Raw genomic sequence first — 55,551 nt, 5'->3', positions numbered from 1 at the left:
GCGATCAAGCTCGGCGACTCCAACTCCGAGCCGTTCCTGGGCCGCGACATGGGGCACCAGCGCAACTACTCCGAGGACGTCGCCGCGATGATCGACGAGGAGACCAAGAAGTTCCTCGCCGTCGCGCACCAGGAGGCCTTCGACATCCTGGTCGAGAACCGGGACGTCCTGGACGCCCTGGTGCTCGCGCTGCTCGACAAGGAGACGCTGGACAAGCAGCAGGTCGCCGACATCTTCACCGCGCTGCGCCTGCGTCCGGCGCGTCCGGCCTGGACCGGTTCCCCGAACCGGATCCCGTCCGACATCCCGCCCGTCGAGATCCCCGAGGAGATCCGGCTGCGCGCCGCCCAGAACGGTCAGCAGGTCAACGGCGAGAAGCAGGGCGGTCAGATCCTGACGCCGCCCGGCCCCGGCGGCGACGTGCACGGCGAGGTGCCGACCGCACAGGGCGACGTCCAGCCTCCGGCTCCCGGCTCGACGACCTGAGCCATGGCTGATCCGATCACCATCCCCGACCGGGCGCCTGGGTCCGTGCCCTTCTTCGACCACGACCGTGCCGCTGCCGCCGTGCGCGAGCTCCTCGCCGCCATCGGCGAGGACCCCGAGCGCGAGGGGTTGAGGGACACCCCGGACCGGGTCGCCCGCGCCTACGCCGAGCTGACCCAGGGCCTGCGGATGACGGCGGAGGACGTGCTCACCACGACCTTCGACCTGGGACACGACGAGATGGTGCTCGTGCGCGACATCGAGCTGTGGTCGATGTGCGAGCACCACCTGGTGCCGTTCACGGGTGTCGCCCACGTCGGCTACATCCCGGCCGAGTCGGGCAAGATCACGGGCCTGTCCAAGCTGGCCCGCCTGGTCGACGTCTACGCCAAGCGCCCGCAGGTCCAGGAGCGGTTGACCACGCAGGTGGCCGACTCGCTCATGGAGCTCCTCGAGGCCCGTGGTGTGATCGTCGTGATCGAGGCGGAGCACCTGTGCATGACCATGCGCGGCGTCCGCAAGGCCGGCGCCCGCACGATCACCTCCGCGGTCCGCGGCATCATGCACAACGCCAGCACCCGCGCCGAGGCGATGGCGCTGATCCACAGCGCCCGCGGCTGAGCGGTCCGATGACGGCTCCTGGGCCGTCGGCCGCCCGCTGGTTCGCGGTGCGGGCGGAGTACCCCCGCCTGGGACCTGTCGGACGTGTCCGCCTGTGGGTGCGCGGGTTCGTCCAGAGCCTGCTCAACATGGGCGAGTGGGGCGAGCTGGACGATCCCCGCCGGTTCTGCGACGTCATCCTGCTCTCACGTTCCGACGGCGCGCCGCTCGTGGTCTTCCGCTACCGGACGCTGGGCGCAGCGACCCGGCACGCCCACGACCTCGCGCGACGCCTCGACGCGACCGACGTCGAGGCCTTCTGCGCCGAGCTCGAGCTCGACCCGCAGGTCGCGCGCGGCCCGGGGGTGGAGCCGGAGGGCCCGAGTGTCGTCGACTGGGTGGCGATCGCCCGCGAGGAACGTCGTACCTCTTGGCCGTCCGGGGTGGTCGTCGTTCCCGAGTGACGTCCGCGTCGCGCAGCGATGCGCGACCTCGATAGGGTCGTCCGGGTGACCGGTCTGCCACTCGTGATGGGGGTCGTCAACGTCACGCCTGACTCCTTCTCCGACGGCGGACGCTACGACGACACGGGACGTGCGATCGCGCACGGGCTCTCGCTCCTCGCCGATGGTGCGGACCTCCTCGACGTCGGTGGCGAGTCAACCCGGCCCGGCGCGACCAGGCCGCTGCTCGCCGACGAGCTGGGGCGCGTCGTCCCCGTCATCGAGGCGCTGGCCGCCCGGGGTGCCACCGTCTCGGTCGACACCATGCGCGCCACGGTCGCTGCGCGAGCCGTGGAGGCCGGCGCCACGATCATCAACGACGTCTCCGGCGGCCTCGCCGACCCGGAGATCCTCGACGTCGCCGCGCAGACCGGCGCGACGTACGTCGCCATGCACTGGCGGGCGCACAGCGCCACCATGCAGGATTTCACCGACTACGGCCCTGAGGGCGTGGTCGCCGCGGTCAGGGCCGAGCTGGCCGAGCGGGTCTCCGCGATCCGGGCGGCAGGCGTGGCGGACGAGAGGATCGTGCTCGACCCGGGGCTCGGCTTCGCCAAGCTCGCCGAGCACAACTGGGAGCTGGTGCGCCGCCTCGACGTGCTCGCCGAGCTGGGCTTCCCGCTGCTGGTCGGGGCGAGCCGCAAGACCTTCCTCGGGCGCCTGCTGGCCGACGAGCACGGTGAGCCGCGTGCGGTGGGGGAGCGCGAGGCCGCCGGCATCGCGCTCTCGGCCCTGCTCGGAGCCGGGATGGGCGGTGCACCGGTGTGGTGCCTGAGGGTCCACGATGTGCGCGCCCATCGCGATGGGCTCGCCGTTGCGGCACAGTGGACCGGACACACCGTTGATCGGGCAACGGGCGCGGCAGAGGAGCAGGCATGACCGATGAGCTGAGCATCCTCGGCATCGAGTGCTTCGCCCACCACGGCGTCTTCGGACACGAGCGGCGCGACGGTCAGGTCTTCGTCATCGACCTGACCCTGGGCGTGGACACACGCCCTGCCGCCGCGAGTGACGACCTCGCCGAGACCGTGGACTACGGCGGCCTCGTCGACAGGGTCGTGGCCGCCGTCCAGAGGGACCCGGTCGACCTGATCGAGACCCTTGCCCAGCGGATAGCCGATGTCGCGCTGTTGGACGGTCGTGTTGAATGGGCGCGAGTCACCGTGCACAAGCCGGACGCTCCCATCCAGGCGACGTTCGACGACGTACGGCTCACGATCACCCGACACCGCGAGGTGGCGGGCGCAGCGGGAACCGAACCTGAAAGGCCCAGGCCCCAGCCATGACCGAGACCCCCAACCCGAACATCATCGACGCGGACACCCTCACCGGTGAGATGCGACCGATTCGCCGGGTGGTGATCGCGCTCGGGTCGAACCTCGGTGAGAGGTTCGCCAACCTGCAGGGCGGCGTCGACGCGCTCGCGGACACCCCCAACGTGTGGGTCACCGGCGTCTCCCCGGTCTACGAGTCGGCCCCGGTCGACTGCCCGGAGGACTCCCAGACCTTCTTCAACGCCGTCGTGCTGGCCGACACCACGCTGTCGGCGCACCGGCTGCTGGACCGTGCGCACGCCGTCGAGGACGCCTTCGACCGCATGCGCAGCGAGGTCAAGAACGCGCCGCGGACCCTCGACGTCGACCTGATCGTGGTGGGCGACCGGCGCAGCGACAAGGAGGAGCTCACGCTCCCGCACCCGCGCGCCCACGAGCGGTCCTTCGTGCTCCAGCCGTGGCTCGACCTCGAGCCGGACGCGGAGTTCCTGGACCGCGGCCCGATCGCCGAGCTCCTGGCGAAGGCCGGCACCGCCGGTCTCATCCCGCGCCCCGATCTGGTCCTCGGGCTCGAGTGACCCGCGACGGCGGGGAGCCGGAACCGGATCGCGAGCCGCTCGACGATCCGACGGGCTCCCTGCGGCCCACGACTCCGCTGACGCTCGTCAGGTGGGCCGTCGTGGGGCTGGTGGGCGGCTGGGCGGTCCATCCGCTCTGGGAGCGCCTCGGCGCCGTACCCCCGCTCGTTCAGCCTGCCCAACCCCTCGCCCTGCTGCTCCTGGCGGCGATCCTCGGCTACGTCGCCTGGGTGACCCACCGATCCGTGCACGTACGCCGTGAGCGGCTCCAGCCCCACCAGGCCGTCAACCGCCTGGTCGCGGCCCGCGCCAGCGCCCTCGTGGCCGCCCTGGTCGGCGGGGGGTACGCCGGCTATGCGCTCTCCTGGATCGGCGACCCCGCCGAGCGGGCGGACGAACGGATCACCTGGTCGCTCATCGCGCTCGCCTGCGCGGCGGCCGCCGTCGTGGCGGCGTTGCTGCTCGAGCGCTCGTGCCGGGTCCGCCGTCCCGACTCTCGGTAGTCCCGGACCAAAAGCACCGGGACTGGCCCGAAATGGGTGCTTTTGGCCCGGGACTACCGTGGTGATGTAACCCGTGTGACTGGTGTGACGAGCGTGTCCTCCGTCCCAGGGGCCCTCGGGAGGCATACCGTGCTGACATGACTTCCCCTGTCAGGTCCAGCACCTCCGCCGGAAACCGCCGTCGCCAGCGGTCGACCCGCCTCGTGGTCGCCGTGCTCCTGATCGTGGTCGCGGCGCTCGCCGTGGCCGGCACCGCCGCCACCGGTTCCGGGCTGCTCGTGACGCTCGCCGCGGTGGCTGCTGTCGTGCTCGGCGCGACGGCCACCCGGATCACCCACTCCGAGCTGATGACCTCCCGCGAGGACGCTGCGCGCGACCGTGCCGCCCAGGCGCGGTCCTATGCCGACCTCACCGAGGTCCGCACCACCGAGAACGTCGAGTTCGCGGCCGACATGACCGGCAAGATCGCCCGCCGCGACGCCACCATCTCCCGTCTCGAGCGCCGTCTCGGCGACGCTGCCTCCGAGCTCGCCGACGCGCGTCAGGAGCTGGCCGAGGCGCACGACGCCGCCTCCGAGGCGCAGCGCGCTGCCGAGCGGCTCTCCGCCCGCCTCGCCGACGCCGAGGAGCGGGCCGGGCAGGCCATCGTCCGGGTCGCCGAGCTCGAGGCCGAGGTCGACACCGTGCGTTCCGAGCTCCAGGCCGAGCGCGACGCCGGCCGGGCGTGGCGCAAGGCGCAGTCTGCGTAGCATCTCCCGCGTGACCCCACCTGTCCCGGACGCCTCCCGTCTCGGCGTCCTGAGGGACCTGGTGGCGGCCTACGCCCGTCGTACGCCGGTCCGCACCATCGCCGTCGTCGGCAACGCACCCCTGGTGGCCTCCGATGCCCGCGCGGACGCGATCGACGCCTGCGACCTGGTGGTCCGGGTCAACAGCTTCACCACTGACGAGCCGGGCGAGCCCCGTGCCGCCGGCCGCCGTACCGACGTCGTCCTCTGGTCACGCCTGGTGCGCGCCACCCGACGCCTGTACGACGACTACCCGTCGCGGTTGTACGTGATGCTCGAGCCGATGCGGATGTACCACCGACCGGAGGTCTGGCCGACGTCCTGGCCGGCCGATCTCGGCTTCGTGGTGGCGCCCAACGACCTCGTCGCGCAGCCGTTGCTCGAGGATCTCGGGCTCCCGTGGCGCACCGAGGCCCTTGCCCCGACGAGCGGCACGACGGCCGCCTGGCTGGCACGCAGGCTGTTCCCGGACGCCGCCCTGCTGGTCACCGGCCTGTCGTACGTCGCCGAGGACCCGCAGCGCTGGGACTACCAGTCCGGTGCCTCCGGCAAGATCGGGCCCGAGCACCGGGTCGCCGCCGAAGGAGCCCTGCTCCGCGGCTGGATCGAGGACGGGTCGGTACGGTTCTGGCCGAGCGACCGCGCACACGAGGAGCAACGATGAGTCGATCCCGCGACCTGGTGCGCGCCCTGCGCCGCGCCCACCGACTGCCGGACGAGCTCGGCCCCCGGGTGGAGGACCTCGAGAAGCGGCTCGGCGACGCCGTGCGCGAGATCGGCCGGATCGGGCCGCAGGTCGCGGCCCTGGAGGAGCGGCTCGAGGCGCTGCGGCGACGCGTCGAGGAACCCGCTCCGACCGGTTCCCCCGAGGACGTCGCCGCCGCCCGCACGGTCCTGGAGGAGGTCCGGGCCGAGCACGCACGGGTCCGGGCCCGGATCAGCGCTGCCGTCGTCTTCGAGGAGCGCCTGCGCGTCCTGGAGGCGAAGGCCGGGGTCGACCCGGTCACCGGCCGCGACGTCTGAGCAGGCGCGCGCCCCCGCGCCTCAGTCGCGCAGCTCGTAGATGTCCACGCCGCGGAAGGTCGCCCGCTTCGTCGCGTACGGCGCGAAGGCCGCCTCGTCGGCGTGGGGCCGCAGGTGGTCCACGAACACCCACCGCACGTCGTGCTCCTCGCGCAGCTCGCGGGCCGCATCGGCACTCGGGGCGGCGATGAAGCCGTCGTTGAGCGCGAGCAGGTCGAGGTTCCAGTAGGCGATCGTGATCGAGTCGCGGCCCTCCGGGCCCTCCTCGGCCGATCGCGGCGTCGCCGTCCAGCCCTCCAGCAGCACCTGGCGCTCGGACCAGCCCGCGACGACCATCCGGCGGCTGTCGCAGCCGTCGACCGGGTCGTCGGCCGGGGCGTAGCAGTGCCGGTTCGACATGACGACGTCGTTGCGGTCGGAGTGGTCGCGCAGCCAGCGCGCCGCCCGGATCGTGGCTCGCGAGATGGCGCCGTCGGTGTCCCGCTCGACCTTGATGGTGTCCGGCTTCGGGGCGGGCTGCAGGTGCTGCCAGTTGATCGCGAGGCCGCCGACGATCACGGCGGCGCCGAGCGCGGCGACGCCGGCGACGAGGCGCTGCTGGGTCGAGAGCAGGACGGCGAGGCCGACGCCCGCGAGCAGCACCACGGTGCTCGTGGCGAACAGCGCGAACGCGTCGGAGTGGTCGGCACGCTTCATCGGACCGAGCAGCATGACGGGTCCGCGGGCGGCGAGCAGACCGATCGGCACGGCGACCAGCAGGATCGTCGCGACCTGGCGCAGGGGCCACTCGTCGACGAGGACGGCGAGCGTCAGCACGGCCAGCAGCACCATCACCGGCGCCGCCTGGATCGCGAAGTAGCCCTGGCTGTTGCCGGGGTGCGCGAAGCAGAAGACGGCAGCCGCGCCGGCGATCCCGGCGCCGGCCAGGAGCCAGGGGGCGGGGTCCTCGCGCCACCGGCGGAACGCCAGCAGGCACAGCCCGATCACCGCAGCGGTGAGCACGCCCATGACGGTGACCAGGGCACCGATCTCCCGGCTCCACACCGTGTCGGTGCCGAGCAGCCGGCCGCCCCAGGTCTGGGCCGCGGCGTCGGCGAAGCCGAAGTGCAGTCCTGCGCCCGAGCCGCGGAACACCGTCGCGATGACCACCACCACGGCGGCCACGCACAGGCAGCCGTCGGCGAAGATGCGCGCGGCGTACTGGCGGTTGAGCAGCAGCATCATCAGTCCCGCGAGCCCGAGGCCCGCGATCACCAAGGGTGTCGCGGACCCCTTGGTGCCGGCGGCTCCGACCGCCAGCAGGACCAGCACGACCCAGGCGCCGGGCATCGCCGTGCGTCGCCAGCGCGTGACGATCACGACGAGCAGCGCCATCAGCATCGGCACCGACAGGCCCAGGGTCGGCGACTCGGGGATGATCGGTCGCCGGAAGATGTCGGCGCCGAAGGCGTTCATCTGGCCGCAGCCGACGACCAGCAGCGCGGCCACGGGACCGGCCCACGCCCGGTCCGTCAGGCGCACCGCCGCCGCGGCGACGGCGACGGGTACGACGACGAGCATCACCGCGGGCATGAACCGCAGCAGCACGGAGTCGAGCTCGGCGCCCGAGGTGGCACCGACCTGGGCCATCCACGCGTGGCTGAACCAGTGGTAGCCGAGCGCCTCGCTCTGCACCCACGGGAAGGTCGTCGGTCCCCGCTCGGACAGCTGGCTGACGAGGGCGAGGTGGAGCGGGGAGTCGATGTGCAGGCGGGTGTTGTCGACCCAGTCCAGCGGGTTGGCGCGGAAGTAGTCGCGTTGCTGCGGAACCAGCGCGAGCATCGTGGTGCCGACGAGCGGCCACCACCAGGCCGGCAGTGCCGCGGTCTCGGCCGTGCGGACCCGGTCACGGGTGACGGGGACGGCGAGGAGGACGCCCGTCACGGCAAGGACCAGGACCGCGGAGAGCCAGTGCAGCCCGAGCAGGCCGGCGGGGACCTGGGCGAGCAGTGCCATGACCGATCCCACGCCGAAGCCGAGCCCGATGTCCTCGGCCCACCAGCCGTGCCGGGGGCGTACGACGCGCCACACGACGACGCCGGGCAGGAGGGTGGTCGCCACCACGGTGAGGGTGGCGAGGAGGAGCCCGGTCCAGGACATGCCGGCGACGCCGGTCCACGCCAGCAGCGCCACGACGAGGACGAGCGTCGCGCCCTGCGCGACCGGGCGCGTCCAGCCCGGCAGCGACAGGGACGGGGTGGCCGACTCGGCGGTGGCCGACTCCGTGGTGCTCATCGTTCTCCTCGATGCTGATACGTTTCGGGACTGTGCCTGACAGCCCGGATCCCAGTGGGGACGACGCTACCTACCGCCCCGGATACTTCGAGACCCGACTGGCCGCCAATGCCAGCCGGGGTCGGATCTGGGAGCACATCTGCGCCTACCTCTCCCGCTGGATCGCCCCGGACGCCGACGTCCTCGAGCTCGGCGCCGGCTGGTGCGACTTCTCCAACCAGGTGTCCGCGCGACGCGTCGTGGCGATGGACCTGGACGCCACGGTCCGGCGCGGCGCGGCCGAGCACGTCGAGGCCGTGGTCGGTGACTGCACCGACCTGAGCGACTTCGCCGACGGGAGCTTCGACGTCGTCTTCGCCTCCAACCTGCTCGAGCACCTCGAGCGGGCCGACGCGACGAAGCTGCTCGCCGAGTCCCGACGGGTGCTGCGACCGGGCGGACGCCTGATCCTGATGCAGCCCAACTTCCGGCTCAATCCGGGGCGCTACTTCGACGACTTCACCCACGTCGCGATCTTCACCGACCAGTCCCTGGGCGACTATCTCGTCTCGGAGGGGTGGTCCATCGAGACGATGAAGGCCCGCTTCCTCCCGCTCACGATGAAGTCCCGCGGCTCCGGCCTGACCTTCCTGGTGCCGTGGTACCTTCGCTCGCCCATCAAGCCGCTGGCGGGCCAGATGCTCGTCGTGGCGAACCGCTGACCCGGCGACGAGTGACGGAGGACGCCTCGAATGTGGCAGGGAAAGACGTTGTCGGTCGTGCTTCCGACGTACAACGAGAAGGACAGCATCGCTGACATCGCGGCGCGGTTCGAGGCTCTCGAGATCGTCGACGAGGTCATCGTCGTCAACAACAACGCGGCCGAGGGCACCTCGCAGGAGGTCGCCCGCACCGGCGCCCGCGAGGTCGTCGAGACCACGCAGGGGTACGGCGCCGCGATCAAGCGCGGTCTGCGCGAGGCAGACACCGACCTGGTCGCCATCTGCGAGCCCGACGGGACCTTCAACCCCGAGGACCTGCGCAAGCTGCTGGCCTTCATGCCCGAGTGCGACTACGTCGTCGGCTCGCGCACGGTGTCGAACTTCATCTGGCACGGCGCCAACATGGGCCCGTTCCTGCAGTGGGGCAACTGGGCGGTCGCCAAGCTCATCGAGGTGCTCTACAACACGAGCTACCTCAGCGATGTCGGTTGCACCTTCCGCGTGATGACCCGCGAGCAGGCCTCGATGGTGCTGAGCCGCTCACGTCTCGACGGCTCGGCCTACGGCCTGGAGATGCTGCTCATCGCCGTCATCATGCGCACCAAGCTGGTGCAGGTGCCGGTCAACTACCACCCGCGGGTGGGCGTCTCCTCGGTGACCGGCGACCTCGGCAAGACGATCAAGCTCGGGCTCGAGATGATCCTGCTGGTCCTGAAGATGAGGCTGCGGACCGTGGGGATCAGGCGCGGGCGCTGACCGAGCCCTCGGAGCTGCCGGAGTCGCCGGACGCTCCGTCGCCGTCCCCGGTGTGGCTGAAGACCACCGTGCGGTAGGCCCAGAACCGGAACGCCGTGCCCAGGCCGAGGCCGATCACGTTGGCGGCGATGTTGTCGGCGACCGCGGACTCGAAGCCGAGGACGTAGTGCGACACCGCGAGACAGCCGACAGCGATGCCGGTCCCGATCGTGCACATCACGAGGAAGAGCAGGAACTCGTGGTGGACCGCGTCGCGCCGACCGTGCTCGAAGGTCCAGTAGCGGTGGCCGAGCCACGACACGATGGTCGCGACCGCCGAGGAGACGATCTTGGCCGTCAGCGGGTAGTCGTGCAGCGGACCCTCGCCGCCGGCGAACCGCAGCAGGTTGAAGCCGCCCACGTCGACGAGCAGCCCGACCAGGCCGACGACCCCGAACTTGCCGAGCTCGGGGAGCATCGACATCACGGTGGCGTACAGGCGGCGGACGAGGCTCATGGCGGGGGCTCGGTCGTCCTCAGCCGAGGACGTCGACCAGCGTCTCGATGACGCGGTCGACCTCGGCATCGGTCAGGTCGGGGTAGAGCGGGAGGGAGAGCTCCTCGGCGTAGAACGCCTCGGCGTTCGGGCACATGCCGCGCTGGTAGCCCAGGTCGGCGTAGACCGGGTGCCAGTAGACGGGGATGTAGTTGACCTGCACCCCGATGCCCCGCTCGCGCATCTTCTCGAAGACCTCGCGACGGCGTCCCTCGAGGACCCGCACGGGGTAGAGGTGCCACACGGGGTCGACGTCGTCGCGCTGCACCGGGATCCGCAGCCCGGGTACGTCGGCCAGTGCGGCGTTGTAGCGCGCGGTGATCTCGGTGCGGCGGGTCTTGAACGCGTCGAGCCGGGTGAGCTGGGACAGGCCCAGCGCGCAGGCGACGTCGGTGAGGCGGTAGTTCAGGCCGAGGTCGTGGACCTCCTGGTGCCACGGACCCTCGTCGGTCATCCGGAACCGCGACTGGTCGCGCACCAGGCCGATGAAGTGGAACTCGTGGGCCCGCTGGGCGATCGCGTCGTCGCGGGCCACCAGGGCGCCGCCCTCGGCGGTGGTGAGGTTCTTGGTCGGGAAGAACGAGAACGACGTCAGGTCGGCCAGGTCGCCGACGGGCCGGCCGCGGTAGCTGCCGCCGATCGAGTGCGCGGCGTCGTCGAGGGTGAGGGCGCCGACCCGGTCCGCGACGGCCTGCAGCGCGTCGTAGTCGGCAGGGTGACCGGCGTAGTCGACGGCCGCGACGACCTTGGTGCGCTCGGTGACGAGGGCCTCGACCGCTGCGGGGTCGATCAGCGCGGTGTCCTCCTCGACGTCGGCGAAGACGATCTTCGCGCCGAGGATCGAGGCGCCCGACGCGGTCGCGACGAAGGTCATCGGCGTGGTGATGACCTCGTCGCCCGCCCCGACTCCGGCGGCGGCGTACCCCATGTGGAGCGCAGCGGTGCCCGAGGTGCAGGACACCGCCCGGTGGCCGCCGGCGACCTTGCCGACGGCCTCCTCGAACGCGGTCACGGTCGGCCCCGTGGTGAGCCAGTCACCGCGCAGGATCGCGACGACGGCCTCGATGTCCTCCTCGGAGATCGACTGCCGACCGTAGGGGAGCATCAGACGCCCGACTCGAGGAGCGCGCGCAGCTCGTCGACGCCGATCCAGATGTCGTTCTTGTCGGAGGCGCAGTGGAAGCCCTCCGGGACCGGGATGGCGTCCTTGATGGGCTGGTAGCCCCAGGAGCCGATCTCGGGCTCGATGACGTAGTACTTGCCGCCCATCACGATGACGGCGCGGCGGCCCTCCTCGGGGCTGATCATCTCCTCGTGGAGCTTCTCGCCGGGGCGCAGGCCGATGTCGTGCATCTCGGCGCCGGGCGCGATCGCCTGGGCGAGGTCGATGACCTTGTGCGAGGCGATGTGGGGGACGACCAACTCGCCGCCCTGCATCATCTCGAAGGTGTCGATGACCATCTGGACGGCCTCGGGCAGGGTGATCAGGAAGCGCGTGCAGCGCAGGTCCGTGATCGGCAACGACTCGCCGCGCTCGTGCATCGCGCGCCACTTCGGGATGATCGAGCCGCGCGAGCCGGTGACGTTGCCGTAGCGGACCACCGAGAAGCGGGTCGGGTACGACGCCGCGTAGTTGTTGCCGAGGGTGAAGATCTTGTCGGCGGTGAGCTTCGTGGCGCCGTACAGGTTGATCGGCGAGGAGGCCTTGTCGGTGGACAGCGCGACGACGCGCTTCACGCCGGAGTCGATCGCGGCCTCGACGACGTTCTGGGAACCCAGCACGTTGGTCTTCACGAACTCGAACGGGTTGTACTCGCCGGTGTCGACCTGCTTGAGGGCGGCGGCGTGCACGACGTAGTCGACATCGTGCATCGCGCGGGTCAGTCGCGGCTGGTCGCGGATGTCGCCGATGAACCAGCGCAGGCGCGGGTCGTCGTTGAACAGTGCCCGGCACTCGAACTGCTTCAGCTCGTCCCGGCTGAAGATGATGAGGCGGCGCGGGTCGAAGTTGTCGAGGGCGTGGCGGATGAAGGCCTTGCCGAACGAACCGGTTCCGCCGGTGATCAGGATGCTGGATCCCTGGAGGATGGACACGTGCGGGCCTTCCGTCGAGCCGGGACGGGGTGAATCCCCGCCGTTTCCAAACGGGGCCGACGATACCGTTGGCCGCCGTCGGGGCCGGAATTGAGGTGGACAGGGTGTGGCGCGCGTGTCTGTCCTGATCTGGTGCGACCTCGGCCCGGGGCTCGGCGCCGGGCACCTGATGAGGTGCATCGCCCTCGCCGAGGAGCTGGTCTCGCGCGGTCGCGCGGTGCACTTCCTGACCGACGCGGCCTCGGTGCCGTTCGCCCGGGCGCAGCTCGAGCGGCGCGAGATGACCTGGGAGCAGCCGCCCCCGGACCTCGCCGGGCAGCTGGCCGCCGTGGCCCGGCACCGGCCGGGGACCGTGGTCGTGGACTCCTACGTCCTCCCCGTCGCGGCGTACGACGCCCTCGGCACGTCGTACCGGGTGGCGGCCTTCGTCGACGCCGGTGCCAGGGGACGGCCTGCCGACGTGGTGATCGACCCGACGCTGGGGGCCGAGGCGGACGCAGCGGTCGGCCCGGACCGCCTCCTCGGCATCGCGCACGCGCTCATCCGCGACGAGGTCCTCGCACACCGCCCGAGCGACGTCGAGACCCACGTCGAGGGCGATCCGCCGCGGGTGGTGGTGTTCTCCGGCGGCACCGACGCCCACGGGGCAGCGCCACCGCTCGCCGGCGCGGTCCTCGGCGCCGGGCTCCCGGTGCACCTCACCGTCGTTGCGGCCCGACCCGAGCTGCGTGCGCAGCTGGACGCGCTGGTGCCCGGGCCGGGGCAGGGCATCGAGGTGATCGATCCGACCAGCGAGCTGCCGGCCCTGATCGCCCGCAGCGACCTGGTGGTCAGCGCGGCGGGGACCTCGAGCGCCGAGCTGCTGTGCCTGGGTGCAGCGGCCGCGCTGGTCCAGGTGGCGGACAACCAGGCCGACACCTACCGCCGCGCGGTCGAGGCAGGGCTGGTCGCGCCGCTGGGCACGCTCGCCGACCTCCGTGGGGACCCCGCGTCGGCCCGGAGCATCGTGCGGGACCTGCTGGACGGTGGGGACGTCGAGGGCGGCGCTGACGGCTCAGGGGCCCGCAGGAGGCTCCGCAGGGCGGCCTGGGCGGTGGTCGACGGGCGTGGTCGCGCCCGGATCGCCGATCGCCTGTGACCTACCCCACGGAACCGACCCGTTCTCGTCGGCTCCGGACGGGCGTACGGTTGTGGCTGTCCCGGAACCCCGGGCACACCTTGAGCACAACGTCCGGTACCCACACCGGCTGCCTGCGGGCAGTGGTCGGCGGGACGGGAACGAAAGGTTCACGATGTCGAACAAGTTCCGCGTGGGCGTGATCGGCGCTGGTCGCGTCGGCGCCGTCCTGGCTGCTGGCCTGAGTGCGGCCGGCCATCCCGTGGTTGCCGCTGCCGGCGAGTCCGACGCCTCGCGTCGCCGCGCTGCCGACCTGCTGCCCGGTGTCGCGATGCTCAAGCCGAGCGATGTCGCCCGCCGGGCCGACCTGCTGCTGCTCACCGTCCCCGACGACATGCTCCCCAACGTGGTGCGCGTGCTCGCCGACAGCGGTGCGATCCAGGCGGGGCAGTACGTCGCCCACACCTCCGGTCGCCACGGCCTCGCCGTTCTCGCGCCGGCTGCTGCGGTCGGCGCCAAGGTCATCGCCCTGCACCCCGCGATGACCTTCACCGGCACGGCCGTCGACCTGGAGCGCCTGCACGGCTGCGTCTTCGGCCTGACCGCCGGAGCCGACGAGCGTGAGCTCGCCGAGTCCCTCGTCGCTGACCTCGGAGGCCGCCCGACCTGGGTGCCCGAGGAGATGCGCACGCTCTACCACGCCGGGCTCGCCCACGGCGCCAACCACCTGGTCACCCTCGTCAGCGAGGCGATGGGCCTGCTCGCCGCCGCCGGTGTCGACGACCCCGCCGGCACGCTCCGCCCGCTGCTCGACGCCGCGCTGGACAACGCGCTGGCCCACGGCGATGCCGCACTGACCGGCCCGATCGTCCGCGGCGACGTGCGGACCGTTGCCGCGCACCTGGCGGACATCTCGTCCAACGCACCCGACACCCTGCCGTCGTACGTCGCGATGGCCTGGGCCACCCTGGACCGCTCGGTCACCGACGGCCGCCTCCTGGGGATCCAGGCGCTCAAGATCGCCGACGTGCTCGCTGCGTACGACGACGGCGACCATCGCGCTCGCTTCGAGGCCCGTTTCGTCCGGCCGAGCGAGGACCACCGCGGGTGACGGTGCGCACCACGCCCGCTGTCGCACGCAGCCGGGCGGATCTGGCCGGCCTCCAGGTCGGCGGTCCCGTCGTGTTCGTGCCGACGATGGGTGCGCTCCACGAGGGGCACGCCAGGTTGCTGCAGATGGCCCGTGAGCGCGCCGGGACCGAGGGCACCGTCGTGCTGTCGATCTTCGTCAACCCGCTGCAGTTCGGGCCGGACGAGGACCTCGACCGCTACCCGCGCACCTTCGAGGGTGATCTCGAGATCGCCGCGACCGAGGGCGTCGACGTGGTCTTCGCGCCGACGGTTGTCGAGATGTACCCCGACGGGGTGCCGCACGAGGGCGTCGTCAGCGAGGCCGTGACGGTGCAGCCCGGTCCGCTCGCGGACGTGCTCGAGGGCGCCAGCCGCCCCGGTCACTTCCGGGGAGTCCTCACCGTGGTCGCCAAGCTCTTCGGACTGGTCCGTCCCGATGTCGCGATCTTCGGCGAGAAGGACTACCAGCAGCTCGCGCTGATCCGCCGGATGGCCTCGGACCTCTGCCTGGGGATCGAGGTCGTGGGTGTGGCCACCGACCGTGAGACCGACGGCCTGGCCAGGTCCAGCCGCAACCGCTACCTCGACGACGAGCAGCGCCAGCAGGCCGCGACCCTCAGCCGCGCGCTGCGCGCGGCCCAGGACCGGGCTGCCCACGGCGTGCCCGCCGCGCGCTGGGCGGCGATGAAGGTCCTGCGCGCGGAGCCCGGCATCGAACTCGACTACCTCGCCCTCACCACGACCGGTCTGGGCGAGCTGCCCGACTACCCCGAGCCCGGCTCCGAGGGCCGGGTGCTCGTCGCAGCGCGGGTCGGCACGACCCGCTTGATCGACAACCTGCCCCTGAGTTTCTGAACGGCACTGGAGGAGAAACCCATGCTGCGCACCATGATGAAGAGCAAGATCCACCGAGCGACCGTCACGCAGGCCGACCTGCACTACGTCGGTTCGGTCACCGTCGACGAGGACCTCCTCGACGCGGCCGACCTGCTGGCCGGTGAGCTCGTCCACATCGTCGACATCACCAACGGCGCCCGGCTCGAGACGTACACGATCGCGGGCGAGCGTGGCTCCGGTGTGATCGGCATCAACGGTGCCGCCGCCCGGCTGGTCCACCCCGGGGACCTGGTCATCCTGATCGCCTACGGCCAGATGTCGACCGAGGAGGCCAAGGAGTACCAGCCCCACGTGGTCTTCGTCGACGCCGACAACAAGATCATGGCGACCGGCTTCGACCCGGCCGAGACGTTCGGCGACCCGACGCTGTCGCGCGGCGACGTGACCGCGGCGCGCTGAAGCGCCCGCTGAGCGCCGAACGTCACTGATCGCTAGCCTGACCCGATGCCCACCGAGCAGCCTGCGGCCCCTGCCGCCGTACGACGCCTCCCGGGACGCCTTCGGGCACCCGGTCCCGGCTGGACCACCCGTGCCGACGTGGTCATCGTCGGCTCCGGGATCGCCGGACTGACGGCTGCCCTGAGGCTGCGGGGGCAGGTCGAGAAGATCCTCGTCGTCACCAAGGACGTGCTCGCTGCCGGTTCGACGCAGTGGGCGCAGGGCGGGATCGCCGCCGCGCTCGGGCCCGGCGACACCCCCGCCGAGCACGAGGCGGACACCCTCGTCGCGGGCGCCGGCGTCTGCGACCTCGACGCCGTGCGGATCCTCGTCACCGAGGGGCCCGAGGCGGTGCGGGAGCTGATCGCCCTCGGCACCAACTTCGACCACACGCCCGACGGCGAGCTCTCGCTCACCCGTGAGGGCGGCCACCACCGCGACCGGATCGCGCATGCGGGGGGCGACGCCACCGGCGCCGAGATCCAGCGGGCGCTGATCGCCGCGATCGAGGCGGCTCCCGACATCGAGGTCATCCAGCACGCGCTGGCCGTCGACCTGCTGCTCGGCCGGGACGAGGCCGGTGTCACGGGCGTCGCCGGGCTGACCCTGCACGTCATCGGCGAGGGCGAGCGCGACGGCGTCGGCGCCGTGCACTGCCGGGCCGTGGTGCTCGCCAGCGGCGGCCTCGGCCAGGTGTTCTCCCAGACCACCAACCCCTCGGTGTCCACCGGCGACGGCATGGCCGTCGCACTGCGCGCCGGAGCGACCTTGCGCGACCTCGAGTTCGTCCAGTTCCACCCGACGGTGATGTACCTCGGCCCGGAGTCGCGCGGCCAGCAGCCGTTGATCTCCGAGGCCGTCCGTGGCGAGGGCGCATTCCTCGTCGACGGCCTGCCCGAGGAGGGCGGCAACCGTTTCATGCAGGGCGTCCACGAGCTCGCCGACCTGGCTCCGCGCGACGTGGTGGCCAAGGCGATCATGAAGCGGATGCTCGAGACCGGCCGCCCGCACATGTGGCTCGACGCCCGTCATCTCGGCGCGGAGTTCTGGGAGCGCCGGTTCCCGACGATCCTCGCGACCACCCGTTCGCACGGTGTCGACCCGGTCACCCAGCTGATCCCGGTCGCACCGGCCTGCCACTACGCGTCCGGAGGCGTGCGCACCGACCTGGTCGGACGGACCGACCTGCCCGGCCTGTACGCGACCGGTGAGGTCGCCTGCTCCGGCGTCCACGGCGCCAACCGACTGGCCTCCAACTCGCTGCTCGAGGGACTGGTGTTCTCGCGGCGGATCGCCGACGTGCTGCCCGCCGAGCTCCCCGCCTGGCGCGAGCCCGGCGCTGATGACCGCACCGAGGGCCTCGTCGCGGGCGAGGTGCGCCGCGAGCTCCAGGAGACGATGAGCTCCCGGGTCGGCGTGCTCCGCTCGGCGCCGGGCCTGGCCGAGGGTGCTGCCGTGCTCGACAAGCTCGCCGGTGTCACCGCCGACGCGATCGACCAGACGTCGTGGGAGGCCACCAACCTGGTCACCATCAGCGCGGCGCTCGCGGACGCGGCGGCCCTGCGCGAGGAGACCCGCGGCTCCCACTGGCGCGAGGACTTCCCCGAGCGGGACGACCAGACCTGGGCCGGGCACTTCGACGTACGCATGAACGACGGCGTGACCACGGTGGCGTTCACGCCCTCGCCAGCCACGGACGGCGGCGTCGCATGATCGCCCGGACGCCGTACGCCGCCCTGCCGGCCGCGCTCGTCGAGGAGATCGCGGCTGCCGGGCTCGACCCGCGAGCCGTCTTCGACCACGTCGTCCTCGCCTTCGAGGAGGACCTGCCCGGTGGCGTCGACGACGCGACGAGCGCGGCGATGCCCGACATGGGCCACGCCGTCGCCGACTTCAGCGCCCGCGAGCCCGGCGTCGTCGCCGGCCTCGCAGTGGCGGAGCTGGCGTTCGCCTACGCGCTCGGCGACACGGTCGAGGTGACCGGCCGCGTCCCCGACGGCACCCGGGTCACGCCCGGCGACGTCGTGCTGACCGTGTCGGGACCCGTCCAGGGCGTGCTCACGGCCGAGCGCACGGCACTCAACTTCGCCTCGCACCTGTCGGGTGTCGCCACCGCCACGGCGGCCTGGGTCGAGGCCCTGGCCGGCACCCGGGCCCGCGTCCTCGACACCCGCAAGACCCTCCCCGGCTGGCGCGCCCTGCAGAAGTACGCCGTGCGTTGCGGCGGCGGGGTCAACCACCGGTTCAGCCTCGTCGACCGGGCGATGGTCAAGGACAACCACGCCGTCGCGGCGGGTGGCGTCGTTCCGGCGTACCAGGCCGTCGTCGCCGCGAACCCCGGCCTGAGGGTCGAGGTCGAGGTGATGGACCTCGACGAGCTGCGCGCTGTCCTGGCGGCCGGCTGCACCGAGGTGCTGCTCGACAACATGAGCACCGCCGACATGGCCGAGGCGGTGCGGATCAACGCCGCTGCCGGTGGCCACGCGACGCTCGAGGCCTCGGGCGGACTCACCATCGAGCGCGCCCGCGAGGTCGCCCTGACCGGCGTCGACTTCATCTCCGTCGGCGCGCTCACGCACTCCGTCGACGTGTTCGACCTCGGTCTCGACTTCCGGACGCCGCAGGACTGAGCCGTGGCCCTCCTCGCCGCCGACATCGGCAACGCGCACACCGTCCTCGGGCTGCTGGAGGACGGCGAGGTCACGGCGCACTGGAGGGTGTCCACCAACGAGCACCGGACCTCCGACGAGTGGGGCGTGCTGCTGCGCGGTCTGCTCGGTCGTCTCGGCGACACGGTCACCGGCGTGGCCGTGTGTGCCACCGTCCCGTCGGTCCTCAATGCCTGGCGCGAGATGCTCACCGCGCAGTTCCCCGACGTCGCCCTGGTGATCGTCGAGCCCGGCGTCCGCACCGGCGTACCCATCGTCGTCGACAACCCCCGCGAGGTCGGCAGCGACCGCATCGTCAACGCCCTCGCTGCGGCATCCGATTTCGCCGGCCCGGCCATCGTCGTCGACTTCGGGGGCACGGCGACCACGTTCGACGTGGTCGACGCCGAGGGCAGGTACGTCGGCGGCGCGATCACGCCCGGCATCGAGATCTCGCTCGACGCCCTGAGCCGCGGCGGCGCCCAGTTGCGCATGGTCGAGCTCGTCCGCCCTCGTGGCGTGATCGGCAAGAACACCGTCGAGGCCCTGCAGTCCGGCATGGTGTTCGGTGTCGCCAGCCAGGTCGAGGGCATGGTCGAACGGCTCGTCGCAGCCCTGGATGCCGAGCGCGAGGACGTGACGGTGATCGCGACCGGTCACTTGGCCCCGCTCGTGCTCGACGAGTGCCGGTGCTTCACGGTCCACGCGCCGTGGCTCACCCTGCGCGGGCTGGGCATGGTCCACGCGCGCAACACCTGACCGGATGGAACCCGGTGCGCGCCGTGGCCGTCGTCCTGGTGTGACAACACGACGCCAGACCGGCACTCCGCGATCGAGGATCGCTCGCGCGCTGGCTCTCAGCGCGGTGGTGATGGGGATCGCCGGGTGCAGTTCCTCTGCTCAGCCGGACTCCGGGCCGAGCCGAGCTCCCTCGACGGAGGTGCTGTGTCGGCCAGCGACGTCGGTGTTCCACGTCGGCACGGCCTACGACTTCCAGCCTCGCCCCGCCGCGGTGCTCTTCGCCGACGCGACGGCGGTGGTCCTGGCCGAGATGGCCGCGATCCACTCCAGCGCAGGGTCGCGTCGCCTGGCGCTCGAGTTCGAGGTGGTCGAGCTGCTCAAGGACGAGCAACCCAGCCTGGTCCACGACGGGTCGGTGCACGTCTCCGTTCCACGAGGCCCCGTGATGTCGACAAAGGGCGAGCCTGCGCACTCGATCGAGGACTTCGAGACCTGGCTCCCGGAAGGCACCACGGTCGCGCTTTTCCTCGGTCCGGCAGCAGTGGACCAGGCGCGCCCCTCCGCCCTGCCCGAGGGGGCTCGCCTGTCCGTCGTGGGCCTGCAGGGCGCCTTCGTCGACGACTGCGGCCGGTTGGAGTACGAGGACGGACCCCCGTCGGACTGGACGGACGTGAGCGGGTTCGAGGAGTTCGCGGACCGGCTCCGCCGGCTGGGGTGAGCCGGCGTCCGACCCGGAGGCCTCAGCGCTCCAGCGCGTCGTCCAGGTACGGCGCGAGGTACGGCGCGAGGGTCTGCGCGAAGGTCGCGGTGATGTGGTTGCTGTCGAGATAGGCGATCACGCCGCCGATCACCGGGGTGCACACCTGCGGTCCGCAGAACCGGTCGGTCAGGTCGACCAGGCGCAACCGGTCGTCGTCGATCCGGTCGACGGCGTCCACGATCGGGTCGTAGGGCAGCCAGCGGTCCCGGGGTCCGTCGCAGGTCCGGTAGTCGTCGCCGCGCTCGGCGATGCAGCCGGGGACGTCGCGGCGGGCGTCCGGGGTGTCGCGGATGGCGAGCACCGGGATCTCGGCGGTGGTGATCTCGCGCAGGATGCGGGTGTAGCCGTCGGCGTACTCCTCGTCGGACTCCTCCCGGTCCTTGCCCGGCACCAGTGCCTGGGGCCGGTTGGTCACCACGACCAGGTCGGGCTTGGTGCGCACGATCTCGTCGGCGGTGCGCTGGACCCAGTCCACGCAGGACGCGGAGGCGCTGGACCGGTCGAACTCCTGCGGGATGTCGGCGGTCGCGCACCGGGCGGAGAAATGGGTGCTGATCCGCCACCCGCGCTGGTCGGCGATGGCCTGGACGGCGGGGAGCCACTGGGCGGCGTGGGAGTTGCCGAACAGGGTCACGGTGACGTCGGCGGAGCTGTCCCCGAACACGCAGTCGACGGACTCGAACTCGGGTTCACTGGCGAAGCAGGACCGTGGTCCCACCTCGCCGTAGGCCTCGGACAGGTCGGAGGACGCGGCACTCACCGACGGCAGCAGCCGTTCGTAGGGGACCTCCGGGCAGTCGGCGCCGTCGTCCAGGGCCGCGGCGCCCAGGCACGGGCCGCCGTCGCGCAGGGCGGCGGCGAGCTCGCGGTCGGCCTGGTCCTCGCGGTGCTGGACCTCGAGAACCTGCACGGTCGCGATGCCGACGACCACGGCCATCGCGGCGACCGCGACGCCGTAGGTCCGCCGCAGCGAGCGCGCCGCACCCGCCGTGCGGAAGGGCCGCTCGACGAAGCGCTCGGTGAGTCCGGCGAGCACGAGGGTCAGCGCCAGCACGACCGCGCCCGTGCGCCACCCGAGGTCGTGTCCGGACCAGGCGGTGGTCACCACGATCAGCGGCCAGTGCCAGAGATAGACGGAGTACGACACGTCGCCGAGCCACTGCACGGGCCGCAACGCCAGGATCGGGCCGGGGGAGAGGCGGTCGTCGCGGGAGGCGCCGAAGCCGAGGAGGAGCACGGTGCCGATGACGGGCAGGGCGGCGTGATGGCCGGGGAACGGTGTCTCGGAGGTGTAGAGGACGGCCGCGGCCGCGATCATCGCGACCCCGGCCCAGGCACCGATGAGGCGCTCCGGCCGGCGGGCCTTGGTCATGTCCGCGACCCGTCGACCGGCGTCGTGGGCGTCGCGGCCGGCGACGAGGACGGCGAGCAGCCCGCCGGCGGCCAGCTCCCAGATCCGGGTCGGGGTGACGAAGTACGCCGCCGCAGGGTTCGACGAGGTCAGGTGGACCGACCACGCGAAGGACCCGGCGGTGACCACTGCGAATGCGGCGGCGAGGGCACCGCGGGCGCTGATGCCGCGTCGGCGCGCGAGGAGAGCGACGGCGCCGACCAGGAGCGGCCAGCCGAAGTAGAACTGCTCCTCCACCGAGAGCGACCAGAAGTGCTGCACGGCGGTGGGGGCGTTGTCGGCGGCGAGGTAGTCGATCGCCTGACCGGCGAGGGCCCAGTTGACGACGTACAGGGCGGCGGCGCGGGCATCGGTGGCCGTGGCCTGCCACACCGTCTCGGGGGAGAAGAGGCGCACGGCGAGCAGCGTGGCGAGGAGCACCACGAGCGAGGCGGGCAGGAGCCGACGCAGCCGGCGCCCCCAGAAGGCGCCCAGATCGCGAACTCCGCGGGGCGGGCGACCGACCAGGTGGGAGGTGATCAGGAATCCCGAGATCACGAAGAAGACATCGACGCCGACGAATCCACCGGGAAGTGCCGCGCCATGCAGGTGATAGACCACGACGAGTCCCACAGCCAGCGCGCGCAGGCCCTGGATGTCGCTGCGCAGCGCGTGTTTCGTCCCCGACGACGGCTGCATGATCGGTTCATCGTGGCACACGGATCCCAACCGCTGATAATCGAGGAATATCGGAAAATGGGCGCGTGGATGCTTGTCGTGAGCGACGAAATGACTAAAGTCATGGATATCCAATTCGGATATCAGCACTTTATCGAGGAGAAACTCATGGCTCAGCGCGTCAACATCGTCCTGGTCGACGACATCGACGGAACCGACGCCACGCAGACCGTCGCCTTCGGTGTCGACGGAGCGAGCTACGAGATCGACCTGAACGACAAGAACGCCTCAGCGCTGCGCGATGCCCTCGCCCCCTACGTCGGTCACGCCCGCAAGGTCGGTCGTGGCGGCGCCGGCGCCAAGAGGTCCGCCCGGGGCGCTGCGCCGGCCGCCGGTGGCGTCTCGGCCAAGGAGATCCGCGAGTGGGCCCGTTCCAATGGTCACTCGGTCCCCGAGCGCGGTCGCATCCCCGCCGACGTGCGTGAGGCGTACGACGCCGCCAACTGAGGACCTCCCCCGTGCGGGGGAGGCCGAAGACCGCCCCCGCACGGGTGGTCCGGCCGGTGCGCACGGATCGAGGATCGTCACCATGACCGAGAACTTCCTTCGCGCCCACGACCTGCCCGTGCCGGCCCCCTACCGCGCGGCCGCCGTGGTCACCGGCCTGGTGGTGTTCGTATGCTGTGCCACCGCGACCTGGCTGCCGTGGTTCGTCGAGGACGCCGGCCTGTTCGCCGGTCCGGCGGGTTTCGTCGACCGCGGCGGCATGCTCGGGCTCGGTGCGGTCGTGGGTGCGCTGCTCGCTCCAGCACCCGCGCTCGCACTCCGGTGGCCCGCCTTCGGGATCGCCGTCGCGCTGCTCCCCGTGGTCGCCACCGGGCTGGACCCCTCCTCGGCCCCGCTGCACTTCGCGGTGGTCGCGGCGCTCTGCGGCGTCGCGGTGTCCGCGTCGTGGCGGCGTCCGCTCGCCTCGCTCGCGGCCCTCGGCACCGCCTGCCTGGTGGTGGGTGGGTGGCTCCTGTCCGGGGTCGACATGGCCGCTCCCTTCGCCGCCACCATCTACCTCGACCAGACGCCGCGACGTGTCCAGACCGGCGTCGTGTACCTGGTGGCGCTGGCCGTGGTCCTGGCCTTCTCCCTGTGGTTCCGGACGGTCGCGCTCCACGAGCGGCAGCGCCGCCGCCTCGCCGCCCGCGAGGGCGAGGTCGCCGACCAGGCCGCCGTGGTCGCCGAGCGTGCCCGCCTGGCTCGTGACCTGCACGACGTGGTCGCCCACCACGTCTCCCTGATCGCGGTGCGTGCCGAGACAGCGCCCTACACCGAGCCCGAGCTGGGGGAGGCAGGCCAGCGGGTGCTGGCTGAGGTGGCCGGCGAGGCACGGCTCGCGTTGGACGAGCTGCGCGGCGTCCTGGGCATCCTGGGGCGCGCCGGAGAAGCCGAGCGGTCCCCCCAGCCGACACTCGCCGACGTGGAGGCGCTGGTGGAGCGCACCCGGCGCTCGGGCCAGGAGGTCCGGCTCGTGGGCGACGTCGGCTCGCCGGTCGGCGCGGCGGCCGGCTACGCGGCCTACCGGGTGGTCCAGGAATCGCTGACCAACGCCCGCAAGCACGCCCCCGACGCCGAGGTCGAGGTCGCCGTCGAGGCGACCCCGCGCCTGCTCGAGGTCAGGGTCAGCAACGCCGTGGACCATCCGCCGACCCACCTGGACGGCGGACGGGGCCTGGCGGGGATGCGCGAGCGCGCCGAGGCACTGGGCGGACGGCTGCGGATCCACGCGGCCGGGTCGCGCTTCGAGGTGGTGGCAGTCGTGCCGACGGGTGATCCGGATGCAGCCTGACCCGATCCGGGTGGTCGTCGCGGACGACCAGCCGGCCATCTGCTCCGGCTTCGCGGCACTGCTCGCGGCGCAGGACGGCGTGGAGGTGGTCGGTACGGCCGGCGACGGCCGCGAGCTGGTGGCCCTGGTCGGGCGCACCCGCCCCGACGTGGCGCTCGTCGACGTCCGGATGCCCGAGCTCGACGGCATCGAGGCGAAACGGCTCATCACTGACGACCACTCGACGAGGGTTCTGATCCTGACCACTTTCGACCTCGACGCCTACGTGTACGACGCGGTCCGCGCCGGTGCCAGCGGCTTCCTGCTCAAGGACGTGACCGCGGAGCGGCTCGTGGAGGCCGTACGGCTGGTGGCCGAGGGGGCCGTTCTCCTGGCACCCGCGGTGAGCCGTCAGCTGGTCGCGGCGCGCTTCGCCGACGTCCCCGGCGCCCGCCCGGAGCCGGCGTCCGCCGCCACCCTCAGCCCGCGTGAGCGCGAGGTGCTCCTCCAGCTGGCGAAGGGTCGTTCGAACGCCGAGATCGCGACCGATCTGCACATCGCCGCCGAGACCGTGAAGTCCCACGTGGCCGAGGTGCTGCGCAAGCTCGGACTGCGGGACCGGATCCAGGCGGTGGTCTACGCCTACGAGCACGGTCTGGTCGGTCGCTGAGGCCGGCGGATTTCGCTGACAGCGGACGGAAACGAGTCGCTCACGTGGAACGCGTAGGCTGGTCGCGGAGTTGTAACCGGTGAACAACCCCGTGACGTTTGAGGAGCGTGCAGATGTTCGAGCGGTTTACTGACCGAGCCCGCCGGGTGGTCGTGCTGGCCCAGGAAGAGGCCCGCATGCTCTCCCACAACTACATCGGGACCGAGCACATCCTGCTCGGCCTGATCCACGAGGGCGAGGGAGTCGCTGCCAAGGCGCTGGAGTCCCTCGACATCTCGCTGGAGGCCGTGCGCGCCCAGGTCGAGGAGATCATCGGTCAGGGCCAGCAGGCCCCGTCCGGCCACATCCCCTTCACCCCCCGCGCCAAGAAGGTCCTGGAGCTGTCCCTGCGCGAGGCGCTGCAGCTGGGTCACTCCTACATCGGGACCGAGCACATCCTGCTCGGCCTGATCCGTGAGGGGGAGGGCGTCGCCGCCCAGGTGCTGCAGAAGCTCGGCGCCGACCTCAACCGGGTGCGCCAGCAGGTCATCCAGTTGCTCTCGGGCTTCCAGGGCAAGGAGAGCGGCGCGGCCGCCTCGGCGTCCGGCAGCACGAGCGGCGCGGACACCCCGTCGTCCTCGCTGGTCCTGGACCAGTTCGGGCGCAACCTGACCCAGGACGCCCGCGAGGGCAAGCTCGACCCGATCATCGGCCGGGGAGCGCAGATCGAGCGCGTCATGCAGGTGCTCTCGCGGCGTACCAAGAACAACCCGGTGCTGATCGGCGAGCCCGGCGTCGGCAAGACGTCCATCGTCGAGGGCCTGGCCCAGGACATCGTCAAGGGCAACGTCCCGGAGACGCTCAAGGACAAGCAGATCTACACGCTCGACCTGGGCGCCCTGGTGGCCGGTTCGCGCTACCGCGGTGACTTCGAGGAGCGCCTGAAGAAGGTCCTCAAGGAGATCCGCACCCGCGGCGACATCGTGCTGTTCATCGACGAGATCCACACCCTCGTCGGTGCCGGTGCGGCCGAGGGCGCGATCGACGCCGCCAGCATCCTCAAGCCGATGCTGGCCCGCGGTGAGCTGCAGACCATCGGTGCGACCACCCTCGACGAGTACCGCAAGTACCTCGAGAAGGACGCCGCGCTGGAGCGTCGCTTCCAGCCGATCCAGGTCCCCGAGCCGTCGATCGCCGACACGATCGAGATGCTCAAGGGCATCCGGGACCGCTACGAGGCCCACCACCGCGTCACGATCACCGACGAGGCCCTGGTCTCCGCGGCGACGCTGGCCGACCGCTACATCTCCGACCGCTTCCTGCCGGACAAGGCGATCGACCTGATCGACGAGGCCGGCTCGCGCCTGCGGATCCGCCGGATGACGGCGCCCGCCGACCTGCGCGAGTACGACGACAAGATCGGCGAGGTCCGTCAGCGCAAGGAGTCCGCGATCGACGGCCAGGACTTCGAGGCCGCCGCGCGCCTGCGCGACGAGGAGAAGCAGCTCATCCTCGCCAAGTCCGAGCGTGAGAAGCAGTGGCGCTCCGGTGACATGGACGAGGTCGCCGAGGTCGACGAGGAGCTCATCGCCGAGGTCCTCGCGGTCGCGACCGGCATCCCGATCGTGAAGCTCTCCGAGGAGGAGTCCACCCGGCTGCTCAAGATGGAGGACGAGCTCCACAAGCGGGTCATCGGCCAGGACGAGGCCGTCCGGGCACTGTCGCGGGCGATCCGTCGTACCCGTGCCGGCCTGAAGGACCCCAAGCGTCCCGGTGGCTCGTTCATCTTCGCCGGCCCGTCCGGTGTCGGAAAGACCTGGCTGTCCAAGACGCTGGCCGAGTTCCTGTTCGGTGACGAGGACGCGCTGATCCAGCTCGACATGAGCGAGTTCGGCGAGAAGCACACCGTCTCGCGCCTGTTCGGCTCGCCTCCGGGCTACGTCGGCTACGAGGAGGGCGGGCAGCTCACCGAGAAGGTGCGCCGCAAGCCGTTCTCCGTGGTGCTGTTCGACGAGGTCGAGAAGGCCCACCCCGACATCTTCAACAGCCTGCTGCAGATCCTCGAGGAAGGTCGCCTGACCGACTCGCAGGGTCGGGTCGTGGACTTCAAGAACACCGTCATCATCATGACCACGAACCTCGGCTCGCGCGACATCGGCAAGTCGGTCGGCATCGGGTTCGGCTCGGGTGACGCGGCCGGTTCCTACGACCGGATGAAGGCCAAGGTCTCCGACGAGCTCAAGCAGCACTTCCGTCCGGAGTTCCTCAACCGTGTCGACGAGATCATCGTCTTCCCGCCGCTGTCTGCTGAGCAGATCGTGGCCATGGTCGACAACATGATCGCTGCGGTGGAGGTCCGCCTCAAGGACCGCGACATGAGCCTCGAGCTCACCCAGCGGGCCAAGGACCTGCTCGCCGTGCGGGGCTTCGACCCGGTGCTCGGCGCGCGGCCGCTGCGGCGCACGATCCAGCGCGACATCGAGGACACGCTCGCCGAGAAGATGCTCTTCGGCGAGGTCGGTCCCGGTCAGATCGTGCTGGTGGACGTCGAGGGAGAGGGCGCGGCTGCGACCTTCACCTTCGAGGGCCAGAAGGTCGGGGCGCTCCCCGACCTGCCGCCGCTCGAGACGGTCGCCGAGGGTTCGGCCGGCGGCTCGGTCGGTGCGGAGATCGCCGACGACAACGGCGAGACTGCCTGACGTACGACCACGTTCGACCACGTTCGACCAGGCTTCACCAGGACGACCCGGGCTGTCACACAGTCCGGGTCGTCCTGTTTGGTCTCCGGGACGAAGACCTGCCCTGAGCGTGGCTGCTTTGATCTCCTCATGACTGCGATCCCTGACTACCGCTGGGGCAACAGCGCGACCCTCAACAAGGCCGCGGCGAAGCTCGCCTCCACCAAGCCCGGCTCCTGGGCGATCCGCAAGCTGATGCCGCTGGACCGCAAGGTCATGCTGCGGACCAACGGTCGGCGAAGCGTGCTCGGGCCCGTCGGGGTGCAGTCGCTGCTGCTGGAGACGATCGGGCGCAAGTCCGGGCAGAAGCGGCTCAGCCCGTTGCTGTTCGCCCGCGACGGCGACGCGGTGATCGTCGTCGGTTCCAACTTCGGACAGGAGAAGCACCCGGCCTGGACCGGCAACCTGATCGCGCACCCCGAGGTCCGCGTGATCAGTGGCGGCGTGGAGGTGCCCGTGCGCGCCGAGCTCCTCGCCGGTGAGGAGGCCGAGTCCGGCTGGCAGAAGATGGTGGACTCCCTGTCCGTGTACGCCGTCTACCGCACCCGCACCGACCGCGAGATCCGGGTCTTCCGACTCACCCCCCGCTGACCCCCCACGTCAGCCTGTTTGCGGTAGTCCCGGGTCAAAAGCACCCTGACACGCCGTACGACGGTGCTTTTGACCCGGGACTACCGCTCAGGGAAGTGCGAAGAGGCCGTCCGGGGCGGTGACGAGGAGGCCGTCGGCGAGCAGGGAGGCGAGGGCGCGCTCGCGCTGGGGGGCGTCCTCCCAGGCGGCGTCCAGCCGGGCCCGGTCCACGGCCCCGGGTGCGTCCCGGAGGACGGCCAGGAGTCGACCGCGGCACTGCCGGTCGGTGCCGGCCCAGGCCTGCACCTTGCGGGGCGGCCCGTCGTACGACGGCGCACCGGCCTGCTGCCAGGCGCAGGTCGCACGCACGGGGCAGTCGGCACAGCGGGGGCGTTCTGCGGTGCACACCAGGGCGCCGAGCTCCATCACCGCGACCGACCAGGTCGCCGCGGTCGGCGGGTCCGCGGGCAGCAGGGCGGCGCCGAGGTCGCGCTCGGCGCGGTTGATGGACCTGGCGGGGAACTCGACGCCGGTGACGGTCCGGGCGAACACGCGGCGCACGTTGGTGTCGAGCACGACCTGTCGCTGCCCGTAGGCGAAGGCGGCGATGGCGGCTGCCGTGTAGTCACCGACACCGGGCAGGGCGATCAGCTCGTCGTACGACGACGGCACCTCGCCACCGTGGTCCGCGGTGATCGCCGTGGCAGCACCGTGCAGTCGCAGCGCCCGGCGGGGGTACCCGAGGCGGCCCCATGCCCGGACTGCTTCGCCCGAGGTCTCGGCAGCGAGGGCGGCCGGGGTCGGCCAGCGCTCGAGCCAGGCCGCGTGGACCGGCAGGACCCGGACGACCGGTGTCTGTTGCAGCATGAACTCGCTGACCAGCACCGACCAGGCCGATGCCTCGGGTCGGCGCCACGGCAGGTCGCGGGCGTTCTCGTCGTACCAGTGCAGGATCGGCTCGACCAGGTCCTGGCCTGGTGCCGCAGGGCTCGTCGTCATCGCGGCACCATTGTGACCTCGCCCCGATTCGGCCTGCCCCGGCGGGGCACCCCCGATCCGACGACGCCGCTGACTACCGTCGGACCATGCCGTCATCCCGTCCGCCCAGCAGCACCCGGACGACGCGCGGACCGCTCCCTGCGGGCACCTACTGGCGCCGGCGGATGTTCGTGCTCGGGCTCGCCTTCTCCCTGGTCTTCGTCATCGCGCGGTGGCTCGGTGCCAGCAGCGACGGGTCGTCCGAGGAGACCCCGGCCGCGACCCAGGCCGGTGCCGAGGTCTCCGCCACCCAGACGGTGACCGCCGGCGAGACGCCCACGGCGCCCGTCTCCGGCAGCGGGACCGCCGGCACCGGGAGCACCGAGCCCACCCTCGCGGCACCCGAGGGCACCTGCGCGGCCGAGGACGTCGTCCTCACGCCGTCGGTCGTCGACCCGGCCGAGGGCGGGGACGACGTCACCCTGACCCTCTCCCTGCAGACGAGCGAGTCCGAGGCCTGCACCTGGCAGGTCTCGCGCTCGACGGTCTCGGTGAAGATCTCCCGGGGCGCCGAGGTCCTGTGGACCTCGCACCAGTGCCCGCGCGCGATCCCCAGCCAGAGCGTCGTCGTACGACGTGCGGTCGCCACCGAGGTCGAGCTCACCTGGAATGCGCGTGAGTCGGCCGCCGGCTGCTCGCCCCGCACCGACTGGGTCCTGCCGGGCGACTACACGATCCACGCCGCAGCCCTGGGCGGCGAGCCGGCCAGCTCGGAGTTCACCCTGCGCAAGCCGGCGCCGCAGACTGTCCAGGTGACGCCGAAGGCCACCAAGACCCCGAGCGCCAAGGCGACGAAGAAGCCCACGAAGCCGACCAACTGAGCCCCCCGTTGGTCGAGGAGGCCGCCCGCGGCCGTCTCGAGACCTCTGGCTTCGGTGCACCTGCTCGGGCCAGTACCGGCACCGGCTCACCTGGTTTCGAGACGCGCCGTCGCGACCTCGTTCCTCGGTCGCGCGCGCTCCTCAACCTCCCCGGCTGGTCCGCGGCGGACCTCGTTCCTCGGCCCGTCGCGGGGCGGTGACCTCGGTCGCGCGCGCTCCTCAACCTCCCCGGCTGGTCCGCGGCGGACCTCGTTCCTCGGCCCGTCGCGGGCCGGTGATCAGACGTAGCGCTCGAGGATCGTCGACTCGGCGAGCCGGCTCAGGCCCTCGCGCACGCTGCGCGCGCGGAGCTCGCCGACGCCCTCGACGGCCTGCAGGTCGTCGATGCCGGCGGAGAGCAGCTTCTGGAGCGTGCCGAAGTGGTCCACCAGACCCTCGACGACGTTGGTCGGGAGCCGCGGCACCTTGGTGAGCAGGCGGTAGCCGCGCGGCGCGACCGCGCCGTCGAGGTGCTCGCCGGTGCCGATGCCCAGGACCTTCGAGACCGCGGAGGGGTCGACGAGGTCGGTCGCGGAGAGCTGCTCGAGCTTGGTGAGCAGCTCGACGGGGTCGCGGCTGCGTCGCCGGGACGGGACGTAGTCGCGGATCACCAGCTCGCGCTCGGTGTCGACGCCGGTCACGAGCTCCTCGAGCTGGAGGGCGAGGAGTCGGCCGTCGGTGCCGAGCTCGAGCACGTAGTCCTCGATCTCGCTGGCGATCCGGGTGACCATCTCGAGGCGCTGGGCCACGACGGCGACGTCGCGGACGGTGACGAGGTCCTCGATCTCCAGCGCGGACAGCGTGCTGGACACCTCGTCGAGGCGCAGCTTGTAGCGCTCGAGGGTGGCCAGGGCCTGGTTGGCGCGGGACAGGATCTGGCCGGAGTCCTCGAGCACGTGGCGGGTGTCGCCGACGTAGGCGGCGATGATCTGCATCGACTGGGACACCGAGATCACCGGGTGCCCGGTCTGCTTGGCGATCCGCTCGGCGGTCCGGTGGCGGGTACCGGTCTCCTCGGAGGGGATGCTCTGGTCCGGCATCAGGTGCACCGCGGCGCGCGCGATCCTGGTCAGGTTGCTGTCGATGATGATCGCGCCGTCCATCTTGGCCAGCTCACGCAGACCTGTGGCGGTGAAGGGCACGTCGAGCTCGAAGCCACCGGTGCACAGGCTGTCGACCAGCTTGTCCTGCCCGATCACGATCAGTGCGCCGGTGCGGCCGCGCAGGATCCGCTCGAGGCCGTCGCGCAGTGAGGTTCCCGGCGCGATCGACGCAAGGGTCTCGCGAAGTCGGGGATCGGCCGACGTGACCACTTGCGCTCCTCAGTCTGGGTGGGACGGACGCTCGTACCCTATCCGCGCGGAGCGCAGGTCATGCGCCGAATATCGCGTGGGGAGCCGCTCAATCGGCAGCGTCGACCACTTCGAGGGCGTGTTTGGTACGTCGTTCGAGGTTGAGCAGGCGCAGCGCGGAGAGGACGTCGGGCGCCTCGATGACGCGCATCCCCTCGATCATCCGGTCCCGCGACGGTCCGCGCGCACCCTGGGCGGCCCCCGGATCGGCCGGCACCACGGCGAGGGCGAACCCGAGGCGGGCGGCCTCGGCCAGACGTTGCGGCAGGTCGCGCACCCGGCGCAGCTCGCCGGAGAGACCGATCTCGCCCATCGCGACGACCCCGGCCGGTGGGGCGCTGACGAAGGTCGATGACGCCAGCGCCACGGCCAGTGCGAGGTCACTGCCCGGGTCGGAGATGCGCGCACCGCCCACTGTGGAGGCGAACACGTCGTGCTGGTGGAGCTTGATCCCGCAGTGCTGCTGCAGCACGGCCAGGATCATCGCCAGTCGGGAGCCGTCCAGCCCCGAGGTCGTACGACGGGGACGCTCGGCAGGCGAGAGGGTCACCAGGGCCTGCACCTCGGCCAGCAGCGGACGTCGGCCCTCCATCGTGACAGCGACGCAGGTGCCCGGCACCCGGCCGTGATGGCGCTCGGTGAAGATCCCGGTCGGGTCCTCGACGGCGCGGATGCCCTCGGGGCCCAGGTCGAAGCAGCCGACCTCGTCGACGGGCCCGAACCGGTTCTTGACCGCGCGCAGCATGCGGAAGCGGGAGTTGCGGTCGCCCTCGAAGTGCAGCACGACGTCGACCAGGTGCTCGAGCACGCGGGGGCCCGCGATCCCGCCGTCCTTGGTGACGTGGCCGACCATCACGACGGTGATGTCGCGGCTCTTGGCGACCCGGACCAACGCCTGGGCCACCTCCTTGATCTGGGTGACACCGCCCGGCACGCCGTCGACCTCGGCCGCGCCGATGGTCTGCACCGAGTCGACGACGACCATCCGGGGGCGCACCTGCTCGATGTGGGTGAGCACCGCCCCGAGGTCGGTCTCGGCGGCGAGGTAGAGCTCGTCGTGGACCGCGTTGGTGCGGTCGGCGCGCAGTCGCACCTGGGCGGCCGACTCCTCGCCGGTGATGTAGAGCGTGCGCTGCGAGCGCTGGGCCGTGCGGGCCGCGACCTCGAGCAGCAGTGTCGACTTGCCGACGCCGGGCTCGCCGGCGAGCAGCACCGCTGCCCCGGGGACCAGCCCGCCGCCGAGCACGCGGTCGAGCTCGGGCACGCCGGAGAGCTGGTGCACCGCCTGGTCGGCGGAGATCTGACCGATCGGGACCGCCTTGGTGGTCACCGGCGCGGCGCTCGTGCGACTGGTCGTGCTCGACGTCGCGACGGCCGCCTCGGTGACCGAGCCCCAGGCCTGGCACTCGCCGCAGCGGCCCACCCACTTGGCGGTCGTCCACCCGCATTCACCGCAGCGGTAGTTCGAACGTGTTTTCGAAGCCATGGCTCGACCGTAGGGCACGGCACCGACGCAATCGGCGCGGCACGCCCGGCATGGCAGGATCGCCCTGTGGAGAATCCCCGTCTGCCGGCGACCCTGGCCGACGTGGCGGAGCGGGCGGGCGTCTCGCGGCAGACGGTGTCCAACGCGATCAACAATCCCGACCTCCTGCGGCCCGACACCCTCGCGCGGGTCCGGCAGGCGATCGACCTGCTCGGCTACACCCCGAACCACGCTGCCCGCCAGCTGCGCACGCGCAGCTCGCGCCTGATCGGCCTGCGGCTCACACCGGCGCAGGAGTTCACCGCCAACATGGCCATGGACCGCTTCGTGCGCTCACTGGTCGAGGCGTCCCGCGAGGTCGGCTACCACGTGCTCCTCTTCTCCGGTGGTCCGGTGGCCGAGGGCGAGCTCCCTGACCCCCTCGGCGGCTACGACGACCTGCTCCGCTCCACCGCCGTCGACGCCTTCGTGATCACCGACACCTATCTCGGCAACCCGCAGACCGTCGAGCTGTCGGCGCGGCGCGCGCCCTTCGTGGCCTTCGGTCGCCCCTGGGACGAGCCCGACGCCGCCCACCCGTGGGTCGACGTCGACGGCGCCGCCGGGGTCCAGGCCGCAACCGACCACGTCCGCGCACGCGGACACGAACGCATCGCCTGGCTCGGGTGGCGGCCCGGGTCGCGCATCGGTGAGGACCGCCGCTCCGGGTGGCACCGGGCCATGACCGAGCACGGCCTGGCCACGGCCGGTCTCGAAGCGGCCGTGGACGACTCCGTCGACGCCGGACGCGCGGCCGCCGGGGCGCTGCTGGACGCCGCCGGACCGACCGCCTTCGTGTGCGCCTCCGACACCCTTGCCGTCGGTGCCCTCCAGGCACTGGCGGACCGAGGTCGCTCGGTCGGCGACGACGTCGCGGTCGTCGGCTTCGATGACTCCCAGGTCGCCCAGGTGATGGGCCTGACCTCGGTGCGCCAGCCCCTCGAGCAGGTCGCGGTGGAGATCGTGGCCGACCTCAGCGACCTGCTGGGCCGTGGCGAGTACGCCGCCCGCGGACTCCTGCTCGACCCCACGCTCGCCGTTCGTCGTACCTGACCTCGCTTGTAACTACGTGTCCATGCACCTACCTCGGTGCTGTGACGCCACTTTCGGTGCATGGACACGTAGTTACAAGCAATCCGGGCCGCGGCGCTCAGGCAGGTCGTACCTTCGACCACAGGTTGACGGCGTAGTCGACCTCGACACCCTCGTGGTGGCGCAGGATCTCGGCGGCGATGTCCGGCTTGAACTCGATCCGCACCACGGCCTCGAGGTCGGCGCGGGAGGTGAACCGCCAGCCCATGTCGACCCGGTCCAGGGTCCAGCCGCGCAGGCTCCAGAAGCGCTCGGTCTCGGCGGGGGTGTCGAGGTGCGGGAAGCCGCGGCGGAACCACGCGCCGAAGCTCGAGCGGGAGCCGTCGTTGTCGATGATCAACGCGGTGCCGCCGGGCCGGAGGACGCGGTCGAGCTCGACGAGCCCGGGTTCGCAGCCGCGGCCGAAGAAGTAGGCCCAGCGGGCGTGGACGACGTCGACTGAGGCGTCGGGTAGCGGGATCTCCTGTGCCGCACCGGCCAGCACGTCAGCGGTGGTGACGCCGCGGGCCTCGAGCCGTCGTCGGGCCAGCCGGACCAGGCCGGGATGTGGCTCCACGCCGATGACCCGCGCGGCCGTCTCGGCGAACCGCGGGAGGTGGAAGCCCGACCCGCAGCCGAGGTCGAGGACGACCTGCCCGGTCCAGTCGACGCGGGCCAGCATGGCGGCCCACAGGGTGCCGTCAGGGTCGGCGGCGTGGTTCTCGATCTCGTACGTCGCGGTGTGGTTCCAGATGTTGGGGCTGGCGATCGCGCCCCGGACCGGCTTGTCCACCGTGCGTGGTCGAGCGTCGCTCAGATGCGGACGATGCCGTTCGGGGTGAGGACCTGGGCGGCGAGGATGCCGGGGGTGCCGTGCGGGGCGACCCACTCGACCTTCACGTCCTCGAGCGGTGCCTCGACGGTCTCGCCGAGCCACTCGCTGACCCGCTGCGGGTCACCGGCGATCTCGATCCCCGCGAGGGACACCGATCCGTCGGCGCCGGCGGACGGGTGCAGCTCGCTCGGAACGCCCCACTGCAGGAAGAACGGGAGCTGCGGGTCGGCGATGAGGCCGTTGATGCCGATCTGCTTCCAGCGCAGCTCGGTGCCGTCCGGACGGTGCCGCGAGCCGGGCACGGCCGAGCGGCCCAGGCGCTCCTCGACGACAGAGATGTCGGGGACGGCGACGGCCCAACCCAGCCAGCCGCCACCGAGGGCCGAGCGGGCCTTCACGGCCTGCCCGAACGGGGCCTTGTCGGACGCCGGGTGGTCCAGCGCCTCGACGACCTCGATGTAGGTCGCATCGGTGAGCGGAAGGATCATGTTGCGGGTGCCGAAGCGGGGGTGCACGCCACCGTCGGTGAAGTCTCGCCCGAGCGCTGCGCCGAGGCGAGCGGCCGTGCTCTCGAGACCGTCGGGGCCAGCCGCGTAGGACAGATGGTCGAGGCGCATGTCAGACATTCTGAGTGCATCCTGGGTCGGGCGCCGCATCGGGGTCGTGGTTTCTTGACGTCGAGAGGGTGCGCCTCGCAACCAGCCCAGCCGCGGCGACGCTCAGCGCGGGTCGGCGGGATGCAGCGCGAGCGCCGAGCGCGAGCGCAGGTGCGCCTCGCAGTGGCCGACCAGCTCGTCGTACCCCTTGCGCCCCATCAGCTCGACCAGCTCGGCCCCGTTGGTGACGTAGAGCGGCTCGACCGCGACGTGCGCCTCGGTGTTGCCCGAGCAGTACCAGTCGAGGTCGTGGCCCCCGGCGCCCCAGCCGCGGCGGTCGTACTCGGTGATGCAGACCTCGGTGTAGGTCGTGCCGTCCATGCGCTCGACCTCGCGGAAGGTACGTCGGATGGGCAGCTGCCAGCACACGTCGGGCTTGGTCTCGAGCGGGTTCAGGCCGAGGTCCAGGGCGAGTCCGTGCAGGGCGCAGCCGGATCCGGCGTGGAAGTCGTTGCGGTTCGCGAAGACGCACGACCGCTGGCCGTCGACCTCGTGCATGCGGGTCTTCCGCTCGCCGTCCTCGTCCTTCTCGACCCAGTCCTTGCGCTTCACCGGGCGTCCGGGGTGGTGCTGCCACTGCTCGGGCGTCAGCTGGTCGACGAAGCCGGCGACGCGCTTCTCGTCGTCCTTGTCGGCGAAGTGCGCACCGAGGGTGCAGCACCCGACATCGGGGGAGTCGGCGTAGATGCCGGAGCAGCCGTTGCCGAAGATGCAGGTGTACGACGACGTCAGCCAGGTCAGGTCACACCTGAGGACCTCGGTCTCGTCGGCGGGGTTGGCGAACTCCACCCACGCACGGGGGAAATCGAGCGGGACCTCTGGCACCCGCCCAAATCTAGAGGAGCCGCGGTGATACCGGGTATCGACGCTAGTACGGTGGACGCATGCGTCTGGGCGTCCTGGACATCGGTTCCAACACCGGTCACCTCCTCGTGGTCGATGCCCATGGCGGCTCGGCCCCGCTGCCCGCGTTCTCCTACAAGGAACCGCTGCGCCTGGCCGAGCACCTCGATGCTGCCGGTGACGTGTCGCCGACGGGGATCGCGGCGCTGACGGAGTTCACGGCGCAGGCGGTCCGCGTCGCCGAGGAGAAGGGGTGCGAGGAGATGCTCTCCTTCGCCACCTCGGCGGTTCGCGACGCCGGCAACGCCGAAGCGGTGCTGACCCATGTCGAGCGAGAGACCGGCGTCCGGATCGAGGTCCTCCCGGGTGAGGACGAGGCCCGGCTGACCTTCCTGGCCGTACGACGCTGGTTCGGCTGGTCCGCCGGCCGACTGGCGGTCTTCGACATCGGCGGCGGCTCCCTGGAGATCGCAGCCGGCACCAACGAGCGTCCCGATGTCGCGTGGTCGCTGCCCCTCGGCGCGGCCAGGCTGGCCCGCGCGGACTTCTCGGAGCAGCCCGACGAGGAGCGGCTGCGCCAGATCCGTCGTCGGATCCGGGCCGAGATCGCCCGCGACGCCGGTCACCTCCTGCGCGCAGGGACCACCCACCGCGCCTCGGCGACCTCCAAGACCTTCCGGTCGCTCGCCAGGATCTGCGGTGCCGCCCCGTCGGGCGAGGGCCAGCTGGTGCCGCGTTCCCTGCCGCTCCCGGACCTGCGGGACTGGATCCCCAAGCTCGTCGCGATGAGTCCCGAGGAGCTCGCCGCGCTGCCGGGCGTCTCCCCGAGCCGGACCCACCAGATCGTCCCCGGCGCGCTCGTGGCCGAGGCCTGCATGGACATCTTCGACCTCCCGGAGCTGGAGATCTGCCCGTGGGCACTGCGCGAGGGCGTCATCCTCGAGCGCATCGACAAGCTCAGCGTCAACGACGAGTCGTGATCCGGCGATGACGGCAGGCGGTCGTCCGCGGATCGGGCTCTCGACGAGCTCGGTCTACCCGGAGTCGACCGCGCACGCCTTCACCTACGCCGCCGCGGTCGGCTACGAGGCGGTCGAGGTGATGGTCGGCATCGACGCCCTGTCCCAGCAGGTCGACGCGGTCCGCGAGCTCTCCCAGCACCACGGACTCCCGGTGAGCGCGATCCACGCTCCCTGCCTCCTGTTCACGCAGCGGGTCTGGGGCGTCGAGCCGTGGGGCAAGCTCGAGCGCTCGGCGGCGATGGCGCAGGAGGTCGGCGCCGAGGTGGTCGTCGTGCACCCGCCGTTTCGGTGGCAGAAGGAGTACGCCCGCGACTTCGTCAACGGCATCGCGGCGCTCGAGGAGTCCTCCGGCATCGCCTTCGCCGTCGAGAACATGTATCCGTGGCGCGCCTCGCGGCGCAACCTCGAGATGTACCTCCCCGGGTGGGATCCCTCGGACGAGCCGTACGCCAACACCACGATCGACCTCTCGCACGCGGCCATCGCCCGCAGCAACCCGGTCGAGATGGCCGAGCGGTTGGGCCCGCGGCTGCGGCACATCCACCTGACCGACGGCACCGACTCGGCCAAGGACGAGCACCTCGTTCCGGGCCGGGGCGACATCGGCGCCGCCGCCTTCCTGCAGCACCTGGCGCGCACGGGCTTCGCTGGCGAGGTCGTGCTGGAGATCAACACCCGCCGCTGCACGACCCGCGAGGAGCGCGAGGCAGACCTGCGTGAGTCACTCGAGTTCGCGCTCGAGCACCTCGCCCTCGTCGACGACGACACCCACTGACGCTGGTCTCCCGGCGCGACGACGCCCGCAGGCCGTGGGCCTGCGGGCGTCGGACCGCCGATGTCAGTGGTCAGTGCGTGGGCTGCTCGTCGACGTCGGCAGTGCCCTCCGGGAGGGCATCCGCCGCGGCGGCCTGCGCCCGCTCCTCACGTCGTACGGCGACCAGGCTGGTGATCGTCGTGACGACGAGGACCCCGACCACGACCGCGAGCGAGGTGCGGTTGCCGATCCCGGGGACGCCCTCCCACTGGGTCTGCGCCCAGTGCAGCACCAGCTTCACGCCGATGAAGCCGAGGATGATCGACAGGCCGTAGGACAGGTGGACCAGCTTGGCGAGCAGTCCCTCGATGACGAAGTAGAGGGCCCGGAGGCCGAGCAGGGCGAAGGCGTTCGTGGCGAAGACCAGGTAGGGGTCGGCGGTGATGCCGTAGACCGCGGGCACCGAGTCGACGGCGAAGACGATGTCGGTCATGAACACCGCGACCGTGACGAGGGCGAGCGGCGTGAGTGCCCGGCGGCCGGCCTGCTTCACCGTCATCCGGGTGCCCTGGTAGTCCTCGGTCACCGGCCAGAAGCGGCGCAGGAGCTTCACGATCCGCATGTCGTTGGGGTCGGGCGCCTCCTCGGACTCGCCCCGGAGCGCGTCGCGCAGCAGCTTGGCGCCGGTGAGGAGCAGGACCAGGCCGAACACCAGGAAGACGAAGGTGAAGGCCGACAGGGCGGCGGCGCCGAGGGCGATGAAGATGCCGCGGAGCACGAGCGCGCCGATGATGCCGAAGAGCAGCACCCGCTGCTGCAGCACCCTGGGCACTGCGAAGGCGGACAGCAGCAGCATGAAGACGAAGAGGTTGTCGACGCTGAGCGACTTCTCGACGATGTAGCCGGTGTAGTAGCTGACTCCGGTCTCGGAGCCGTGCTCCTTGAGCACCCAGACGCCGAAGGCCACCGGCAGCGCGATGTAGAACAGCGACCAGAGCGTCGCCTCGCGCATCGAGACCTCGTGCGGCTTGCGGGTCGCGAGGAAGTCGACGACGAGCAGGCCGATGACCGCGACGATGGTCACGGCCCACAGCGTCGGCGTACCGATGCTGTCGAGACCGGTCGTGGCGACCTCGGTCGCCGCGAGTGCAGAGATGGACATGGGAAACTCCTCGTGCGTGTGGGCACGAGGTCTCCCTCACCGCTGAGTCCCTGCGGACCGAACGGCCTCCACCCGGGGAACCGATGGCGGCTCCGTACTGACCGGGGAAGAGTCTCGAGGTACTCCCCTCAGAAATGGAGGCTACCTGAACGCTCGCACGGACCGAAGGCCGCGCCGATGAGACTCTTCTCATCTGCGCCGATCCGGGTCCGACTGGTCGCGACGGGCGGGACGAGTCGTAGATTCGAGCCATGCGACCGGTTCGGGAGGCCCTGCTGCTCATGTCGCGCAGCGCCGTGGTGAAGCAGGTGGTCTCCACGCTGCCCCTCTCCGCCGGGATCGTGCGCAGCTACGTCCCGGGGGAGACGGTCCGTGATGCCCTTGCTGTCGCCGGACGCCTGGCGGCCGAGGGGCTCGACACGACGATCGACCACCTCGGCGAGGACACCGTCGAGGAGAGTCAGGCGACCGCGGCCGTGCAGGCCTACCGGATCCTGCTCGACCGGATCGCCGACGCCGGCCTGGGCACTCGTGCGGAGGTGTCGGTCAAGCTGTCCGCGCTCGGGCTGCGGCTCGAGGGCGGCGAGACGATCGCGCTCGAGAACGCCCGCAGGATCTGCCGGGCCGCTGCCGGGGCAGGCACCACGGTCACCGTCGACATGGAGGACCACACCCTCACCGACGCGACGCTCGCGATCGTCGCCGCCCTCCGGGAGGACTTCCCGTCCACCGGCGCCGTCCTCCAGGCCCATCTGCACCGCACCGAGGCGGACTGTCGTGCGCTGAGCGGTGCCGGGAGCCGCGTCCGGCTGTGCAAAGGGGCCTACGACGAGCCGGCCGAGGTCGCCTTCACCGATCCGGACGACGTCGACCGTTCCTACGTGCGCTGCCTCAAGGTGCTGATGTCGGGCAGCGGCCACCCGATGGTCGCCACGCACGACCCCCGGCTGATCGAGATCGCGGTCGCGCTGGCCAGCCGCTACGGCCGGGCGCCGGGCACCTACGAGTTCCAGATGCTCTACGGCATCCGGCCCGCCGAGCAGCGACGTCTCGTCGGCGACGGTGAGCGGATGCGCGTCTACCTCCCCTACGGCGAGGAGTGGTACGGCTACCTGATGCGGCGACTGGCGGAGCGTCCGCAGAACCTGTCACTGTTTCTCACGTCGTTGATCTCCAAGAAGTGAGCGAGTAGCCAGTGTCGAAGCGGACCGCTGTCATCGGTGCCGGTGTGATGGGGGAGACCCTGCTCGCCGGTCTGATCCGTGCCGGGCGCAGTGCCGAGTCGATCGTCGTGGTCGAGAAGCGCGCCGAGCGGGCAGCCGAGCTCTCCGAGAGGTACGCCGTCGAGGTGGTCGCCGACGTCGCCGCTGCCGCCGCGGCCGACACCGTGCTGCTCGTCGTGAAGCCCCAGGACATGGCCGACGTGCTCGGCGAGATCGGTCCGTCGCTGCGCCCCGGTCAGCTCCTCGTCTCGCTCGCCGCCGGCATCACGACCGCCTTCGTCGAGGACCACGTGCCCGAGGGCGTCGCCGTCGTACGGGTCATGCCGAACACGCCTGCACTGGTCGACGAGGGAATGGCCGCGATCTCGCCGGGCACCCACTGCGACGACACCCACCTCGCCGAGGCGGAGAGCCTGATGGCCTCGGTCGGCAAGGTCGTGCAGATCCCGGAGAAGCTCCAGGACGCCGTGACCGCCATCAGCGGATCCGGTCCGGCCTACGTCTTCTTCGTCGTCGAGGCGATGATCGAGGCCGGCGTCCACCTCGGACTGCCCCGCACCACCGCCCACGAGCTCGCCGTCCAGACCCTCGTCGGCTCCGCCGCGATGCTGCGCGAGACGGGCGAGCACCCCGCCGTGCTGCGCGAGCAGGTCACCTCGCCCGGGGGTACGACGGCCGCGGCCCTGCGTGAGCTCGAGGTCCACGGTGTCCGCGCTGCGTTCCTGGCGGCTCTCGAGGCGGCGCGCGACCGCTCGCGCGAGCTCGGGTCCTAGTTCCTCCGGAAGACCCGGGTTGCTCCCCGTCCGCTCAGGCGACCGCGGCGAGCGTGCGCACCGTCTGGATCCCGAGGGCGTCGCGACGGGTGTCGTAGCGGCCGTGCCGGTCGAGCAGGCGTGCCTGCAGTCCGGCGGCCTGCGCTCCGACGACGTCGTGGCGCAGTGAGTCGCCCACCATCAACGTCGCGGACGGCTCGGCGCCCAGCGCCGCGCACGCGGTGAGGTAGGACCGCGGGTCGGGCTTGGCGGCGGGCAGGGCGGAGGAGGCGAAGACGGGGACGTCCGCGCGGAGCAACCCCGTGCGCCGCAGCTTCTCGGTCTGGACGGCCTGCTCGCCGTTGGTGAGGATCCCCACGGGCAGGCCGGCGGCCCGGGCCCGGTCCAGGGTCGCTGCGGCGTCGTCGAACGCGCGCCAGGCTGCCCGGTAGCAGCCGAGGAAGCCCGCGAAGACGTCGTCGGCCAGGGCGTCGTCGGCGAGGTCCCAGCCCGGCAGGAACTCCCTGATCCGGACGCGGCGGTGCTCGACGTAGCTGACCTCGCGACGCTGGGCGCGCTCGTAGTGCCGCGCCTCGAGCACGAACCAGCGCTCGACGAGCGTCTCCAGGTCGGCGGGGGAGTCGGCCAGGCCGAGCCCGGTGATCCAGCCGCGCACGCCCCGATCGGCCGCTCCGCGGTGGTCCACGAGGGTGTCGTCCAGGTCGAGGAGCAGGGCCTGGAACGTCATGCGAGGCAGTCTGCCAGCCGCCTCCGACACCGCTGCCGACGGATGACAACCGTGTAGTTCGAAAGTCCTCGCGGGGGTCAGGTCAAGCCGACACGCCGCGCCTCAAAAGTTTCATAGGTCAAACTCTTCCCCATGAGTCACATCCGGCCCTATTCTCACGGCTAGGCGTCCGCATGTTCACAGCTGGGGAAGGCGGTGACGGACGCGCAGAAAGCGTGGTTCTCATGGCTCCTCCGTCGCGCGAGCGCACCGAGTCCCTTCCGGACCCGAAATTCCTCACCATTGCCGAGGTCGCCTCGATGATGCGTGTCTCGAAGATGACGGTCTATCGCCTGGTTCACAACGGCGAGCTGCCCGCTGTGCGGGTCGGCCGTTCCTTCCGGGTCACCGAGGACGACGTCAACGAGTACCTCCGCCGGTCGTTCTACGACGCCGGCTGAGCGCACGGCACCACCTGGGTCCGGTTCTCCGGAACGCCCGGGCGTGCGGTCGGGGCTTGCAGGATTCACCGCTGTCGCGGTGCTGCCTGCAGGCCTCGAGCCGTTGGTGGACGTGCGATCTCGATCCCATCGCGGACGCTGATTCACCGAGCCCGCCCGGTGCCCGATAGGCTGACCCGGTGCTCCGGGGTCTGCCCGGGGCGTCGTACTTACGTCGGGCGAACCTCGTCTGATGTGTCTGGAGAGGTTCCACGTGGGTTCTGTCATCAAGAAGCGTCGCAAGCGGATGGCGAAGAAGAAGCACCGCAAGTTGCTGAAGAAGACGCGCGTTCAGCGTCGCAAGCTCGGCAAGTAGCCACAGCTCGCCTCGCCGGTGCGCTCGCTGGACGGCGCACCGGCCAAGCCCTGAGGAGTCAGTGGGATGGGCGCAGGTCGCACGGTTCTGGTCACGGGGGTCTCACGCGACCTCGGCAGGACCTTTGCGCGCACCCTTGCCGCCGACCCCGGGGTCGAGCGCGTCATCGGCGTCGACGTGGTCCCCCCTCGCGGGGACCTCGGTGACGTCGCTTTCGTGCGTGCGGACATCCGCAACCCGATCATCGCCAAGGTGATCGCCAAGGAGGACGTCGACACCGTCGTCCACATGAGCGTCATCGCCACGCCCGGCTCTGCCGGTGCGCGGGGCACGATGAAGGAGCTCAACGTCATCGGGACCATGCAGCTCCTCGCTGCGTGCCAGAAGTCCGAGCAGCTGCGCCAGGTCGTCGTGAAGTCCTCGACCACCGCGTACGGCGCCAGCAGCCGTGATCCTGCGATGTTCACCGAGGACATGGAACCCCGCCGACCCCCGCGCAGCGGGTACGGCAAGGACGTCAACGAGGTCGAGCGCTACGTGCGCGGGTTCGCCCGCCGCCGCCCGGACGTCAGCGTCACCCTGCTGCGCTGCGCGAACGTCATCGGTCCGCGCGTGGTCAGCCCGCTCGCGTCGTACTTCCGCCTCCCGGTGCTGCCCACCGTGCTCGGCTTCGACCCGCGCCTGCAGTTCCTGCACGAGACCGACCTCAACCGGGTGCTGCGGCACGCGGTCGTCAACGACGTCCCGGGCACCTTCAACGTCGCCGGCGACGGACTCCTCATGCTCTCCCAGGCGCTGCGCCGGCTCGGACGCACCAGCGTCCCGCTGCCGGGTGTCGCCTTCGGCGGCCTCGGCTCCGCGCTCAAGTCGGCGCGGGTCGCGGACCTCTCGCCCGAGCTGGTCGCCTTCCTGACCTACGGGCGGGGAGTCGACACGACCCGGATGCGCACCGAGCTCGGGTTCGAGCCGACCTACACGACTGCCTCGGCGTTCGCCGAGTTCGTCGCCTCGCTCCCGCCGGGGGCCCGCCGGGTCGAGAAGGCCCTGGGCGCGCTCGCCGAGCACCTACCACCGGTCGACGAGGACCGTCCCGCCCAGCTGAGTGTGGCCGGAGGCACGGATGGCTGACGCCGAGATCATCCCGATCGGAACCCGCGGACAACCGGGTCGTGGCACGGGCACCCGTCCGTCCGCGGCTGCTCGCGGGCTCGCGGCCAAGGGCAGCTCGCCTCGCAAGTCCGCCTCGAAGCCGTCCGCGGCCTCGAAGGAGTCGACGAGCGAGCCGGCGGAGGAGCGCACCGACACCGAGCGCACCGGCCCGCAGCACACCGATCCGGCGCCCCGGTCGAGCGAACCCGACAGCACCGCTGCCGCGACCCCGACGGCGCAGATCGCTGCCCAGCAGCGCGCCGCCGCAGCTGCGGCAGCGGCGCCCAAGAAGTCGACGGCCCGCAAGAGCCGACCGAGGCCCACCCCCGCGTCCGAGCCGGTCGTCCGGATCGCCGACGACGCGCCGGTCATCGAGACCGCCTCGTTGCTCGACGAGGCCGGCCAGGCGCCGCCCGCCGTGCCTGCCGCGCGCACCGAGGAGCGCTCCCTGAGCCCGCTCGCCGGGATTCCGGTCAGTGACTGGCTGGCTGCCTTCCAGCACGCCGCCAAGGAGCTGTTCGGCGACCAGTGGGAGCCCCAGCTCGCGCGCTTCCTTGCGTTCCTGCGTCGTCGGCTCACCGGCGACTACGCCGTCGACGAGTACGGCTTCGACCAGGAGGTCACCGAGCGGTTCTTCATGGCCGCGCTGCGTCCGGTCGCCCAGAAGTGGTTCCGCATCGAGGTCCGGGGCATCGAGAACATCCCCGCCGACGGCGGCGCCCTCGTGGTGTCGAACCACTCCGGAACGATCCCGGTCGACGGCCTGATGACGATGGTCTCGATCCATGACCACTCCGGGCGCCACCTGCGCCCGCTCGGGGCGGACCTCGTGTTCCGCCTCCCCGTGGTCGGCTCGCTCGCCCGCAAGGGCGGCGCCACCCTGGCCTGCAGCGAGGACGCCGAACGGATGCTGCGCGGCGGCGAGCTCGTCGGCGTGTGGCCCGAGGGCTTCAAGGGCATCGGCAAGCCGTTCTCCGACCGTTACAAGCTCCAGCGCTTCGGCCGCGGTGGCTTCGTCTCCGCCGCGCTGCGCACCGGCGTGCCGATCGTGCCGCTGTCGGTGGTCGGCGCCGAGGAGATCTACCCGCTCGTCGGGAACATCCCCTCGCTGGCCCGCCTGCTCGGCGTGCCCTACATCCCGATCACGCCGTTCTTCCCGCTGCTCGGCCCGCTCGGCCTGGTGCCGCTTCCGTCGAAGTGGCTGCTGGAGTTCGGCGAGCCGATCCGCACCGACGAGTACGACGCCGGAGCGGCCGAGGACCCGATGCTCGTGTTCAACGTGACCGACCAGGTGCGCGAGACGATCCAGCAGACGCTCTACAGCCTGCTCATGGAGCGCGAGTCCGTCTTCAAGTAGGCGGCCGACCCCCGTCGTTGGTCGAGTAGGCCGAGCCCTGTCGTTGGTCGAGTGGGCCGAGCCCTGTCGTTGGTCGAGTAGGCCGAGCCCCTGGGCGAGGCCGTATCGAGACCACCCGCTCCGGTCTCGATACGCGCGTCGCTGGTCTCGATACGCGCGCCGCGACCTCGTTCCTCGGTCGCGGCGCTACTCGACCTGACGCTTCACCTGCGCGTTCGCAAGCTCACGCGCAGCGCGCTCACTCGTTCCTCGGTCGCGGCGCTACTCGACCTGACGCTTCACCTGCGCGTTCGCAAGCTCACGCGCAGCGCGCTCACTTCAGGAGGGCGCCGAGTCCACCGAGGATGCCGGTGACGCCGTCGACGACCGTTCCGGCCAGACCCTTGTCCGTGCCGGACGGGGTGCCGGTGATCGGGTCGAGGATGTCCTTGGTGAGGTCGTCGAGCGGGCCGAGGTTCGGGGCGCCCGGCGTGGAGCTGGGCTTGCCCGAGGGGCCGGCGGACGGCGACGGGGTGTTCGAGGGGCCGTCCGAGGGGGCGGCCTTGGTCGGCTTGTCGTTCGGCACCGGCTTGGTGACCGACGCGGCGTCGGTGATCGGGCCGTTGAGGACCTTGTTCAGGCTCTGCAGCGCGAAGTCCGGCACCTCGGCGATGTCGTTGTCGGCGCAGCTCGGGCACGCCTCCCACGCAGCGCTGTCGATCTGGCGCACGGTCTGGGTCGCCGTGATCAGGATCGAGCGGGTGGAGTCGGGCACGATCGGGCCGAGGGCGCCGAGGATGTCCATGCTGTCCGCGGCGAATGCGCGCAGCTCGGCGATCGGCGCGGTCTTGCCGGTCGCTGCGTAGTCGTCGAGGGCGAACTCGGAGGCCTGCTCGGACTGATCGGTGAAGTCCTGCAGCGTCGCGGAGATCACGTCGGCGCCGGCGTCACGGGCGGCGAGCTCCTGGACCTCGTCGAGGCGGGCCTCGGCGTGCGCGATCAGGGTGTCGGACTTGGAGGCGCCGTCACGCTGCAGGTTGGTCTGCGCGTTCTCGATCGCCCGCTTGACGGGGTAGAGCACGTCCCCGGGGAGTGCGTCCTGGGCGGCCATGGCCATCGAGCCGGTCGCCGAGACGACGGCGAACCCGCCGACGAGGGCGGCCAGACGGCGCTCGCGGGAGCCGCGACGCTGGCGCGGGGTCAGCCGGACCGCGAGGTCGGACTGGGCCTGGGCCGGGGCGCGCTCGGCAGCCGCGATCAGCTGGGTGCGCAGGGAGGCGACGAAGTCGGGGCGAGCCGAGACCGGGGGAGTCGCGCGCAACGAGGCCACGAGCTCGAGGAGGTCGGAGTACTGGTCCGCGTCGCCGGCGCCGCCGGAGATCAGGGCGTCGAACTCGTCGGCGCCTCGCGTCCAGCCGTTCCCGCGCATCACAACGTCCGTCCTCGTGTCAGGAGGGCCGTGGAGGCCCCATTGCTCTCTCGGAGGTCCAACGACGAGACGGGCGAGGTGGTTACGGTGCGGACGGTCACTCCGGCATGGTTCGAATGGGTCATCGCAGGCCCTCGGGCATCAGTTTGGCGAGGTTGCGCACGCCGCGGAGCTGCAGCTGCTTGATGGCGCCGTCGCTACGCCCCAGGGCAGCCGCCGTCTCGGCGATGCTCATGCCCTGCAGGAACCTCATCACCAGGCAGTCCCGCTGCTCGTTCGGCAGCTTGGTCAGCGACTGGAGCAGGATCTCGTTGGTGAGGCTGGCGAGGACGGCGTTCTCGGGACCCTCGGTCGAGGCGTCGTGCTGTCCCATGTCCTCGGTGGTGAGCTCGAGACGGGTCCGTCCGGCCTTGAAGTGGTCGGTGGCCAGGTTGCGCGCGATCGTCATCAGCCAGGCGCCGAAGTCCTTGCCCTGCCAGCGGAAGGACGGCATGTTGCGCAGGGCGCGGAAGAACGTCTCCGAGCAGAGGTCCTCGGCGACGACGATCGAACGGGTGCGGTAGTAGAGGAAGCGGTAGACCGACGGCTGGTAGTGGTCGTAGAGGAGGCCGAACGCCTCGGCGTCGCCGCCGCGGGCGAGCTCGACGAGACCGATCAGGCGCTCACGGGCCTCGGCGGAGTCCTCGGAGGAGGTCGCGAGCGTCGCGTCGCCGTAGCCACCGCCGCCTGCGCTGCGGTCGAAGCCGTCCTCCTGGGGGAGCTCGGCGTGGGCCTCGCTCAGCAGCCAGTGGTCGGTGCGGCGGGCAGCGGTTGGGTTGCCCCCCGGGAGAGCGCCGCCGGCGAGGGCCGGAGCGAGGTCCAGGGCGAGGGAGGCGACGACAGCGGCGCGCAGGGCTTCGAGCCCGCGCGCGACGTCATTGCGATCCCAGGTCATACCGGACCCCTCCCTCGTACCCCCGCACGCGATCCTACGGTGGATCCTTTCGCCGTGGTACCTGAATGCGATAACCGATCGGCCAGGAACGAGTGGTCCTGAGTAGTCATCGCGAGCGTGTTCCGGGACGCTCCGGGACCGGTCAGGGGCGGCGCAGCCGACGGCGTACGACGGCGCCGGCCACCGCTGCCCCGGTCGCGGCCGAACCCATCACCAGCCCGGCGCGGGCCGCCTTGCGACCGGTGCGGTAGTCGTGGATCCGCCAGCCATGGGCCCGGGCGTACGAGCGCAGCTTCGCGTCGGGGTTGATCGCGCAGGGATCGCCGACCATGCCGAGCATCGGCAGGTCGTTGGCGGAATCGCTGTAGGCCGAGCAGGCGGACAGGTCCAGCCCCTCGCGCTCAGCGAGCGCCTGGACGGCGACCGCCTTCGCCGGGCCGTGGAGCATGTCGCCGACGAGCTTGCCCGTGTAGACGCCGTCGACGTGCTCGGCGACGGTGCCGAGTGCACCCGTGAGCCCGAGGCGGCGGGCGATCAGGCCGGCGATCTCGATCGGCGCGGCGGTCACCAGCCACACCCGCTGACCCTGGTCGAGGTGCATCTGGGCGAGGGCACGGGTGCCGGGCCAGATCCGGTGGGCCATGGCCTCGTCGAAGATCTCCTCACCGATCTCCTCCAGCTCGGTCACGGTGTGGCCGGCGATGAAGGCGAGGGCGGAGTTGCGGGCCTCGGCGACGTGCTCGGGGTCCTCCACCCCGACCACCCGGAAGTACGCCTGCTTCCACGCGGCGCCGACCAGGTCGCGGGTGGTGAAGAAGTCCCGGCGGTAGAGGCCGCGGGCGAGGTGGAAGATGCTCGCCCCCTGCATCACCGTGTTGTCGACGTCGAAGAAGGCTGCGGCGTGGGGATCGGCGGGCAGCGCGAGCGCGGTCTCCACCTCGGCGGCAGCCGCAGCGGCCTCCCCGGCGAGCTTCGATCGCTGCTGGAGGTCAAGCCGGCGAGGCCGGTCGGCGGGCGCACCCATGGGGCAACCATAGAGATGCTGTCGCGACTGCGGGGCCCAGTCCTTCCGGTGGTCGTAGGATCGCCCCCATGTCCCAGGACCAGGCGGCCGTGCCCGACGTGGCGGCACTGGTGCGCGAAGCGGCCGCGGACTTCCCGGACCGGCTCGCCGTCGTCGAGGCGGGTGGGCGTGGACTGACCTGGGCCGAGCTCGAGGACGAGGTGGCGCGCGTCGCCACCGGCCTGGGCCGGATCGGGGTGCTGGCCGGTCATCGGGTGATGCTCGCGATGGGCAACCGGATCGAGTTCGTCACGACCTACCTCGGCGTGTTGCGGACCCAGGCGGTCGCCGTACCCGTCAATCCGGGCTCCACCGCTGCCGAGCTCGCCGCGATGCTGGTGGACTCCGGTGCCCGCACGGTCGTGATCGACGCGACGTCGGTGGAGGGGGTGCGTGCCGCCGTCGGCCGCACCGAGGTCACCGCCGCGGCCCATGACGAGGGGCGGCCCGTGCCGCACGTCGTGGTGGTCGGCATCGACGCCGACCCCACCGAGGACGTGTACGACGCCCTGCGGGCCGAGCCCGCCCGCGACGTCCCGCCGCTGCAGGACCCCGAGAAGCTCGCGGTCCTCCTCTACACGAGCGGCACCTCCGGGATGCCGCGGGCGGCGATGCTCACGCACCGGGCCCTGCTGGCCAACGTCGACCAGGTCGCGACCGTCGACCCGCCGATGATCCACGCCGACGACGTCGTCCTCGGCGTGCTCCCCCTCTTCCACGTCTACGGGCTCGGTGCCGTCCTCGGTGGCGTCATCCGGCACCGCGCCAAGCTCGTCCTGACCGACCGCTTCGACCCGGAGGGCACCCTCGACCTGATCGAGGACGAGGCCTGCAGCGTCGTCCCCGTCGCGCCTCCGGTGTTCGTCGCGTGGCGTGGCATGGACGCGCTCGCCGAGCGGCTCGGCCCGGTCCGGATGATCCTGTCCGGGTCGGCGCCCCTGTCCGCCGAGGTCGTCGAGGAGTTCACCGCGCTCGCGCAGGTGCCGGTGCACCAGGGCTACGGCCTCACCGAGGCCTCGCCGGTGGTCACCAGCACCCTCCTGTCCACGACGTCCAAGGCCGGCTCCGTCGGCGCCGCGCTCGACGGCATCGGGCTGCGCCTGGTCGACGAGGACGGCACGCCCCTCACCGGCAGCGAGTCCGACGATCCGGGCGAGATCCAGATCCGGGGCCGCAACCTGTTCAGTGGCTACTGGCCCGACGGCGCCGACGCGCCGGACCACGAGGGCTGGTGGCCCACGGGGGACATCGGATTCCTGGACGCCGACGGCGACCTGTTCCTGGTCGACCGGGTCAAGGAGATCGTGATCGTCTCCGGCTTCAACGTCTACCCGACCGAGGTCGAGGCGGTCCTCGGCTCGGTGGCCGGTGTCCGGCAGACGGCCGTGCTCGGGACCCCGGACGAGCAGACCGGCGAGGCCGTCGTCGCCTACGTCGTCCCGGCCGACCCGCAGGCCGATGTCGACGAGCTCCTCGCAGCAGTCCGTGGCGCCGCCGAGGAGCGGCTGGCGGCGTACAAGCGGCCGGTGCGCATCGAGGTGGTCGCGACCCTGCCGCGCACGGTCACCGGCAAGATCCGCAAGGGGATGCTCCGCGGAGAGGAACGCCGCCGCGCGCTGGGGTTGTTGGAGTGAGCGCGGCGAGCGGCCAGGCGCGGGTGACCTTGTACGGCCGCCCGGGCTGCCACCTGTGTGACGACGCCCGGGTGGTCATCGCTGCCGTGTGCGAGGAGCTGGGGGAGACCTGGGTGGAGGTCTCGATCGACGACGACGCCGAGCTCGCCGACCGGTTCGCCAACGAGATCCCGGTGACCTTCGTCGACGGCCGACAGCACGACTTCTGGCGGGTCTCGCCCGAGCGTCTGCGCCGAGCCCTGCGCGGGTAGTCGCACGCCGCCCACTATTGTCGGCGGATCATGTCCTCGTTCGTCCGTTCGCGATCCACTCGGGTCGGCATCGCGGTGGGTGTCCTCGTGGTGCTCGCACTGCTGCTCCTGAGCCACTCGTTCGGCCGCGCGGTGCCCACGAACAACTACCGCCCGCTGCTCAGCCCGGCTGCCCTCGACAACGGCTGCTTCCCGCTGCCCGGCGACGCCAGCCTCGACGGGCTCGCCCACCAGGTCCGCTGGGACGGTGACGTGGAGACGTCCTCGGGCCCGCGCCGTGAGCTGCGCGGTCAGTACGACCTGGTCGGTCGCGACGAGGCGACGGAGCGCATCGTCGCCGCCTTCGTCGCGGTCGGCTTCCGCGAGGTGTCGCGCGAGGACGACGGCGACACGCTCGTGATCGAGCTGGCCGACGGGGACGCCCGGGTCGGGCTGCAGACCGCCGACCTGCCCGGCACCGACCAGGAGACGCTGGTGCGGGGCACCTTCGTGCTCGACCTCCCCGTCGTCGCGGCGACGAGCGACGACCCGCTGTGCAGCGACCCCAAGTCCACCAAGAGGTTCGCTCCCGGCCAGGAGCCGACGCGATGAACCTCCTCCGCCGGCTCCCGCCTGCCCCCGAGCTCCTCGGCTGGCTCGTCGTCGCGCACGTCGCGATGAAGATCGCGATCTTCCCGCTGGTGATGAACTCCCCGCCGCACGGGGACGAGCAGGCCTACCTCAACGGTGCGATGTCCCTGTCGAACACGGTGCGTGACCTCTTCGCCTTCACCTCGCCCGACGTCGCCGAGCTGGACCGCAACCTGGTCGCCTCCGGCTGGTTCATGCCGGGCATGTCGATCGTGGTCGCACCCCTCTATCTCCTCTTCCCCGACGCTGATCCGGCGCTGGTCCGCGGCTACCTCGGTCTGCTGACCCTGGCCCTCTTCGTCGTCGTCCTCCGGGCGGTGGCGCGCACCCTCGGACACCGGTGGGCCGTGGTGGTGGCGCTCTTCCCGGGCCTGGTCCCGATGTGGGTGTTCTTCACGTACGGCGCCTGGGGCGACCTCAGCGCCGGGCTGGTGCTCCTGCTGGTCGTGCTGAGGCTCGTCGAGCTGGTCCGTGGGTTGCGCCGGGGCGAGGCGCCGACCCTGCGCGACGGCATCGTGCTGGGCCTGCTGTCCGTGGTCACCCTCTACCTGCGCTCCAGCACCTCGATCCTGCTGGCCGGGCTGGGTGTGGCCACGCTGGTCGCGACGATCGTGATGCTGCGCGGCCGGACCCGGCTCCGCGCCGTCACGGCCGCCGGGCTCGCCGGGGCCTGCTTCGTGGCGTTGCTCGCCCCCTGGTCGGCGTACGCCTCGGAGGTGCTCGGCGCCCGCGTGATCACCACGACGACGGTGGCCACGGTCAAGGCCAACACCTTCGGCGACCGCGAACAGGTCTGCTTCGGCACCTGCGACCCGGACAGCACGCTGTGGTTCCGGCCACTGCGCTACGCCCGCGAGGTGGCGCGCGAGACGGGCACCAGCGAGGTCGAGGTGCTGCAGGAGATGTCCAGCCACGCGCTGCGCGACCTGACCCTCGGCGACTACCTCGACCAGGTCGACCACAACCTCGCGGCGTACGCGCTCCAGCCGGCTGTCTTCGTCGCCCACGTCGAGCCGCCGGAAGGCCGCGGAGCCCTCGGGTCCGTGGGGGGCTGGACCGTGGTGGGAACGACGTGGTTGCTCTACTTCCCGGCCCTGCTGCTGGTCGTGGCGTCGTTGGTGAGCGTCGCCCGCCGCAGCCTCGAGGCGCGGCTGCTCGACGTGGTGATCAAGCTCTGCCTCGGGGGACTGCTGGTCCAGCCGTTCGTGCACGTCGCCGGTGGCCGCTACTGGACGACCGCGGCGCCCTTCTTCGGGATCGCCGCCGCGATGTTCCTGTGGGAGCGGCTGATCGCCGCGGGCCGGGTGCCGAGTCCCGCCGACGGGGTGTCGGGCCCGTCCGACGAGGTCGTCGTGCGCTGGCTGGGCCGCTCGCAGGTGTTGCTCGCGGGGGCGACGGCAGCGGTGGTTGTCGTACTGGCCGCAGCACTCGTGTTCTAGGGTCGCACCCATGGAAGAACGCTCGTCCGGTCGCCGCCGGATCGCCTACGTCCTCCCCGTCTACAACGAGGAGGAGAACATCGGCGTCTTCCACGCCGCCCTGGTGGCGGCGACCGACCAGCGACCGGACCTCGCGTTCGAGTTCGTGTACGTCGACGACGGAAGTCGTGATTCGTCCCTCGAGCGCCTGATCGAGCTCCGCGCCCAGGACCCGCGGGTGAGCGTCCTGCAGTTCTCCCGCAACTTCGGTCACCAGCTCGCCGTCACCGCCGGCCTCGACCTCGTCGCCGAGACCCGGACCGCGGATGCCGTGATCGTGCTCGACACCGACCTGCAGGACCCGCCCCGGGTGAGCATCGAGATGATCGAGCGCTGGGAGGCCGGCGTCGAGGTCGTCTACGCCCAGCGGCGCACCCGCAAGGACACCCCCTTCAAGCGGGCCACCGCCTGGGGCTTCTACTGGGCGCTGGACCGGCTCGCCTCCATCGAGATCCCGCGCAACGTGGGTGACTTCCGCCTGATGGACGCCAAGGTCGTCGCCGAGATCTCCCGCTACCGCGAGCACGACCGCTTCCTGCGCGGGATCGTCGCGCACGTCGGCTTCCGCCAGGAGGCACTGCTCTTCGACCGCGACGAGCGGTTCGCGGGGGAGACCGGCTACCCGCTGAAGAAGATGCTGAGCTTCGCCGCCAGCGGCATCCTCGGCTTCTCGACCACGCCGCTGAAGATGATCTCGCGGCTCGGCTACGCGATCTCCCTCCTCGCCGTGCTGCTCGCGCTCTACGTCCTGTGCATCCGCATCTTCCGGCCGGACGAGTCGGTGCCCGGGTGGGCCTTCCTCGGCGTCGGCATGTTCATGCTCAGCGGGATCCAGCTGGTCATGATGGGCGTGATCGGCAGCTACCTCGGCCGGGTGTACGTCGAGTCGCAGGACCGTCCGCTCTACACGCTGGCGATGGTCGCGCGCGAGCCCGACGCGGACGGCCACTACCGCGGGCCGGAGCGCCGTCGCCACCGCGACGTCGCCGGCCTGGCGCCGGGGGCCGAGTCCTGAGCCATCGCGCCACCGCCCTGCGCTTCGGTGCGGTCGGACTCTGCAACACCGCGATCGATGCCGTGCTGTTCGTGCTGCTGCACGACCACCTCGGCATCACCGTCGCGAACTTCGTCTCCAGCAGTGCCGGGATGGTGTTCAGCTTCGTCGTCAACGGACTCTTCACGTTCAGGGCCGACAGGCTGACCCTGCGTCACGCCGCGCTCTTCGTGGCGACCACCGGCGCGGTGATGTGGGTCGCCCAGCCGTTGCTGATCCACGCGTGGCTGTGGGTGCTGGAGCAGGGACCGGACGTCACCCTCGCCTCGATGGGCGCGGGCGACGTACGCATCTGGGGCGCCAAGCTGGCCTCCATCGCGTGCTGCCTGGTGCTCAACTTCGCGGCCTACCGTTTCGTGGTGTGGCCGCACCGTCCCGACCTGGCTGAGGAGCGAGGTCCGGTCCCCGCAGGCGGGGAGAGCGAGTAGCTCCGAGACCGGGCGGGGACGTCGCCACCCGCGTGTCGAGTTCGCGAGTGCTGCCGATCGGAGGGGCCCGAGGGCGGTCTGGCGAGGCACATTTCGGCGCCTTTCTCCAATTTGGTTCTCACATTCACAAACTCCTACAGTGATCGAGCCGCACCCCCACCGAACGGGCGGATGCGGCTGGAAAGTGGAGCTGTGAGCGCACGGAGTTCGACGGATGCCAGCCGGGTCATTCCGGAGGCCACGGTCGCCCGCCTGCCTGTCTACTTGCGGGCACTGACGGCGTTGGCCGACAGCGGCATCCGCACCTGTTCGAGCGAGGACCTCGCGTCCGCCGCTGGGGTCAACAGCGCCAAATTGCGCAAGGACCTGTCCTACCTCGGCAGCTACGGCACCCGCGGTGTCGGCTACGACGTCGACTACCTCCGCTACCAGATCGCCCGCGAGATCGGCGTCACCCAGGACTGGCCCGTCGTGATCGTCGGGATCGGCAACCTCGGGCACGCGCTCGCGAACTTCTCCGGCTTCCGCAGCCGCGGCTTCCGGATCGTCGCCCTGCTCGACGCGGACCCGGAGCTGGTCGGCCAGACCGTCGCCGGGGTCCAGGTCCAGCCCTTCGACGCGCTGGAGGAGACCGTCCGCACCCACGACGTCGCCATCGGCGTCATCGCGACCCCCGCCGTCGCGGCCCAGGACGTCGCCGACCGGATGGTCGCGATCGGCATCACGAGCATCCTCAACTTCGCCCCGTCCGTGCTGGCGGTGCCCGAGGGCGTCGACGTGCGTAAGGTCGACCTGTCGATCGAGCTGCAGATCCTCGCCTACCACGAGCAGCGCAAGGCCAACGACGCCGTGGCCGCTGCCGCCGTACCCGTGACCGTCGACGGAGGTGCCTCATGAGCGAGCGGAGCGAGCTCATCGTCCAGAACAGCGCGGGCGTGACCTCATCGGCGCCCGGAGCGAAGCGAGGACGCCGATGAGCGTCCTGGTGGTCGGGATCTCCCACAACTCCGCGCCGATGTCGCTGCTGGAGAAGGTCGCCCTCGACGAGGACGGCGTCCACAAGCTCGTCGCCGACGCCGCCTCGTGCGAGCACGTCACCGAGGCGACCGTGATCGCGACCTGCAACCGGCTCGAGATCTACACCGAGGTCGAGCGTTTCCACGGCAGCATCGAGCAGATCTCGCGGCTCCTCGTCGAGCGCGCCGGCGCCTCGACCGAGTCGATGCTCCCGCACCTCTATGTCCACTACGACGACGGCGCGATCTCGCACCTCTTCCAGGTCGCCGCAGGTCTGGACTCGATGGCGGTCGGGGAGGGCCAGATCCTCGGCCAGACCCGCGAGGCCCTGCGCCGCGGCCAGGAGCTCGGCACCGTCGGGCCCGCCCTGAACCTCCTCTTCCAGCAGGCGCTCCGGGTCGGCAAGCGCACCCGCGCCGAGACCGACATCGACCAGGTCGCACCCAGCCTGGTCAGCGCCGCGCTCGAGGAGACCGCCAAGGTGGTCGGACCGGTCGAGGGCAAGTACGTCGTCGTCGTCGGTGCCGGTGCGATGGCCGGTCTCGCGACGGCGACCGCCGCCCGTCTCGGCGCCGGACACCTGAGTGTCGTCAACCGCTCGGCCGACCGCGGAGAGCGGCTCGCCGCGCAGTACTCCGCCCACGCCTCGCCCCTCGAGGACCTCGGTGCAGAGCTCGCTCGCGCCGACGTCGTCATCTCCTGCACCGGTTCGGCCGGATCGATCATCGATGCTGCCCAGCTCACCGCCGCGCGCTCCGATCTCGGTGACCGGCCGCTCGCGCTGATCGACCTGGCGCTGCCGCACGACATCGACCGCGGCGTCC

59 protein-coding genes (2 of these 59 cut by a window edge) are annotated in these 55,551 nt (G+C 71.5%); 43 read left to right on the top strand and 16 right to left on the bottom strand.

What is annotated here, in order from left to right; translation table 11 throughout:
• The 10 genes from ftsH to ASE01_RS02125 all read left to right on the top strand — a co-directional run.
• Positions 1-486: the end of an ATP-dependent zinc metalloprotease FtsH gene (ftsH, locus tag ASE01_RS02170; RefSeq protein WP_056748334.1), read on the top strand. 1,578 nt of this gene lie to the left of the window's left edge; 486 of the gene's 2,064 nt are visible here — the last part of the coding sequence; its start codon lies off the left edge, out of view; its stop codon occupies positions 484-486.
• A gap of 3 nt (positions 487-489) precedes the next feature.
• Positions 490-1,107: a GTP cyclohydrolase I FolE gene (gene folE / locus ASE01_RS02165; RefSeq protein WP_056748332.1), complete on the top strand. Its 618-nt coding sequence runs from the start codon at positions 490-492 to the stop codon at positions 1,105-1,107.
• An 8-nt stretch (positions 1,108-1,115) separates the two neighbouring features.
• On the top strand, positions 1,116-1,550 hold the full coding sequence (locus tag ASE01_RS02160) for a hypothetical protein (protein WP_157537042.1): 435 nt from the start codon (positions 1,116-1,118) through the stop codon (positions 1,548-1,550).
• 66 nt (positions 1,551-1,616) lie between these two features.
• Positions 1,617-2,468 (top strand): dihydropteroate synthase, encoded by an 852-nt coding sequence (gene folP / locus ASE01_RS02155; RefSeq protein WP_082605773.1) that lies wholly within the window; start codon positions 1,617-1,619, stop codon positions 2,466-2,468.
• Positions 2,465-2,875 (top strand): dihydroneopterin aldolase, encoded by a 411-nt coding sequence (gene folB, locus ASE01_RS02150; RefSeq protein ID WP_056748323.1) that lies wholly within the window; start codon positions 2,465-2,467, stop codon positions 2,873-2,875. Before folP ends, folB begins: the two co-directional genes overlap by 4 nt.
• A complete protein-coding gene (folK, locus tag ASE01_RS02145) occupies positions 2,872-3,441 on the top strand; it encodes a 2-amino-4-hydroxy-6-hydroxymethyldihydropteridine diphosphokinase (RefSeq protein WP_056748320.1) in 570 nt (189 codons plus the stop codon). Before folB ends, folK begins: the two co-directional genes overlap by 4 nt.
• The gene (locus ASE01_RS02140) at positions 3,438-3,944 is read left to right on the top strand and encodes a DUF3180 family protein (protein ID WP_082605726.1); all 507 of its coding nucleotides are present in this window, start codon (positions 3,438-3,440) and stop codon (positions 3,942-3,944) included. Before folK ends, ASE01_RS02140 begins: the two co-directional genes overlap by 4 nt.
• A gap of 137 nt (positions 3,945-4,081) precedes the next feature.
• On the top strand, positions 4,082-4,693 hold the full coding sequence (locus ASE01_RS02135; protein ID WP_056748316.1) for a hypothetical protein: 612 nt from the start codon (positions 4,082-4,084) through the stop codon (positions 4,691-4,693).
• Positions 4,694-4,703: 10 nt separating this feature from the next.
• Entirely contained in the window at positions 4,704-5,396 is a 693-nt protein-coding gene (locus tag ASE01_RS02130; protein WP_200958715.1) for a hypothetical protein, read from the top strand.
• The gene (locus ASE01_RS02125) at positions 5,393-5,755 is read left to right on the top strand and encodes a hypothetical protein (RefSeq protein ID WP_056748313.1); all 363 of its coding nucleotides are present in this window, start codon (positions 5,393-5,395) and stop codon (positions 5,753-5,755) included. Before ASE01_RS02130 ends, ASE01_RS02125 begins: the two co-directional genes overlap by 4 nt.
• A 21-nt stretch (positions 5,756-5,776) precedes the next feature.
• Here the strand turns inward: ASE01_RS02125 and ASE01_RS02120 are convergent, their stop codons facing one another.
• Entirely contained in the window at positions 5,777-8,029 is a 2,253-nt protein-coding gene (locus ASE01_RS02120; RefSeq protein ID WP_056748310.1) for a hypothetical protein, read from the bottom strand.
• A 32-nt stretch (positions 8,030-8,061) separates the two neighbouring features.
• Here ASE01_RS02120 and ASE01_RS02115 point away from each other — a divergent pair, with 32 nt between their 5' ends.
• On the top strand, positions 8,062-8,730 hold the full coding sequence (locus tag ASE01_RS02115; protein WP_235535828.1) for a class I SAM-dependent methyltransferase: 669 nt from the start codon (positions 8,062-8,064) through the stop codon (positions 8,728-8,730).
• Positions 8,731-8,760: 30 nt separating this feature from the next.
• Entirely contained in the window at positions 8,761-9,486 is a 726-nt protein-coding gene (locus ASE01_RS02110; protein WP_056748307.1) for a glycosyltransferase family 2 protein, read from the top strand.
• Here the strand turns inward: ASE01_RS02110 and ASE01_RS02105 are convergent.
• From ASE01_RS02105 to pseB, 3 genes are read right to left on the bottom strand one after another with little or no spacing between them, the layout of a single operon-like run.
• Positions 9,470-9,982, bottom strand: coding sequence for a GtrA family protein (locus ASE01_RS02105; protein ID WP_200958714.1), 513 nt, complete (start codon positions 9,980-9,982; stop codon positions 9,470-9,472). The two genes, ASE01_RS02110 and ASE01_RS02105, sit on opposite strands and share 17 nt — an antisense overlap.
• A gap of 19 nt (positions 9,983-10,001) precedes the next feature.
• Entirely contained in the window at positions 10,002-11,126 is a 1,125-nt protein-coding gene (pseC, locus tag ASE01_RS02100) for a UDP-4-amino-4,6-dideoxy-N-acetyl-beta-L-altrosamine transaminase (protein ID WP_056748305.1), read from the bottom strand.
• Positions 11,126-12,115, bottom strand: coding sequence for a UDP-N-acetylglucosamine 4,6-dehydratase (inverting) (gene pseB / locus ASE01_RS02095; RefSeq protein ID WP_056748303.1), 990 nt, complete (start codon positions 12,113-12,115; stop codon positions 11,126-11,128). The genes pseC and pseB overlap by 1 nt, the downstream gene beginning before the upstream one ends.
• 115 nt (positions 12,116-12,230) lie before the next feature.
• Between pseB and ASE01_RS02090 the strand changes: the two genes are divergently transcribed.
• From ASE01_RS02090 to ASE01_RS02055, 8 genes are all read left to right on the top strand, one after another.
• Positions 12,231-13,253, top strand: a complete 1,023-nt coding sequence (locus ASE01_RS02090) for a hypothetical protein (RefSeq protein ID WP_056748578.1) — start codon at positions 12,231-12,233, stop codon at positions 13,251-13,253.
• 154 nt (positions 13,254-13,407) lie between these two features.
• On the top strand, positions 13,408-14,343 hold the full coding sequence (locus ASE01_RS02085) for a Rossmann-like and DUF2520 domain-containing protein (protein WP_056748300.1): 936 nt from the start codon (positions 13,408-13,410) through the stop codon (positions 14,341-14,343).
• Complete coding sequence (gene panC / locus ASE01_RS02080; protein ID WP_056748297.1) at positions 14,340-15,218, top strand: pantoate--beta-alanine ligase; 879 nt, start codon at positions 14,340-14,342, stop codon at positions 15,216-15,218. The genes ASE01_RS02085 and panC overlap by 4 nt, the downstream gene beginning before the upstream one ends.
• A 21-nt stretch (positions 15,219-15,239) precedes the next feature.
• A complete protein-coding gene (panD, locus tag ASE01_RS02075; protein ID WP_056748295.1) occupies positions 15,240-15,659 on the top strand; it encodes an aspartate 1-decarboxylase in 420 nt (139 codons plus the stop codon).
• A gap of 45 nt (positions 15,660-15,704) precedes the next feature.
• On the top strand, positions 15,705-17,411 hold the full coding sequence (locus tag ASE01_RS02070) for an L-aspartate oxidase (RefSeq protein ID WP_056748293.1): 1,707 nt from the start codon (positions 15,705-15,707) through the stop codon (positions 17,409-17,411).
• Positions 17,408-18,328, top strand: coding sequence for a carboxylating nicotinate-nucleotide diphosphorylase (nadC, locus tag ASE01_RS02065; protein WP_056748291.1), 921 nt, complete (start codon positions 17,408-17,410; stop codon positions 18,326-18,328). Before ASE01_RS02070 ends, nadC begins: the two co-directional genes overlap by 4 nt.
• A gap of 3 nt (positions 18,329-18,331) precedes the next feature.
• On the top strand, positions 18,332-19,105 hold the full coding sequence (locus ASE01_RS02060) for a type III pantothenate kinase (RefSeq protein WP_056748289.1): 774 nt from the start codon (positions 18,332-18,334) through the stop codon (positions 19,103-19,105).
• Between the two features lie 181 nt (positions 19,106-19,286).
• The gene (locus tag ASE01_RS02055) at positions 19,287-19,805 is read left to right on the top strand and encodes a hypothetical protein (protein ID WP_157537041.1); all 519 of its coding nucleotides are present in this window, start codon (positions 19,287-19,289) and stop codon (positions 19,803-19,805) included.
• Positions 19,806-19,827: 22 nt separating this feature from the next.
• On the opposite strand, the gene ASE01_RS02050 is transcribed toward ASE01_RS02055, so the two are convergent.
• Complete coding sequence (locus ASE01_RS02050) at positions 19,828-21,936, bottom strand: acyltransferase family protein (protein ID WP_056748285.1); 2,109 nt, start codon at positions 21,934-21,936, stop codon at positions 19,828-19,830.
• Positions 21,937-22,083: 147 nt separating this feature from the next.
• On the opposite strand from ASE01_RS02050, the gene ASE01_RS02045 reads away from it, so the two are divergent.
• From ASE01_RS02045 to ASE01_RS02025, 5 genes are all read left to right on the top strand, one after another.
• The gene (locus ASE01_RS02045; protein ID WP_056748283.1) at positions 22,084-22,422 is read left to right on the top strand and encodes a histone-like nucleoid-structuring protein Lsr2; all 339 of its coding nucleotides are present in this window, start codon (positions 22,084-22,086) and stop codon (positions 22,420-22,422) included.
• An 82-nt stretch (positions 22,423-22,504) separates the two neighbouring features.
• Positions 22,505-23,752, top strand: coding sequence for a sensor histidine kinase (locus ASE01_RS02040; protein WP_056748281.1), 1,248 nt, complete (start codon positions 22,505-22,507; stop codon positions 23,750-23,752).
• Positions 23,742-24,401 (top strand): response regulator, encoded by a 660-nt coding sequence (locus ASE01_RS02035; protein WP_056748577.1) that lies wholly within the window; start codon positions 23,742-23,744, stop codon positions 24,399-24,401. The genes ASE01_RS02040 and ASE01_RS02035 overlap by 11 nt, the downstream gene beginning before the upstream one ends.
• Before the next feature lie 113 nt (positions 24,402-24,514).
• Positions 24,515-27,079, top strand: coding sequence for an ATP-dependent Clp protease ATP-binding subunit (locus tag ASE01_RS02030; protein WP_056748279.1), 2,565 nt, complete (start codon positions 24,515-24,517; stop codon positions 27,077-27,079).
• A 129-nt stretch (positions 27,080-27,208) separates the two neighbouring features.
• Positions 27,209-27,709, top strand: coding sequence for a nitroreductase/quinone reductase family protein (locus ASE01_RS02025; RefSeq protein WP_056748277.1), 501 nt, complete (start codon positions 27,209-27,211; stop codon positions 27,707-27,709).
• 87 nt (positions 27,710-27,796) lie between these two features.
• On the opposite strand, the gene ASE01_RS02020 is transcribed toward ASE01_RS02025, so the two are convergent.
• Complete coding sequence (locus tag ASE01_RS02020; protein ID WP_056748275.1) at positions 27,797-28,687, bottom strand: A/G-specific adenine glycosylase; 891 nt, start codon at positions 28,685-28,687, stop codon at positions 27,797-27,799.
• Positions 28,688-28,773: 86 nt separating this feature from the next.
• On the opposite strand from ASE01_RS02020, the gene ASE01_RS02015 reads away from it, so the two are divergent.
• A complete protein-coding gene (locus ASE01_RS02015; RefSeq protein ID WP_157537040.1) occupies positions 28,774-29,547 on the top strand; it encodes a hypothetical protein in 774 nt (257 codons plus the stop codon).
• Between the two features lie 278 nt (positions 29,548-29,825).
• On the opposite strand, the gene disA is transcribed toward ASE01_RS02015, so the two are convergent.
• Positions 29,826-30,899: a DNA integrity scanning diadenylate cyclase DisA gene (gene disA, locus ASE01_RS02010; RefSeq protein ID WP_056748271.1), complete on the bottom strand. Its 1,074-nt coding sequence runs from the start codon at positions 30,897-30,899 to the stop codon at positions 29,826-29,828.
• Between the two features lie 88 nt (positions 30,900-30,987).
• Positions 30,988-32,424 (bottom strand): DNA repair protein RadA, encoded by a 1,437-nt coding sequence (radA, locus tag ASE01_RS02005; protein ID WP_056748269.1) that lies wholly within the window; start codon positions 32,422-32,424, stop codon positions 30,988-30,990.
• Between the two features lie 66 nt (positions 32,425-32,490).
• On the opposite strand from radA, the gene ASE01_RS02000 reads away from it, so the two are divergent.
• Positions 32,491-33,516, top strand: a complete 1,026-nt coding sequence (locus ASE01_RS02000; protein WP_056748266.1) for a LacI family DNA-binding transcriptional regulator — start codon at positions 32,491-32,493, stop codon at positions 33,514-33,516.
• A 97-nt stretch (positions 33,517-33,613) separates the two neighbouring features.
• Here ASE01_RS02000 and ASE01_RS01995 read toward each other — a convergent pair whose 3' ends face one another.
• The 3 genes from ASE01_RS01995 to ASE01_RS01985 form a co-directional block, all read right to left on the bottom strand.
• Entirely contained in the window at positions 33,614-34,327 is a 714-nt protein-coding gene (locus ASE01_RS01995; RefSeq protein WP_056748265.1) for a class I SAM-dependent methyltransferase, read from the bottom strand.
• Between the two features lie 20 nt (positions 34,328-34,347).
• Positions 34,348-34,986, bottom strand: a complete 639-nt coding sequence (locus tag ASE01_RS01990) for a VOC family protein (protein WP_056748263.1) — start codon at positions 34,984-34,986, stop codon at positions 34,348-34,350.
• 102 nt (positions 34,987-35,088) lie between these two features.
• Positions 35,089-35,850 (bottom strand): hypothetical protein, encoded by a 762-nt coding sequence (locus ASE01_RS01985; protein WP_056748262.1) that lies wholly within the window; start codon positions 35,848-35,850, stop codon positions 35,089-35,091.
• 59 nt (positions 35,851-35,909) lie between these two features.
• Here ASE01_RS01985 and ASE01_RS01980 point away from each other — a divergent pair, with 59 nt between their 5' ends.
• Complete coding sequence (locus ASE01_RS01980; protein ID WP_056748261.1) at positions 35,910-36,848, top strand: Ppx/GppA phosphatase family protein; 939 nt, start codon at positions 35,910-35,912, stop codon at positions 36,846-36,848.
• Positions 36,849-36,855: 7 nt separating this feature from the next.
• A complete protein-coding gene (locus ASE01_RS01975) occupies positions 36,856-37,665 on the top strand; it encodes a sugar phosphate isomerase/epimerase family protein (protein ID WP_056748259.1) in 810 nt (269 codons plus the stop codon).
• Between the two features lie 70 nt (positions 37,666-37,735).
• On the opposite strand, the gene ASE01_RS01970 is transcribed toward ASE01_RS01975, so the two are convergent.
• Positions 37,736-38,806 carry a TerC/Alx family metal homeostasis membrane protein gene (locus tag ASE01_RS01970; RefSeq protein WP_082605722.1) on the bottom strand — a complete coding sequence of 357 codons (1,071 nt, stop codon included), beginning with the start codon at positions 38,804-38,806 and terminating at the stop codon, positions 37,736-37,738.
• 251 nt (positions 38,807-39,057) lie between these two features.
• Between ASE01_RS01970 and ASE01_RS01965 the strand changes: the two genes are divergently transcribed.
• Together ASE01_RS01965 and proC are read left to right on the top strand one after the other, a co-directional pair.
• Entirely contained in the window at positions 39,058-39,990 is a 933-nt protein-coding gene (locus ASE01_RS01965) for a proline dehydrogenase family protein (RefSeq protein ID WP_056748257.1), read from the top strand.
• A gap of 11 nt (positions 39,991-40,001) precedes the next feature.
• On the top strand, positions 40,002-40,802 hold the full coding sequence (gene proC, locus ASE01_RS01960) for a pyrroline-5-carboxylate reductase (protein ID WP_082605721.1): 801 nt from the start codon (positions 40,002-40,004) through the stop codon (positions 40,800-40,802).
• 34 nt (positions 40,803-40,836) lie between these two features.
• Here the strand turns inward: proC and ASE01_RS01955 are convergent, their stop codons facing one another.
• Positions 40,837-41,529, bottom strand: a complete 693-nt coding sequence (locus tag ASE01_RS01955; protein ID WP_056748255.1) for an HAD family hydrolase — start codon at positions 41,527-41,529, stop codon at positions 40,837-40,839.
• 224 nt (positions 41,530-41,753) lie between these two features.
• Between ASE01_RS01955 and ASE01_RS01950 the strand changes: the two genes are divergently transcribed.
• The 4 genes from ASE01_RS01950 to ASE01_RS01940 all read left to right on the top strand — a co-directional run bounded on the left by ASE01_RS01950 (position 41,754) and on the right by ASE01_RS01940 (position 44,830).
• Positions 41,754-41,969, top strand: coding sequence for a helix-turn-helix domain-containing protein (locus ASE01_RS01950; RefSeq protein WP_056748253.1), 216 nt, complete (start codon positions 41,754-41,756; stop codon positions 41,967-41,969).
• A gap of 253 nt (positions 41,970-42,222) precedes the next feature.
• The gene (locus ASE01_RS23785) at positions 42,223-42,324 is read left to right on the top strand and encodes a 30S ribosomal protein bS22 (RefSeq protein WP_008356322.1); all 102 of its coding nucleotides are present in this window, start codon (positions 42,223-42,225) and stop codon (positions 42,322-42,324) included.
• 66 nt (positions 42,325-42,390) lie between these two features.
• On the top strand, positions 42,391-43,452 hold the full coding sequence (locus ASE01_RS01945) for an NAD-dependent epimerase/dehydratase family protein (protein ID WP_056748251.1): 1,062 nt from the start codon (positions 42,391-42,393) through the stop codon (positions 43,450-43,452).
• Positions 43,445-44,830 carry a lysophospholipid acyltransferase family protein gene (locus tag ASE01_RS01940; RefSeq protein WP_235535827.1) on the top strand — a complete coding sequence of 462 codons (1,386 nt, stop codon included), beginning with the start codon at positions 43,445-43,447 and terminating at the stop codon, positions 44,828-44,830. Before ASE01_RS01945 ends, ASE01_RS01940 begins: the two co-directional genes overlap by 8 nt.
• A 313-nt stretch (positions 44,831-45,143) precedes the next feature.
• On the opposite strand, the gene ASE01_RS01935 is transcribed toward ASE01_RS01940, so the two are convergent.
• The 3 genes from ASE01_RS01935 to ASE01_RS01925 all read right to left on the bottom strand — a co-directional run bounded on the left by ASE01_RS01935 (position 45,144) and on the right by ASE01_RS01925 (position 48,196).
• On the bottom strand, positions 45,144-46,238 hold the full coding sequence (locus ASE01_RS01935) for a DUF5667 domain-containing protein (protein ID WP_157537039.1): 1,095 nt from the start codon (positions 46,236-46,238) through the stop codon (positions 45,144-45,146).
• Between the two features lie 121 nt (positions 46,239-46,359).
• Complete coding sequence (locus ASE01_RS01930) at positions 46,360-47,172, bottom strand: sigma-70 family RNA polymerase sigma factor (protein ID WP_056748248.1); 813 nt, start codon at positions 47,170-47,172, stop codon at positions 46,360-46,362.
• 142 nt (positions 47,173-47,314) lie between these two features.
• Complete coding sequence (locus tag ASE01_RS01925) at positions 47,315-48,196, bottom strand: HAD family hydrolase (protein ID WP_056748245.1); 882 nt, start codon at positions 48,194-48,196, stop codon at positions 47,315-47,317.
• A 68-nt stretch (positions 48,197-48,264) separates the two neighbouring features.
• On the opposite strand from ASE01_RS01925, the gene ASE01_RS01920 reads away from it, so the two are divergent.
• From ASE01_RS01920 to ASE01_RS01885, 8 genes are all read left to right on the top strand, one after another.
• Positions 48,265-49,869, top strand: coding sequence for a class I adenylate-forming enzyme family protein (locus ASE01_RS01920; RefSeq protein WP_056748243.1), 1,605 nt, complete (start codon positions 48,265-48,267; stop codon positions 49,867-49,869).
• Entirely contained in the window at positions 49,866-50,120 is a 255-nt protein-coding gene (locus ASE01_RS01915; protein WP_056748241.1) for a glutaredoxin family protein, read from the top strand. The genes ASE01_RS01920 and ASE01_RS01915 overlap by 4 nt, the downstream gene beginning before the upstream one ends.
• Positions 50,121-50,150: 30 nt before the next feature.
• On the top strand, positions 50,151-50,711 hold the full coding sequence (locus ASE01_RS01910) for a hypothetical protein (RefSeq protein WP_056748239.1): 561 nt from the start codon (positions 50,151-50,153) through the stop codon (positions 50,709-50,711).
• Complete coding sequence (locus tag ASE01_RS01905) at positions 50,708-52,189, top strand: hypothetical protein (RefSeq protein ID WP_056748237.1); 1,482 nt, start codon at positions 50,708-50,710, stop codon at positions 52,187-52,189. The genes ASE01_RS01910 and ASE01_RS01905 overlap by 4 nt, the downstream gene beginning before the upstream one ends.
• Before the next feature lie 10 nt (positions 52,190-52,199).
• A complete protein-coding gene (locus ASE01_RS01900; RefSeq protein ID WP_082605720.1) occupies positions 52,200-53,243 on the top strand; it encodes a glycosyltransferase family 2 protein in 1,044 nt (347 codons plus the stop codon).
• The gene (locus ASE01_RS24900; RefSeq protein ID WP_268788646.1) at positions 53,240-53,710 is read left to right on the top strand and encodes a GtrA family protein; all 471 of its coding nucleotides are present in this window, start codon (positions 53,240-53,242) and stop codon (positions 53,708-53,710) included. Before ASE01_RS01900 ends, ASE01_RS24900 begins: the two co-directional genes overlap by 4 nt.
• Positions 53,711-53,881: 171 nt before the next feature.
• Positions 53,882-54,607: a redox-sensing transcriptional repressor Rex gene (locus tag ASE01_RS01890; protein ID WP_056748233.1), complete on the top strand. Its 726-nt coding sequence runs from the start codon at positions 53,882-53,884 to the stop codon at positions 54,605-54,607.
• 76 nt (positions 54,608-54,683) lie between these two features.
• Positions 54,684-55,551: the 5' portion of a glutamyl-tRNA reductase gene (locus ASE01_RS01885; RefSeq protein WP_056748232.1), read on the top strand. Its footprint extends 443 nt past the window's final position; 868 of the gene's 1,311 nt are visible here — the first part of the coding sequence; the start codon lies at positions 54,684-54,686; its stop codon lies beyond the right edge, outside the window.

It is taken from the genome of Nocardioides sp. Root190 (assembly GCF_001428565.1).
GTDB lineage: Bacteria > Actinomycetota > Actinomycetes > Propionibacteriales > Nocardioidaceae > Nocardioides.
The sequence above is the reverse complement of the archived record's forward strand: the minus strand, read 5'-3'. Positions and strand labels throughout refer to the sequence as shown.

Excerpts from the sequence above, each read along its gene's own strand:
- ASE01_RS01910 (WP_056748239.1), top strand. The coding sequence starts at position 50,151 with ATGTCCTCGTTCGTCCGTTCGCGATCCACTCGGGTCGGCATCGCGGTG.
- ASE01_RS01940 (WP_235535827.1), top strand. The coding sequence starts at position 43,445 with ATGGCTGACGCCGAGATCATCCCGATCGGAACCCGCGGACAACCGGGT.
- ASE01_RS02015 (WP_157537040.1), top strand. The coding sequence starts at position 28,774 with ATGCCGTCATCCCGTCCGCCCAGCAGCACCCGGACGACGCGCGGACCG.
- ASE01_RS01950 (WP_056748253.1), top strand. The coding sequence starts at position 41,754 with ATGGCTCCTCCGTCGCGCGAGCGCACCGAGTCCCTTCCGGACCCGAAA.
- ASE01_RS01900 (WP_082605720.1), top strand. The coding sequence starts at position 52,200 with ATGGAAGAACGCTCGTCCGGTCGCCGCCGGATCGCCTACGTCCTCCCC.
- folK (WP_056748320.1), top strand. The coding sequence starts at position 2,872 with ATGACCGAGACCCCCAACCCGAACATCATCGACGCGGACACCCTCACC.
- ASE01_RS01935 (WP_157537039.1), bottom strand. The coding sequence starts at position 46,238 with ATGCGCGGGAACGGCTGGACGCGAGGCGCCGACGAGTTCGACGCCCTG.
- ASE01_RS01965 (WP_056748257.1), top strand. The coding sequence starts at position 39,058 with ATGCGACCGGTTCGGGAGGCCCTGCTGCTCATGTCGCGCAGCGCCGTG.
- ASE01_RS02120 (WP_056748310.1), bottom strand. The coding sequence starts at position 8,029 with ATGAGCACCACGGAGTCGGCCACCGCCGAGTCGGCCACCCCGTCCCTG.
- folB (WP_056748323.1), top strand. The coding sequence starts at position 2,465 with ATGACCGATGAGCTGAGCATCCTCGGCATCGAGTGCTTCGCCCACCAC.
- ASE01_RS02135 (WP_056748316.1), top strand. The coding sequence starts at position 4,082 with ATGACTTCCCCTGTCAGGTCCAGCACCTCCGCCGGAAACCGCCGTCGC.
- ASE01_RS02085 (WP_056748300.1), top strand. The coding sequence starts at position 13,408 with ATGTCGAACAAGTTCCGCGTGGGCGTGATCGGCGCTGGTCGCGTCGGC.
- pseC (WP_056748305.1), bottom strand. The coding sequence starts at position 11,126 with ATGCTCCCCTACGGTCGGCAGTCGATCTCCGAGGAGGACATCGAGGCC.
- ASE01_RS01890 (WP_056748233.1), top strand. The coding sequence starts at position 53,882 with ATGCGGCTGGAAAGTGGAGCTGTGAGCGCACGGAGTTCGACGGATGCC.
- ASE01_RS02050 (WP_056748285.1), bottom strand. The coding sequence starts at position 21,936 with ATGCAGCCGTCGTCGGGGACGAAACACGCGCTGCGCAGCGACATCCAG.
- ASE01_RS02160 (WP_157537042.1), top strand. The coding sequence starts at position 1,116 with ATGACGGCTCCTGGGCCGTCGGCCGCCCGCTGGTTCGCGGTGCGGGCG.
- ASE01_RS02040 (WP_056748281.1), top strand. The coding sequence starts at position 22,505 with ATGACCGAGAACTTCCTTCGCGCCCACGACCTGCCCGTGCCGGCCCCC.
- ASE01_RS01980 (WP_056748261.1), top strand. The coding sequence starts at position 35,910 with ATGCGTCTGGGCGTCCTGGACATCGGTTCCAACACCGGTCACCTCCTC.
- radA (WP_056748269.1), bottom strand. The coding sequence starts at position 32,424 with ATGGCTTCGAAAACACGTTCGAACTACCGCTGCGGTGAATGCGGGTGG.
- ASE01_RS02020 (WP_056748275.1), bottom strand. The coding sequence starts at position 28,687 with ATGACGACGAGCCCTGCGGCACCAGGCCAGGACCTGGTCGAGCCGATC.
- ASE01_RS02125 (WP_056748313.1), top strand. The coding sequence starts at position 5,393 with ATGAGTCGATCCCGCGACCTGGTGCGCGCCCTGCGCCGCGCCCACCGA.
- ASE01_RS02105 (WP_200958714.1), bottom strand. The coding sequence starts at position 9,982 with ATGAGCCTCGTCCGCCGCCTGTACGCCACCGTGATGTCGATGCTCCCC.
- folP (WP_082605773.1), top strand. The coding sequence starts at position 1,617 with ATGGGGGTCGTCAACGTCACGCCTGACTCCTTCTCCGACGGCGGACGC.
- ASE01_RS02035 (WP_056748577.1), top strand. The coding sequence starts at position 23,742 with ATGCAGCCTGACCCGATCCGGGTGGTCGTCGCGGACGACCAGCCGGCC.
- ASE01_RS02045 (WP_056748283.1), top strand. The coding sequence starts at position 22,084 with ATGGCTCAGCGCGTCAACATCGTCCTGGTCGACGACATCGACGGAACC.
- ASE01_RS02070 (WP_056748293.1), top strand. The coding sequence starts at position 15,705 with ATGCCCACCGAGCAGCCTGCGGCCCCTGCCGCCGTACGACGCCTCCCG.
- ASE01_RS01955 (WP_056748255.1), bottom strand. The coding sequence starts at position 41,529 with ATGACGTTCCAGGCCCTGCTCCTCGACCTGGACGACACCCTCGTGGAC.
- nadC (WP_056748291.1), top strand. The coding sequence starts at position 17,408 with ATGATCGCCCGGACGCCGTACGCCGCCCTGCCGGCCGCGCTCGTCGAG.
- ASE01_RS01975 (WP_056748259.1), top strand. The coding sequence starts at position 36,856 with ATGACGGCAGGCGGTCGTCCGCGGATCGGGCTCTCGACGAGCTCGGTC.
- ASE01_RS01930 (WP_056748248.1), bottom strand. The coding sequence starts at position 47,172 with ATGACCTGGGATCGCAATGACGTCGCGCGCGGGCTCGAAGCCCTGCGC.
- ASE01_RS02025 (WP_056748277.1), top strand. The coding sequence starts at position 27,209 with ATGACTGCGATCCCTGACTACCGCTGGGGCAACAGCGCGACCCTCAAC.
- ASE01_RS01925 (WP_056748245.1), bottom strand. The coding sequence starts at position 48,196 with ATGGGTGCGCCCGCCGACCGGCCTCGCCGGCTTGACCTCCAGCAGCGA.
- ASE01_RS01920 (WP_056748243.1), top strand. The coding sequence starts at position 48,265 with ATGTCCCAGGACCAGGCGGCCGTGCCCGACGTGGCGGCACTGGTGCGC.
- panD (WP_056748295.1), top strand. The coding sequence starts at position 15,240 with ATGCTGCGCACCATGATGAAGAGCAAGATCCACCGAGCGACCGTCACG.
- ASE01_RS01905 (WP_056748237.1), top strand. The coding sequence starts at position 50,708 with ATGAACCTCCTCCGCCGGCTCCCGCCTGCCCCCGAGCTCCTCGGCTGG.
- ASE01_RS01990 (WP_056748263.1), bottom strand. The coding sequence starts at position 34,986 with ATGCGCCTCGACCATCTGTCCTACGCGGCTGGCCCCGACGGTCTCGAG.
- folE (WP_056748332.1), top strand. The coding sequence starts at position 490 with ATGGCTGATCCGATCACCATCCCCGACCGGGCGCCTGGGTCCGTGCCC.
- ASE01_RS01970 (WP_082605722.1), bottom strand. The coding sequence starts at position 38,806 with ATGTCCATCTCTGCACTCGCGGCGACCGAGGTCGCCACGACCGGTCTC.
- ASE01_RS02030 (WP_056748279.1), top strand. The coding sequence starts at position 24,515 with ATGTTCGAGCGGTTTACTGACCGAGCCCGCCGGGTGGTCGTGCTGGCC.
- ASE01_RS02110 (WP_056748307.1), top strand. The coding sequence starts at position 8,761 with ATGTGGCAGGGAAAGACGTTGTCGGTCGTGCTTCCGACGTACAACGAG.
- ASE01_RS01945 (WP_056748251.1), top strand. The coding sequence starts at position 42,391 with ATGGGCGCAGGTCGCACGGTTCTGGTCACGGGGGTCTCACGCGACCTC.